The sequence below is a fragment of the Algibacter sp. TI.3.09 genome, assembly GCF_038154905.1.
In the GTDB taxonomy this organism is placed as follows: Bacteria; Bacteroidota; Bacteroidia; order Flavobacteriales; family Flavobacteriaceae; genus Algibacter.
The window spans coordinates 807398-865068 of sequence record NZ_JBAKAN010000002.1; the positions used below are offsets into that span (position 1 = coordinate 807398).

The following is a 57671-nucleotide window of genomic DNA, read 5'->3' on the forward strand; positions in this document are numbered from 1 at the left end:
AGATAAAGAATATGAAAACAACGATTTTAGAAGATCGTTATTCACATTAATAGTATCTCATATTCAATTGTTAATTGGTATTGTGTTGTACTTTGTATCACCAAAATTTTTGTTATGGGGTGAGTTAGGCGGAAAAGTAATGAGCAACTCTATGGCGAGATTATACCTTGTTGAGCACCCGTTTATTAATATTATTGCAGTGGCTTTAATTACAATTGGTTATTCAAAACATAAAAAGAAATTAACTTCAAAAGGGAAGTTAAAAACAATAGCAATCTTTTATAGTATTGCGTTATTATTGTTTTTATCAAGAATTCCTTGGAGTACTTGGATGTAGATTAAAAGTATATCCAAAATAAAATATAGTCAGACCTTTCAAGTTATGTAATTTGAAAGGTCTTTTTTTTTGAATTTGTGAAATCACTTGGGTCGAGCTAAGTGATAGAAGTCTGTTTTCTCATAACTTGAATTTCATTCTTCATCAACTTCCTTAATCAAATAAACATAAACTGGGAAGTGATCGCTAAAGCCGTTATTAAAGCCATGATATCCAAAGCTTCTTAACGGATAACCTTTGTAAGCACCAAGTTTAGTAATAATATAGTTTTTGTTATAAATACCAGCTTTATAAAATTGGAATGAAGTGTAATCTTTCTCTAAAAACGGTTTGGTTACCATAATTTGATCGAATAAACTCCAAGAATCTCTATAAGCTGTTGTGCCCATACCATCTTTAAAGAAATTTATATACGGATTGTAAATACCTTTTAATCCCACTTTTTTCGTTGACTTAGCTTTTAAAACTTTTTTAACGCTAGCATTGTTTGGATTATCATTTAAATCGCCCATAATAAATACTTTTGCATACGGATCTGTAGTTTGTAAAGAATCGACTAGGCGCTTACTTAATTTGGCGGCAGCCACACGCTTTGGTCTACTTTTAGCTTCACCACCACGTCGGGATGGCCAATGATTTACAATAAGATGAATGGTTTCACCTTCCAGGTTTCCGCTTACCAATAATTGTTCTCGGGTATAAACGCGCTTATTTGTTTCGGGATCATAAATTTTCAATTCATGAGAACTCGTGCTTATCGGCGTAAATGCATTCTTCTTGTAAAGTAGTGCCACATCAATTCCGCGCACGTCTGTAGAGTTATAATGCACAATACCATAATCTATATCAACTAATAGCGAATCGTTTACTAAATCTTCTAAAACAGCTTTATTTTCAACTTCACAAACACCGATAATACTTGGTGCGGTATTAGTAACATTTTTTCCAATATCGGATAGAACTCGTGCCATATTTCTTATTTTTTTCTTGTAAACAGGACCTCTATTGGTTTTCAATTCCATCATTGGGCTGTATTCATCTAATTTGTTAGGGTCATTTATGGTATCAAATAAATTCTCTAGATTATAGAAAGCAACTGTGTGGATTTTAAATTTTTTATCCTGAGTATTTGCATGTAAAAAGGTTAATAAAAACAACGGTATAAGCGCGAATTTTAAACAAATTTTTCTTTTAAATAAGAATGAAACTACATGGGTTTTGTAGCTAAATTGAAATATAATTCCTTGAAATTCTTTTAAGTGTTTAACTGTCAATTGATTGTTTTTTATTATAATTGAAGTAATAAAGATAAGCATGAATAAAATAACCCTTATTTTTTTATTCGGAATTTTTTCAATTAGCCTCCATTCTCAACAAACTTTAGTGAAGGGTAGCGTGCTAGATGCACTTACTTTTGAGTCTTTAGAAAACGTATCGGTAACTATCGAAAACAGCAATTTATCGATGGAGACAAATATACTTGGTGAGTTTTTATTCGAGAAAAACTTACCACTCGGAGAACAAATATTGAGAGTTTCAAAAATTGGATATATATCAAAGCGTTTCCCTATTATAATAAATAAAAATGAAACTATTGATATTGCCGGCATTACCTTAGATTTAGATACTACGACTACTAGCAACTTGTTTACAATCACATTATCTGATGATGAATTAAACGATGATTCTAGTGGTGCCGATAATATTTCAGGGCTCTTAGCGTCGTCGCTCGATGTTTTTCAGCGTACAGCAGCATTCGAATTTAGTCCGTCCTTTTTCCGTCTTCGGGGATTAGATTCTAAAAACAGCACCCTTTTAATTAATGGTATAGAAATGAACAAAACCTACAACGGTAGGCCACAATGGAGTAATTGGGGAGGTATTAATGATGTGTTACGTAATCAAGAATTATCTACAGGTTTAGCACCCTCAAACTATAGCTTTGGCGGTGTTTTAGGTACAAATAATATAAATATTAGGGCGTCGCAAACTAGAGCCGGTGGGCGCATTACCTATTCGTCGTCTAACCGAAGTTATAGCAATCGCCTTATGGCAACGTATGCTTCTGGTTTATTAAAAAACAATTGGGCATATACAGTAACGTTAGGTCGCCGATGGGGAAATGAAGGATATCAAGAAGCGACGAGTTATAATTCAAATTCTTTTTTCACTTCCGTGGAAAAAATAATTAACAAAGCCCATAGTTTAAGCTTTTCTGCGATTTACACACCAAATCGCCGAGGAAAATCGTCACCAAATACACAAGAGGTTTTCGATTTAAAAGGCATTAAATATAACGAATATTGGGGTTGGCAAGATGGCGAAAAACGAAATTCTAGAATAAAGGAAGTGAGCGAACCTATTGTGATGCTTAACCATTACTGGAATTTAAATAGTAAAACCAAGTTAAATACGAACATAGCCTATCAGTTTGGTAAAATGGGAAATAGCCGATTAGATTACAACGGGAAAGATTTAATAGATGGTTTTCCTCAAGGAGGTGGAGCAAACCCGAGTGCAAGCTATTATCAAAAATTACCAAGTTATTTTGAGCGGAACTTTCCCGATCAATTAGGTTTTGCATATCAGGCTTTACAAACGTTTCAAGATGGCGGTCAAATTGATTGGAATGTCATGTATAGCACCAATATTGCGAATGCCCAAAATGGAGGTAATGCAACTTATGCCTTGTATGAAGATCGTGTAGATGATAAACAACTTACTGTAAACTCTATTTTAAATAAAGAAATAAACGACCATGTTAACTTCAATGCGGGTATTAATTTTAAAAGTTTAAACTCCGAAAATTTTGCTCAAGTTTTAGATCTTTTAGGTGCTGAAACTTATTTGGATATCGACGGTTTTGCAACAAATATTAACGAAGCTCAAAACGATTTATTAAACCCTAACCGCATAGTTGGAGTGGGCGATAAGTTTAAATATGACTATAATATTTTTGCAAACGAAATTGGAGGATATGCGCAAACACAATTTTCTTATAATAAAACGGATTTCTACGTAGCGGCTAGTTTGAAGCACACACAATATCAGCGTGAAGGTATTTATCAAAATGGTGGATTTCCAGATAACTCATTTGGTAAAGGCGATAAGTTAAGTTTTATGGGCTTTGGTGCAAAAGCCGGGTTTACTTATAAGCTATCTGGTAAACATGTGTTTAATATTAACGGTGGTTATATTTCTAGAGCGCCAACATTGCAAAACACGTTTTCAAATTCTAGAGAAAACCATAATGTTGTACCAGATATTACAGAAGAAAAAATAACGTCTGCAGATGCAAGTTATGTATTCCGGTCCTCTGTGGTTAAAGCTAAACTTACAGGTTATTACACAAAGGTTACTGATGCTAGTGAAATTTCATTCTTTTTTGCCGATGGTATTGGTGGCGATAATTTGGCCTTTGTACAAGAAATTCTTCAAGGTATTGAAAAGCAACATATAGGTGCCGAGTTTGGTGTTGAAGCCCAAGTAACACCAACTATAAAATTAAAAGGTGCTGCTGCTATCGGGCAGTTTACGTATAACAATAATCCTAATTTATTTTTGTCTACAGAGCCGGACGACGAGGCTTTAGCTGCGGGTTTTATAGATGGGTTTAAAGATTTTGGACAATCGAAATTAAAAGATTATAAACTCGCTGCCGGACCACAAAATGCTTATTCAGTAGGTTTTGAATATAGCGATCCCGATTATTGGTGGTTTGGAGCTACGGCAAATTTTTTTGCAAATACCTATATAGATGTGAGCCCGTTAACGCGTTCTTCAAATTTTTCAACCGATTTTGATGGCAATGTTTTTAATGACTACGATGAGGTTTTGGCGAGAGAGCTTCTAAAACAAGAACGGTTTGATGATTATATGGTGGTGAATTTAATTGGTGGAAAATCGTGGAAGATTGGTGAGTATTACATCGGTTTTTTTGCTAGCATTAATAATTTATTAGATCAAGTTTATAAATCTGGTGGGTTTGAGCAAGGAAGAAATGCAAACTTTAGAGAACTTAGAGATGATAAAGCTTTGGATACTCCTGTTTTTGGATCGAAATATTGGTATGGTCGTGGGACCACTTACTTTTTGAATTTGAATGTGAGATTTTAAATAAAAAACCGCTAGGTTAAAAAAGATAGCGTAGTACCATGCTGAGCTTTTAACGACAACAAATAATATAAAAACATTAATCATGAAAAATTTTAAAATACTAATTGCCATTTTTCTGATGCAAACACTTATAATATCTTGTGTGAAAGATGATGATTATAGCGTTCCCGATATATCAATTACAGAACCCGATATTCCTCAAGATAAAATAACAACTTTTAAAACCATCAGGTCACTTTTCGATCAGGCTATAAATAGTGGGAATTCGACGGCTAGAATAGATGAAGATTCAGAATTATATATTGAGGGTTACGTGGTGTCTTCCGATAAATCGGGAAACTTTTTTGAAGAGTTAATTATTCAGAATAAAATAGATGACTCTAGCCCAGATAGTGACCCTAGAATGGGATTTCAAGTCGCTATCAATGTGTCTAGTTTGTCGGATACCTATCAATTTGGACAAAAAGTATATCTAAAAATGGCAGGATTAACTATTGGAGAAAGTAGTGGTGTCATTTCCATAGGAAAAGGGGATGGAGCGCGTGTGGAACAAATTCAACCTTCAGAATATAAAAGCATTATTATCAGAAGTAACGAAGTGGTGGATATTCAGCCTAAAGTTGCACATATTACAGATTTAACAAGTTGGGATCATAATACACTAGTTCAGTTAGAAAACATGCAATTAAATCGTTTTGAGTTGGGAGCCACATTTGCTAGCGAATCTATAGATGAGTATGATGGTATTAGAACTTTAGTAAGTTGCGAAACTGGTGTTTCTATACGTATGCAAACAAGTACGTTTTCCGATTTTAAATCGTTACTTATTCCGCAAGGGCAAGGTAGCGTTACAGGAATTTTTGCTAGAGATTTTGGAGATGATTTTAATGTGCTTGTTTTAAATAGTTCGGCAGATATGAGTTTTACTTCTGAAACCCGTTGCGACCCCATAGAACTAGGTTGTGGTATTGCTGAAACATTGGGGACAGGGAATTTGTTTTATGAAGATTTTGAACCACAACGAAATAATAGACCTATAGAGATTGAAGGTTGGACTAATTATATTGAAGCAGGTACAGAAGCGTGGGAAGGTTATTCTTCCACATCGTCAAATGCATCTTTAGGGCGTTCGGCACGATTTCAATGTTCTAGTTCTGGAGACGATTCTAACATAGGTTGGTTAATTACACCGGCAATTAATTTGGATGAGCAAGACGGTGAAACACTTCGTTTTAAAACGTCTAATAGTTTAGCAAATAGTAGTTTTTTAGAAATTTTATATTCTTTAGATTGGGATGGTGATGAAGCCAATATTGCTACTGCTACTTGGGGTACAATATCCAATGCGTATGTGGTGAAAGATACCGACTCGTTTGTGCCGTGGTTTAATTCGGGTGCTGTAGATTTATCTTGCGAAAGTGGAACCATGTATATCGCTTTTAAGTTTACAGGAAGCGGAGAAGATACCTTTGATGGTATTTATGAGTTAGATGAAATTAGTGTGGATTTTGTGGAATAATAATTTGTTATCCAGACGTAACAAGTTTTAAATAAAAAGTCTAATTTCGCCGCATGGGCACATTCGATATTCTATTTTATCATTTTTTTAATCACTTCAAACTAAAGAAAAACAAGAAGGCTAATAGCATTGCTACTTTTTATGTTTCTTTTTTACAATGCAGTTTGCTATTGCTTTTAGGAGTGTTTTTTGCTAAGTTTTTTAGAAAAATGCACATGGATACCATGTCGGCAGATAAAGCATGGACTTTATTTGTTTTGGTAGTAATATTTATCTTCTTTAAAAACTGGATGTATTATGGCGGACGAAAACGTAAAGTGCTAAATGTCAAAATGATTAAAAATAAAAAACTAACCTATAATATCTATATGCTATGGTTTTTACCTGTAGTTATTTTAGCATTAACATTGGTTTTATTACAAGCTGTATAAAGGCTACTATTATTTTTTGAAAATAGCATATACCGGAAAATGGTCGCTATAACCGCCTTTGTAGCGTTTGCCAGCATAAGTTCTGTATGGAGCGCCTTTATATCTACCTTCAAATATTTTTAGAAAATCTTCATCAAATATATTAGACAGGCTATACTCGTATAAATTCTCGGAGGTTTTGAAAAAGTTAGTTGAAATTAAAATTTGATCGAATAAATTCCATTGCCTATTATGTTTGGTGGTACCACGATTAAAAGAGCGTAGTGTTTCCATAGGGTTAAACAGACTGTAATTATCAACCAAACGTTTAATACTGTTATTGTGCGGATCATCATTAAAATCGCCAATTGTAATAATTTTAGCTTCGGGATCTTCTAAGGTTATACTAGAAATAATTTCACCTACTTTATCAGATGAAGCTATGCGTTTGTGTTCCGTTTCTTTTTCACCTTCGCGTCTAGACGACCAATGGTTTACAATAACATGTATTTTCTCGCCATCTAAAATACCAGACACTAATAGCACATCGCGCGTATAATCTGGTAGACCTTTATCATTTTTTAATTCAACTAGAAATGGCTCTGAGTGTAAAACTTCAAAAACATCTCGATCATAAATTAAAGCTACATCAATACCGCGCTCGTCTGGAGAATCATAATGAACATACCCATAATTGTATGGTTCTAAATGTTTAGATGCAATTAAATCTTTTATCACTTTAGCATTTTCAACCTCTGCAAGACCGATGATAGCTGGTTGTTTACCTGTTTCTCGTCTGCCTATATTAGAAATAACGTAACCTAATTTTCTGAGTTTATTATCGTATCGTTTTGGAGTCCATTTTTTAATGGATTTAGGAGTAAAATCATTATCGTACTTTAGTTTATCATTAAAAGTATCAAATAAGTTTTCAGTATTGTAAAAGGCAACAGTTTGTAAATCGTTACGAACAGGAATATCATCAAAAGGTTCTATCATATCCCAAAAATAGGCTTAAAAATATTAAAAATAAAATCAACGCAATTGTGTAACTTTGTATTATGATAGAAGAGAAAGATATTTCTTTAGAACGCGCAGTGTTAATAGGCGTGATTACTAAAGAACAAGACGAAGAAAAATCTAAAGAATATTTAGATGAGTTAGAGTTTTTAACCTATACCGCAGGTGGGTATGCCATAAAGCGTTTTACGCAAAAAATGGATATGCCTAATCCTAAAACTTTTATTGGTACAGGTAAAATAGAAGATGTACGCGTATTTATTGAAGAAAACGATATAACCACAGCTATTTTTGATGACGAATTATCGTCGGCACAAGAGCGAAATATTAGTAAAATCTTAAATGTAAAAGTTTTAGATAGAACGAATTTAATACTCGATATTTTTGCACAACGTGCGCAAACGAGTTATGCTCGTACGCAAGTAGAATTGGCACAATGCCAATATTTACTGCCACGTTTACGTGGTATGTGGACTCACCTTGAGCGCCAAAAAGGTGGTATTGGTATGCGCGGACCTGGTGAAACAGAAATAGAAACGGATAGACGTATTGTACGCGACAAAATAGCATTGCTTAAAGACCGTATTAAAATTATAGATAAGCAAATGGCTGTGCAACGTGGTAACCGTGGTAAAATGGTTCGTGTTGCGCTTGTAGGTTACACCAACGTTGGTAAGTCTACTTTAATGAACGTGATTAGTAAAAGTGATGTTTTTGCTGAAAATAAACTTTTTGCAACCCTAGATACTACGGTGCGTAAAGTGGTTATTCAAAATTTACCATTTCTTCTATCTGATACCGTTGGGTTTATTAGAAAATTGCCAACACAACTTGTAGATAGTTTTAAAAGTACACTAGATGAGGTTCGTGAAGCCGATTTACTGTTGCATGTTGTAGATATTTCTCATCCAAATTTTGAGGAACATATTGCTTCTGTAGAGAAAATTTTAGGTGAAATTAAAAGTGGAGATAAACCAACTATTATGGTTTTCAATAAAATTGATGCCTATACTGCCGAGCATTTAGACGATGATGATTTAGAAACAGAACGTGGTGCAAGACACTATAGTTTAGATGAATGGAAGAGTACCTGGATGAGTAAAGTGGGTAACAATGCGCTTTTTATCTCTGCACTTAACAAAAAGAACTTAGAAGATTTTAAAAAGCGTGTTTACGATGAGGTTCGTGAAATCCATGTAACTCGTTTTCCATACAATCAATTTTTGTATCCGGATTACGATTATGAAGATATGGAATAGTTAAAACCACATATGGCATTACTTAAAAGTTTATTTAGAAATAAATGGGTGAAACTAGCTCTTGTTGGTTTCATTTCCATTTTAGTATTTTTTATAGGCCTCTACATCAGTATTTATTTAGGGGCTTTTGGTAAAGTGCCAACATCTGCAGAATTAAGTTTTATTAAGCAGGAAGAAGCTACTCAGGTTTTAGATCAAGAAGGGAAACTTATTGGTAAATATTATGTTTATGATAGGCAACCGCTGCATTTTGAAGATTTACCGAAACATCTTATTGATGCCTTAGTTAATACCGAAGATGTTCGTTTTTTTGAACACGACGGTATTGATAACGTGAGTTTAATGCGGGTTTTTGTAAAAAGCATTTTACTTCAAGATAAATCTGCTGGAGGCGGAAGTACCATAACTTTGCAGTTAGCAAAAAATCTATATGGTAGAAATAATTATCGATTTTTTAGTATGGTGATTAATAAGTTTCGAGAATCTATTATAGCGAAACGTATTGAAACTATTTACTCTAAACATGAGATTCTTACCATGTATTTCAATACGGTGCCTTTTCCTGATAATACTTATGGTATTGAAAGTGCCGCACGTAAATTTTTTAATAAACCAGCGTTTGAACTTTCTATAGATGAAGCTGCTGCTTTGGTCGGTTCTTTAAAAGCTAATAATTATTACAATCCAAGATTACATCCAGAACGAAGTGTAGATAGACGTAATGTTGTACTTAATCAAATGGTTAAATACGGAAATATGCCTCAAGATACTGCTGCGTTTTATGCCGATAAACCTTTGGGATTAGATTATAAATCGTTTAATCATGATGTAGGTGTTGCGCCTTATTTTAGAGCGCAGGTTAAAAAAGAATTGGCGGTTATTTTAGATAGTTTAAAAAAGCCCAATGGAGAATCTTACGATTTATATCGCGACGGACTTATAGTACACACCACTTTGGATATGGGTATGCAAAAAATGGCAGAAGAAGCCATGAAAGAGCACCTTACAGCGTTACAAAGTAGTTTTGAGCGTTCTTACGGAAATGTAGCGCCATGGCAAAAGAATAAGCAATTAATAGATGCAGCTTTAAAAAGAACACCGCAATATAAACTGTATAAAGAAGCTGGTTTAACTGAAGCTCAAATTAGAGACTCACTCTCTATTAAGCAGGATACTGAATTGTTTCAGTGGGAAGGAGATACTATTAAAAAAGCAAGTGTTATCGATAGTTTACAGCATTATTTAAAGTTTTTAAATACAGGTATGTTAAGTGTTGAGCCAAAAACAGGAGCGATAAGAAGTTATATTGGAGGTATTGATTATCGTTATTTTAAATACGATCATGTGTCGCAGAGTGAACGCCAAGTAGGCTCTACGTTTAAGCCTTTTGTTTACACAGCTGCTATCGAGAATGGAATGAAACCTTGTACTTATTTTTCTTTAGCTGAGGTTACTTATAGTAATTTTAATAATTGGACGCCTTCAAATTCTGGGGGTGAAAATGAAGATCCCTACATTAACTATAATCTTGAAATGGCATTGAGTAATTCTGTTAATACCATTGCTGTAAAGGTTTTAAATGAAGTTGGAATTCCGAAGGTATTAGAGCAGGCAAAACGAATAGGTATTAAAAAAGAGTTACCCAATTTACCTTCTATAGCACTTGGTGTTGCGGAAATTAACTTAAAGGAACTTACGGGAGCTTATGCTAGTTATGTAAACGATAGCAAACCGGTAACGCCTTACGCTATTACTAAAGTTACAGATAGAAACGGTAGAATTATAGCAGAGTTTAAGCCAGAAGAAGCAGAGCCTGCTTTTAAAGATTACACAAGGCGGGTTATGTTAGAAATAATGCAATCTACAGTTAATAAAGGTACAGCGTCTCGATTAAGATCTACTTATGGATTAAATAATGATATTGCTGGAAAAACCGGAACAACACAAGATAATAAAGATGGTTGGTTTGTCGGTATTACTCCAAAATTAGTAACGGTAACTTGGGTTGGAAATGATAACCAGGCCATTGGTTTTAGAACAACAGGACTAGGGCAAGGCGCAAATTCCGCACTTCCTATATTTGCGAAGTTTTACTCTAAACTGAATAAAGATTCTAAGTATAATGGCATAACAAAGAGTCATTTTGAAACACCTTCCGGTCAGGTGGTTTCCGATCTCGATTGTAATGAAGAAAAACGAGATGGGTTCTTAAAAAGAATTTTCAGTAGTAAAAAAAAGCAACGAAAATTTAAAGGCAATAAAAAATAGTTGAAACAAAAAAAACGCACATCAATCGATGTGCGTTTTTTGTTTCTTCCGTTAAGGAAAAAGTTATTTAGAATTTATAACTTAAACCAACAGTATAATATGTTTGTAATTTGTTATCTACAGAATCAAAAGTTTCAGTAGTGTTACCTAACGTTGCAATAGAGTAGTTAAGAGCTTCTTGTTTGTTGCTTCTTAAACCAAAATCGAAACCAACACCAATCATTTTCCATAGTGTGTAGCTAAAAGAGTTTGTCCAAGTAATGTTAGAAAAATCTCCAGATTTATAACTTTGGAAAGTAGATAAATTAGTTTTAAAGTTTATTGCACCAATTTGTCTTGTATAATCTGCAACTATTTTAGCGCCTAAAGATGATTCGAAAACTGAGTCACCATCAGCAAATACAAAGTTGTAGTTTAATGGGTGGATCACCACAATTAAGTTTTCAATAGGTGTCCATGTAGCACCAACACCAAGATCTAAATATCCAGGATCGTTAAAGTTATCTAAAATAGTTGTTCTGTATTCAACTAAACCAGAAGCAGCTAATGTTTTAGTAATATTTCTACCGTATAAAGAAGAAATGTTAAAAACATCAGTTGTTGGGTTAAAGTTATCATCATCAAGATTAGTATCTTTATTATCTAATTTTACCCAGTTTAAATTTGTGTTTAATGAGTTTCTCCAGAAAAACTTGTCTTCAATTAAGTTAGCGTAAGCATTTAGAGTGAAACCTATAGTTCCAGAAGAATTGTTTGGCGTACCTTGAGAGTACCAGTTGCTAAAGTTAGATAAGTTACCACCAATAGTACCAAATGCACCTTTTCTCCAACCTGGAAGTGCATCAATTTGAGCTTGTAAAGCATTTGCTTCACCTTGAGCAGCATCTGCAATAGCTTGTTTTTCTGCTTTTTGAGCGTGTAATTCTTCTTTAGTCTGTGCATTTACCGAAAACATTCCGATAGATAGTGCAAGTAATAATAACGTTTTTTTCATTTTTTAGTCTGTTTTAATTTGCGTGCAAATATAAGTTAATTTTAAACTTTGTTTATAAGGAGGCTATACAAAATGCATCCAGTTAATTAGACGCAGTTTTTGTGTTGAAGTCACAATAAATTTGGGAATTATTTCTTTTTATAAAGCGGTACCGAAGAGCAAGCTTCGCCGTACATAATAGATTTTGCAAAAGGTTGCAATTTGTTGGCCAACATAATATAGGCATTTTGTGGCACTGGTTTTTTAGAGCAGCCTTTTATAATAATAGGTTTGTCTTCAAATTCACTAACATCAAGTGCGTTAATAACATCTTGATAGATAGCTGTTTCTAGATTGTCGAGGTTACCAATAATGGTTTTTTTAGCATAAGGCTCTAAGTGAATACTTAAAAGCATGTAGGCCCAGCCTGGTACAATTGCATCTGTACTGCATGTTAAGGCTATATATGCACCTTGGTATTGTTCCCAATTAAATTCTAATGCCTGAGCTCTAAAATCTTTTTCACGCAAAACAAAGCCCTTAAAAAGCCAATCTTTGATATCAAAAAGAACACGGTTGCCCTGAGGATAATAATCTTCAAGATTAACCGTGATTAATTTACTATTCGCAACGCGATTAATTATTTCGTCTGCCATAATTATTTTAGAAAATGTAGTAGAAACTTAATACTAATTTTAAAGCATTCCAAGTTCTAATTTCGCTTCTTCGCTCATTAAATCTTGTGTCCATGGTGGATCGAAAGTAATTTCAACTTCGGCACCCTTTACTTCGTTTAAAGATTTTACTTTTTCTTCAACCTCTAAAGGCAACGTTTCTGCTACTGGGCAGTTTGGCGTTGTTAGGGTCATTAATATTTTTACGTCGTAATCTTCATTTACAAACACATCGTAAATTAAACCAAGCTCGTAAATATCAACAGGTATTTCTGGATCGTAAATAGTTTTTAATACGTTAACTATTTTTTCGCCTAATTCGGCTGTATCTATGGTTGTTTCGCTCATTTTTTAATTTTTTTTATTTCCGTGAAAACGGAAATCTTATTATTTTATTTGCGTTTGATAAGCAATGGCATACAATTTTAATTGCTTTATCATGCTTACTAAACCATTGGCTCTGGTTGGAGACAAATGTTCTTTTAATCCAATTTTATCAATAAAATCGGTGTTGGCATCAATAATATCTTTTGGATGCTGGTCGTTAAAAACACGAATTAAAATAGCAATAATACCTTTAGTAATAATAGCATCACTATCTGCGGTAAATTCTATTTTATCGTTGTTTAATTCGGCATGTACCCAAACTTTACTTTGGCAACCTTTAATAATGTTGCTTTCAGTTTTATATTGATCGTTAATTATAGGTAAATCTTTACCTAAATCAATCATGTATTGGTAACGTTCTTCCCAATCTTCAAACATTGAGAATTCGTCAATTATTTCGTTTTGAATAGCTTCAATAGTCACAATAACAAATTTTTATACAAAAATACAATAATAGAAGTTGCTTTTCAATGTTTTCCCAAAAGATAGGTTGTTCTTTCTGTGTTGATTTTTTTTTCTTCGGAAGAATAACAACACGGTCTAGAGTGGTGCAAAGGGCTTTCAGGTTTTTATTACTGAAAAGAAAACTTAAGTTGAATTATTTTTTTGCTTTTAGTAAAATAGCGTCGTCTGCTTTTAAGTTCAATGTATCATTTTCAAATGAAAACGTATTAACTTTAGAAAGCATCTGTAGCATTTCGGTTTCAATTTTATTAGCATCTTCAGCACACATTTTTCTAGTAGATCCCATTTGGCCAAATTGTAAAACACCATCTGTTACGGTAAAGCTGCCAAAGAAATTATTACATCCTGAAAAACCTGATATTTTTTTGGCTTCGGCATCAAAAGTGATGGTTAGGTTTTCTGGCAATTCTGAGTTTTGATCTAGCGATACAATATGAAATTCACCAGATAATTTTTCAACATTAGGTTTGTTTCCGCATGATGTTGTAACAAGCATCGCGAAAAGTAAAGCACTTAATATTTTCATGTTTTATTTTTTATAATTTGGTTTTCAAAAATGAAGCCAAACTAATTTAAGACAGCATCATTTTTGCTTTTTTTACACCTTCAACTAAAACATCAATTTCTTCTTTTGTATTATAAAAAGCAAACGATGCACGAATGGTTCCTGGAATACAGTAAAAATCCATAATAGGTTGTGCACAGTGGTGCCCAGTTCTTACAGCAATACCTAATTTATCTAGAATAGTACCTACATCATACGGGTGAATACCTTCTAAATTAAAAGAGATTACCGATGTTTTATGTTTAGCGGTACCGTAAAATTTTAAATCTTCTATTGTTGATAATTGTTCGGTGGCATAGGCTAGTAATTCGTTTTCGTAGCTTGCAATATTATCGAAACCAATGTTATTCATGTAATCTAAAGCAGCTCCAAAGGCAATACCTCCGCAAATGTTAGGTGTTCCTGCTTCAAATTTATGTGGTAAGTCGGCATAAGTTGTTTTTTCAAACGTAACTTCTGCAATCATTTCACCACCACCTTGATAAGGAGGTAGTTTTCTCAACCATTCTTCTTTACCATAAAGCATGCCAACACCTGTTGGGCCGCAAACTTTGTGAGCAGATGCAACATAAAAATCGACATCTAAAGCTTGCACGTCGGGTTTTATATGCGGGCAAGATTGAGCGCCATCTATTAAAACAGCCGCTCCAACAGCGTGTGCTTTTTCAATAATATATTCAATAGGGTTAATAGTACCTAATGCATTTGAGATGTGGTTTACAAAAACTAGTTTTGTTTTATCTGAAAGTAAATTGTCATAAGCTTCTATAATAAGTTCACCTTCCAAATTCATTGGAATCACTTTTAAAACAGCACCTGTGCGTTCGCAAAGCATTTGCCATGGCACAATATTACTGTGGTGCTCTAAGGCAGAAACAATAATTTGGTCTCCTTTTTTAAGAAGTGCAGAAAAACCATTTGCCACTAAGTTTATACTATGGGTTGTACCCGAAGTGAAAATGATTTCATGGGCGTGCTTCGCATTAAAATGCGTTTGTATAGTTTGGCGCGCTATTTCGTATTTATCTGTCGCTTCTTGACTTAATGTATGCACACCTCTGTGGATGTTTGCATTGTAGTTGCTGTAATAATCTACAATAACATCTATAACGGCTTGTGGCGTTTGCGATGTTGCTGCATTATCAAAATACACTAAGGGTTTATTGTTTACTTGTCGAGATAGAATAGGGAAGTCGGCTCTTATTTTGGATACGTCAAGCATGTTTTTTTCGTTTGAATACAAAAGGTTTTTATTGTGCCTTCTGTAAAGGGTTTATTATTTTTTTTCTTGAAATCGAACTCTATAACTAGGTTACGAGTTTGATTTAAACAAAAAAGTAACATTACAAAAGACGAACTTTTCTAATATTACTTTTAAATTATAAGGGTTAAAATGTAGACTATAAATCGAATCCGATGTTTACACCCAATTTGTTTGCAATAATTTTAGTAATACGTTGTTTCATTTCAGGGATTTTAACCGAACTTAAAACGTTGTTGCTAAAGGCATACATTAAAAGTGCTTTAGCTTCTTTTTCTGGTATACCACGAGATTGCATGTAGAACATAGCACTTTCGTCTAATTGTCCAATAGTACAACCGTGAGAACATTTTACATCATCTGCAAATATTTCTAATTGTGGTTTACTGTTTATCGTTGCCTTATCACTTACTAATATATTATTGTTAGATTGAAATGCGTTTGTTTTTTGCGCTTCTTTATCTACAATAATTTTACCATTAAAAACACCTGTTGAGCTGTCTCCAAAAATACCTTTATAATCTTGGTGACTTTCACAGTTTGGTTCTATATGGTGAACTAGAGTATTGTGATCTACGTGTTGTTTTTCTCCAATAATAGTAACACCTTTTAATATAGAATCAATACGTTCTCCGTTTTGATAAAAGTTAAGGTTATTACGTATTAGTTTACCTCCAAAAGAAAATGTGTGTACAGATGCTACGCTTTCTCTTTTTTGTTTGATAAATGTATTATCAATAAGTGATGCGTTAGAATTATCATTCTGAATTTTATAATAATCTACAATAGCACGCTTGTTAGCAAAAATTTCGGTAACACTATTTGTAAGTACAGGGTTATCGGTTAAACTTTGGTGACGCTCAATAATTTGAACGTGACTGTTCTCGTCCACAACAATTAAATTACGTGGTTGAGATAAAGTTGCCGCTTCATGTCCTGTAGAGAAATGTATAATTTGAATTGGTTTTGAAACCAATTTATTCTTTGGGATATGGATATAAGCGCCTTCTTGCGAAAATGCTGTATTTAAAGATGGTAAACTATCTTTAGTAGCCGCTTTGTTAAAGTAATTTTCTATAACTAAACGATATTTTGGCTTAGTTAAAGCTGCAGACATTAAACACACATCTATACCATCGTGAGTCGTTTCAGATAGGTGAGACGAATATTTTCCATCTATAAAAATCACCTTATAAGAATCGATATCGTGAATAAAGTATTTTTTTACATCTTTATACTCGATTGTATTTTCGTGTTTAGGAAAAACACTATAATCTTCTTTTAAAATTCTATTTAAAGAGGTGTATTTCCAAGCTTCTTCCTTTTTAGAAGGAAAGCCTTTTTCTTCAAATGTTTTTATAGCTTCGTTTCTAATATCATGTATTTGAGTGTCAACATCTACGTTGTTCTCAAATGCTAAAAAAGATGATACTAATTTTTCTTTTAAATCCATTGTTTTCAGTTTTCAGTCGCAGTCTTAGTTTTCAGCAAAAGAAAATCTAAGGGGGTAAACTGTTTACTATATTTTATAATCTTGAGTAATCAGTTTTGAGTAGGCAACTGCATACTGTTACTGAATACTGAGACTGTTTTTAAGCGTTCACTTCTTCTTTAATCCAATCGTATCCTTTTTCTTCAAGCTCGTGAGCAAGTTCTTTTCCACCCGATTTTACAATTTTACCATTGTATAAAACGTGTACAAAATCTGGAACGATGTAATCTAAAAGACGTTGGTAGTGTGTAATTACAACTACAGCGTTGTCTTTGCTTTTAAGTTTGTTAACACCATTTGCAACAATACGTAATGCATCGATATCTAAACCAGAATCGGTTTCATCTAGTATTGCTAATTTTGGCTCTAACATGGCCATTTGGAAAATTTCGTTACGTTTTTTCTCACCACCAGAAAAACCTTCGTTTAACGAGCGAGATAAAAATTTACGATCCATTTCTAATAAATCGGCCTTTTCACGAATAAGTTTAAGCATGTCTTTTGCAGGCATATCTCCTAAACCTTTTGCTTTACGCGATTCGTTAATAGCTGTTTTTATAAAGTTTGTTACCGATACTCCAGGGATTTCAACTGGGTATTGAAACGATAAAAACACACCTTTATGTGCGCGCTCTTCGGCTGCTAATTCTTCAATATCTTCACCTTCAAAAATGATGTTACCATCTGTAACTTCATATTCATCTTTTCCAGCGATAACTGAAGCTAGTGTACTTTTACCTGAACCATTTGGGCCCATAATAGCGTGAACTTCTCCTGCTTTCACTTCTAGGTTAATACCTTTTAGAATGCCTTTATCTTCTACGCTTGCGTGTAAATTATTTATTTTTAACATACTTTATATTTTAAATCCTGTTTGATAAGAGTGTTCTTTTCAAATTAGAATTCGGTGTTTAATTTTATTATTTAACTGCCAAGTTTTACAAGGCCTTCGTTTTCGTTATGTGCTGGTTTTACGCTAATAATCTTAACAACGTCCACTTTGTTTTCCCAAAGAATTTTTTTGTCTTGTTCTTGCGTTACTTTACCTCTTATTTCAACAGTCACCATATCGGTTTTGTTTTTTTTAAAGGCTTCAGCTTGTTTATTTAGTTCTTCTAGTTTGTCGGTAATAAATACACCGTAAATTTCTGTGCTTGTTTGCAAAACAGCTGCACCATCATAATAAACAAATTCACCTTTTAATAGTGTTAAATCATCATCTTGATATATGGTTTCAGTCGATTTGCTGTCGTTTTTACAACTCACAAATAGTGAAATACAAAGAACTAAAATGCCTAATTTTTTCATTTATATCGATTTATAGATGTTATCCTACAGAACCTTCTAAACTAATTTCTAATAATTTTTGAGCTTCAACAGCAAACTCCATTGGTAGCTTATTTAACACCTCTTTACTAAAACCGTTTACAATTAATGCAATGGCTTTTTCGGTATCGATACCACGTTGGTTACAGTAGAAAATTTGATCTTCACCAATTTTACTAGTTGTAGCTTCGTGTTCTACTTTGGCTGTTTTATTTTTAGCTTCAATATACGGGAAGGTGTGTGCTCCACATTCATTACCCATTAGTAAACTATCACATTGCGAAAAGTTACGTGCATTATCAGCTCTAGAGCCAATTTGTACTAAACCACGGTAACTGTTTTGCGATTTACCTGCCGATATTCCTTTAGAAATAATGGTAGATTTTGTGTTTTTACCAATATGAATCATCTTCGTACCTGTATCGGCTTGTTGATAATTATTGGTCACTGCGATAGAGTAAAACTCACCTACAGAATTATCTCCTTTTAATATACAAGAAGGATATTTCCATGTTACAGCCGAACCAGTTTCAACTTGTGTCCAAGAAATTTTTGCGTTTTTCTCGCATAAACCTCTTTTAGTTACAAAGTTGTAAACACCACCTTTTCCTTCTGCATTACCAGGGAACCAGTTTTGTACGGTTGAGTATTTTATTTCAGCATCGTCTAAAGCAATAAGCTCTACAACGGCTGCGTGTAATTGATTTTCATCACGACTAGGTGCAGTACAACCTTCTAGGTAACTTACATAACTACCTTCGTCGGCAATTACTAAAGTTCTTTCAAATTGTCCTGTTCCTGCTTGGTTAATTCTAAAGTATGTAGATAATTCCATTGGACATCTAACTCCTTTTGGAATATAGCAGAAAGAGCCATCACTAAAAACAGCAGAGTTTAAAGCTGCATAAAAATTGTCTTTAGTTGGAACAACGGTTCCTAAATATTTTTTTACAAGTTCTGGATGCTCTTTGATAGCCTCAGAAATACTCATAAAAATAATTCCTTTTTCTCCTAATGTTTTCTTGAAAGTTGTAGCAACCGAAACGGAATCTACAACAATATCCATAGCAACATTGTTCATCTTTTTCTGTTCATCAACAGAAATCCCTAATTTCTTGTACATAGCAAGTAAATCAGGATCTACATCATCTAACGTTTTGTTAGGGTCTACAGAAGTTGGAGCCGAATAATAGGCTATAGCCTGAAAATCTGGTTTTGTATATCTAACATTTGCCCATTCTGGCTCTGCCATTTGTTTCCAAACTTCAAATGCTTCTAATCTCCAATCGGTCATCCATTGTGGCTCATCTTTCTTTTTAGAAATAGCGCGCACAATATCTTCATTTAAACCAATAGGGAACGTTTCAGATTCTATATCGGTGAAAAATCCGTATTCGTATTCTTTGGTTTTTAGCTCTTCGCGTAAATCATCCTCGGTATACTTCGACATAATTCTTTTCTTATTTTTTTATAATGAAAACGATTCGCCACAACCGCAAGTACGGTTTGCGTTAGGGTTATTAAAAACGAAGCCTGTGCCGTTTAATCCTCCTGAATATTCAAGGGTAGTGCCTATTAAATACAAGAAACTCTTTTTGTCAACAATGATTTTTACACCATTATCGATAAAAACTTTATCGTCTTCTTGATTTTCTTTATCAAACTTTAAATCGTAGGATAAGCCAGAACAACCACCACTTTTTACCCCAACACGAACAAAATCTTCGGTAGGGTTATAGCCATCGTCTGTCATTAGTTCGATAACTTTCTTTTTAGCTGTTTCAGAAACTTTTATCATATTTTTTGAATTTAGATTTGCTCTAAATAGAGTACAAATATACAATATAAGTCATGGATTTCCATAGAACCTAACATTATATTAGCATATAGCTTGATAGGTTTTTTTTATGAACTAGCTTTTGGTTACATATTGTCCTGATTTTTAAATGAATTTATTGCAAAATTGATGTGAAATTCATTCGTTTTTTTGAAATATGGAAGTCTAATTTAGTATGAAGAAAAATGAAAATTTTACAGATTAACTTGGTCTTAAAATTTTTATAATCTCATCTAAATTGGTGTAATTCATTTTTGCTTTTACAATATCTCCATTGGTGTTGTAATTAAATTGAGAACCGCAAGATTTGCATATAAGTTGAGACATCTCGAAACTTGTACGTTCAATAAGAAAATAGTTATGGCCAAAAGAGGCGCAAAACATATTTAGAGGTAAATTATGTTCCATAAGTTGATAGTATTTGGGATTACAAATTTAAGCAAATTGACGAAATTGTCGATGAAATATTATTATTAATCGATGAAATGCATATTTATTTAGCTCGTTAAAGAGAAAAAATCGGTGGAAGGTAAATTTGGCGTAGTTTTAATTTGAAGAAATCAATTGGGCTTGAGCGTTTTGCTCTAATTGAGTTGATTAGTTTTGGTAACTATAGAATGTTTATTTTAAAAGTGGTTCTATCATTAATATGTATAATTCTAAAGGTTTGCTCTCGTTTTTCTATTAAAAACGAAATTAGCTTCTTATTTTTGCAGCATGATAGAAGATAAAAATCAACAACGTACACCATTAAGTACTTTAGGTGAATTTGCACTTATTGAGCATTTAACTAAAAATTTCGAAATTTCGCATAGCTCTACCGTAAAAGGGATTGGGGACGATGCTGCTGTTTTAAATTTTGATGATAAAAACATAGTCGTGACTACCGATTTATTGGTGGAAAATGTGCATTTCGATTTAAGCTATATGCCTTTAAAGCATTTAGGTTATAAAGCTGTTGTTGTTAATCTATCTGATGTTTACGCCATGAATGCAGAGGTCACTCAAATTACAGTGTCGATAGCCGTTTCTAATCGTTTTCCTTTAGAAGCTGTTGAAGAGCTGTATGCTGGTATTGAAACTGCTGCAAAAATTTATAATATTGATGTAGTTGGTGGAGATACTACATCATCTACAACCGGTTTATTAATTTCTGTAACTGCTATAGGGCAAGTTGCTAAAGGTGAAGAGGTTTATAGAAATACATCAAAACCAGGTGATTTGTTAGTGGTTACTGGAGATTTAGGTGCTGCTTACATGGGCTTGCAAGTTCTTGAAAGAGAAAAGGAAGTGTATAAAGTGAATCCAAACAGTCAGCCAGATTTAGAGGCCTATACTTATATTATTGAGCGCCAGTTAAAACCTGAAGCTAGAAAAGATGTTGCTAAATTACTTAAAGATTTAGATGTAAAACCTACAGCTATGGTTGATGTTAGCGATGGTTTATCTTCAGAAATTTTACATATATGTAAGAGTAGTAAGGTTGGTTGCGATTTATATGAAGAAAAAATTCCGCTAGATCCTACTGTAATTACAGTTTGTGAGGAGTTTGATATTGATAGTACAACCGTTGCTTTAAACGGTGGTGAAGATTATGAATTGCTATTTACAATTTCGCAAGACGATTTTACTAAAATTAAAGCAAATCCACACTTAAGTATTATTGGGCACATGAAGGATGAGAATGAAGGCGTACATTTAGTAACGCGCTCAAACACTCGAATTCCTTTAATAGCTCAAGGTTGGAAAAACTTCGATTAATTATTTTTTATAGAGTAGTCTAAAACAATGCGTTTAATTAATTGAAGCACTTCTTTGCGGTGCGGACGCATTAATGTTGAAGGAAGTTTGTAGTAGAACATAATTTTTTGGGGAATTTATAGGTTTTCAATAAGTATTTCACTGTTGCTATTGCGGTTTTTTCTGCTAGTGTGTATGCGTTCCAAAATGTTGTTTATTTCTTTAAACTTTGGAGTTAGCTCTATTAGAGCGCCGTTGCTACTCGTGGTTAATTGCTTTTTACAATGTGAGCACGTGTATTCACTTACGTGGTAGGTTACTTTTTTGGATACCTTAAAATTGTGGCCAAAAACGCCGCAGTACATTTTAGGTAAAAGGGCTGGTTTGTAGGGTGTGTTATTCATTTGGGTTGATTTTTACTTTGTGAATATAGTAAAAATAATAAATAAACACGACGAAAAGCTATATTTTTTCGATGAAATGCATTAAATTTAACAGAAGTTCGTCTTTATTCTCGATGTGCGACATGTGTCCGTCCGGAAGTGTAACTAATTTAACCTCTGTGTTTTGTGTTTGTTCTACAAGGTTATCGTAATATAAAACAGGGTCTTTTTTCCCTGCTACTAACATTTTTTTAAATGGTGTAAAGTGAAGAAGCGCTTCACGGTCGTTCCTGATTTTCATGCCTTCTAGAGCTGCTACAATACCCTGAAGGGGAGTTTCTTGAGCGTCTTTTCTAATTTTTTTTATTTTATCAGCATATAAGGTTCTGTTCTTTGGTCTAAACAAATTTACAATAGCCATCCTTATAAAACTTTTGTGATTTTGCTTAACAGCTAAAATGGCGCGATCTCTATTTAGCTGTTTTTCAGGTGTGTCGGCACTAGCAGTAGAATTCATTAAGCACAAGCCTTTTAATGCGTCTGGATTTTCTTCCGCGAAAGCGAGCGCTACATAGCCGCCCATAGAATGACCAATAAATGTAGACCGTCGGATTTTTAGATGTTTTAAAACAGCACTAACAGCATCGGCCATAAGCTCCATGCTGTGCACATAGCCTAAACAGTCTGTTTTTCCGTGTCCTAAGAGGTCAATGCAAATAACTCTATTTTTTTTTGATAGCGTGGGCGTGAGGTCGTTCCACATAGATGTGTTTTCCAAAAAACCGTGAAGTAAAACTACTGCGCTGCCTTTACCTTGGTCGGTATAGAATATGTTAATGCCTTTATGTTGTAATATCATGATTTCAATATCTCGGGCAAAGATACTCTATCATTTAAGATTTAAAAATTAAGATTTCACTCGTTTTATAGCAGCAAAAGCTTGGTCTACATATTCGTCTTCCACTAAAATAGTAAACTCGTTGGTAGTAGAAATTACTTCGTAAAGTACAATGCCTTCCCAGGCCAATCGTTTAAAAAAATGATAGTAAAGCCCAGCGATTTTAGAGTTGTCTTGCGGTAAGTTGATACTAATAGCCGAAAGGCCTTCTTGAACGGCAATAAAAGATTCTAATTTTAGGGAGTCTTTTATAAAATCGTTTAAACTGCTGGAAATAATAATGTTGCTTTCGTGAATACCTCTAGTAAAGGTGTAGAATAATTTAGACTCCTGATTAATGCGCGCTAGAATTTTTGCATGGTTATCAATAAGTGTGTCGGAGTTTTTAACTGTGTAATCTGTTAAGTTAGAGCGTACGGTAATATCACCTAGGTTTTGTATTACGCGTTTCATTTTAACCGAATTGGTTAAAGTAATTGGTGGATTGTAACGACGCAAGGCCATCATGATCGCTCCAGCTTTAACATCTTTTTTTAGCATTTTGCTAATAGGTTCGGTAAGTTCCAGCGCTAAAGCACTAAAATTTATAATGTTTCTAGAAAGCGCTTCCTCTAAATAAGGTTGCGAAATTAAAATGTCTTCTACACAGTTAGATACAGTCTTCATGTTAACTATTTAACAATTTGTGCAAAAATAAACATATTTTTTAAAAAATGCTATTATTGGTCTTAAGAGTTTTAGTTTTGCTTAAGAAATAAACTAAATAAAAGTATTATCCATATGAAAGTTTTAAAATTTGGAGGGACTTCGGTCGGGTCGGTTGAGAATATGCTTAATGTTAAAAGTATCATTAATGATGGTGCTAAAAAGGTTGTTGTGCTTTCGGCAATGTCTGGAACTACAAACCAATTAGTTGCTATTGCAAGTGATATTGAAAATAACACGGCGAATGAAGCTGTAGATAAAATAAATAAACTTCACGAAACTTATTTTGAAGTTATTGATACGTTGCTTCAAAATGAAAGTTTAAATGCAGAAACAAAAGCATATGTATCTGAGGTTTTTAACTTTTTGGTAGAATGCACTTATAAAAAGTCTTCGGAGTTGTTAAACAACCAAATTGTAGCACAAGGCGAATTAATGTCGACCTTTATGTTTAATAGTTTTTTAAAGCAAGAAGGTGTAAGCTCTGTGTTATTACCGGCTTTAGATTTTATGAAAATTGATGGTTTCAAAGAGCCAGACATTAATTATATAAGAGAACATTTAGAAGTAGTTTTAAATAATGCTGGACCAGCAGATATTTATATTACTCAAGGATTTATTTGTTTAGATGATTCTGGATCAGTGTCTAACCTGCAACGTGGCGGAAGTGATTATACAGCTACCATTATTGGTGCGGCTATAAAAGCTGAAGAAGTACAAATTTGGACGGATATTGATGGAATGCATAATAACGATCCTAGGTATGTTGAAAATACACATCCTATTTCGGACTTATCTTTTGATGAGGCTGCGGAGTTAGCTTATTTTGGAGCAAAAATTCTACACCCACAAACTGTTACTCCTGTTAGAGCAGATAGTATTCCGGTACGATTAAAAAACACCATGAATCCAGAAGCGCATGGTACTTTAATTTCTAGTAAAACATCTGAAACTGGAATAAAAGCTATTGCTGCTAAAGATAATATTACAGCCATTAAAATTAAATCGGCTCGTATGTTACAAGCACACGGATTCTTAAAAAAAGTATTTGAAATTTTTGAAACTTATCAAACATCAATTGATATGATTACAACCTCTGAGGTGGCTGTGTCTTTAACTATTGATGACGATAAAAATTTAGATAAAATTTTGGTTGAGCTAGATAAAATAGCATCGATTGAGGTCGATAAAAACCAAAGTATTGTTTGTTTAGTTGGGCATACTGTTGTTAATCATCAAGACACTTTTAAGCTTTTTCAGATTTTACAAGATGTAAAAATTAGAATGATTTCTTATGGTGGTAGTAATAACAATATTTCACTATTAATAGACTCTAGTGATAAAATTAATACGCTACAAAAACTAAACAATTATTTATTTGAATTAGTCACTCTTTAACCGAGATAATATTAGTTTTTTAGCATCAAGAGATCGTTTAGATAGAAATATTTAGACGGTTTTTTTTTCTTCTTTTTTCTCTACTAAAATATAAATACAAAAAAAGGCAGCCCAAATAAGGCTGCCTTTTACAACAAATAAAAAACACTATTAATTACTCCACAGTTAGGGTGTACTGAGGTGTTTTGTTTAGTGGGCAAAAGTATACGTATTCACCTTTTTCTAAAGTTGTTACTTTAGATTTTTCTGTTTTTCCTTCGGCAACAACTTGTGTTACGTAAGCTGTTTTAATATGGTTTTCTGGGTTAGCTGCATCTTTTCCTTTTTGAATTAATACAAAACCAACATCTACACCAGAATGGTTGTTCGCGATTTCGAAAATATAAGAACCTTCACTTATCGTTAAATTCTTTTGTGTAAATTCTCCTTTAGTTTGTTCTAGAGATACTGTTTTTACGTCTTGTGCATTAGAGTTTACTACAAATGCTAATACGAATACTAAAATTGCTACTACTTTTTTCATCTTTAAATTTAATTGTGCTTCTATTTTTATAAAGCGTTGTTAATAATTGTTTATGTTAGAAACCCGAAGGTTATGAGTTTTAATTATGCTACTGTTTCTGCAAGTGGTTGTGCTACCGGAAAATCTACTGGTACTTGGGTTGTGCTGTGTACGTAGTTAGATATCGTTTTATCGCCAACTAGTGATATAGTATCAATTAAGTTTGCCTTTGTGTAGCCAGCGTTAAAATAGTTTTCTAAAACTGCTGCATCTGTTCTTCCGCGGTTTTCTGTAATGTTTTTAGCTAATGCGGCTAAAGCATTAAGTTTATCGTTTACAGAGGAATGTCCTGCTCTTAATTCTAAAATTTGCTCGTCTGTAAAACCATTCATTTTACCAATAGCTGTATGTGCAGATAGGCAATAAATACAATTATTTACCTCGCTTACTGCTAAGTTTACAACTTCTTTTTCTTTAGCAGATAAAGAGGTTTTTGCATTGGCGAAACCTAAATAGTTTTCTAATGCAGTATCACTGTGTGCATAAGCTGCATATAAGTTTGGTACAAAACCAACTGCTTTTTTTAAGTTGTCAAAAATAGCTTGGTTATTTTCGCTTACTTCTTCTCTTGTTAATACGTTAAAAGTGCTCATATTTTTAAATTTTATTATTATTTTTTGTGTTTGATTATCTTGGTACAAAGGTGCGACGGTTTTAAGAGTTACACCATGTAGGTTTTTCCTTTTGGCATGTCAATTTTGCCCTTTGGTGTTTTTTTTGTCGAATTAAAAAGAGATGTATGGTTTTTCGGCATCGCAATAAAAATCTGATAAATGATTTTGCTCACAATGTGTTTTAGGACTAATAGTCTTTAATGCTACTTTCTTATTACTTCTAAATATTTCAATTAAATTGAAAATGGATATGTTTTTAGTTTTCATGTCTTTGATGTTTTTGTTATACAGTGCAAAGATGAAGCAATAAGAGGTGCTATAGAATGGATAGATTACCCGAAGAGTTGTCGATTTTTCCCTAAACCGTAGTTTTAAGCTGTTTTTTGAAGTCTGAAGGAGAAAAAGAGGTGTTTTTTTTAAATAATCGACTTAAATGAGAGGCGTCTTCAAAGCCAACTTCGTATGCTATTTCCTTAGCCGTTTTATCGGTATAGATTAATAAGCGTTTTGCTTCTAGAATAATACGGTCGTGAATAATTTGTAAAGGACTTGTGTTAAGCTTAGAAAACGTGTTGGATAATGTTTTTGGAGATTTAAAAAGTTTATCGGCATAATAAGATACGCTATGCTCGGTTTTAAAATGTGTTTCTACCAGCATGTTAAATTCACGAAGCAATTCTATTTTGGTGTTTTTTGTAGTTTCAACAAAACCTTCTTTTGCTTTTAGTAAACGCGTACTTATTATAATGAAGCGTGCCATAAGCATGCGTAACATTTCAGCTTGTATGCTATCTTTAGTATCAAATTCATCCATAAAAACTTCATGAAGTATCGAGAATTTGTGAGCCTCTTCGGTACTTAGACCAATTAAAGGCACATGTACATTGCCAAAAAATAACAAACCAGCACAGCTTACTTCTTGGTCGTGATCTTTAATGCAATAAAACTCCTGGTTAAATTGATAAACCACTAAGTTTTCTCCTTTTACAAATTGAATGTATTGTACAGGTGTAAGTACAAGCAAACTTCCAGCTTCTATAGTATAAGGTATGCTATCTACAATAATTTCGGCTTTGGTGTCCTGCGTTCTAATAAAGGTATATAGTGCTGCTTGGGTAGATTCTTTATAAATACTTAAAAGCGATTCGTCTCCAATTTTTAAAATGGCATTAGTCGAAAATTCTGTGAATGTTTGCTGCATACGGTCTTAGTCTAAGAGGTTTGAGAAACATTACATTTCTTGATACTAAGAAACAATATTATAGCCGAAAAAACAATACTTCAATCATGGCAGAAGTATTGTTTTTAAGTTTCATATCTTCGTGTTTTCCTTAAAACATTCTATTTCGTGGCATACAAATCAAATAATAATCAAGTAAGAGCTAAAAAACACCTGGGTCAGCATTTTTTAAATGATGAAACGGTTGCCGAAAAAATAGCCGATAGCTTAACGCTAAACAATTACAAAACCATTCTAGAAATAGGACCGGGAATGGGTGTGCTTACTAAATACTTGCTTAAAAAGCCAGTTACCACGTATGTTGTAGAAATCGATACCGAATCGGTAGAATATCTACAAGCCAATTACTTAAATTTAGCGCCTAGAATTATAGAAAAAGATTTTTTAAAATACGATTTAAATGAAAGTTTAAACGGCGAACCTTTTGCTATCATTGGTAATTTCCCGTATAATATTTCAACACAAATCGTTTTTAAAACTTTAGAAATGCGCGATCAAATACCTGAGTTTTCTGGTATGTTTCAAAAAGAAGTTGCGGCGCGTATCTGTTCTAAAGAAGGATCTAAGGTGTATGGTATTCTTTCTGTTTTAGTACAAGCATTTTACCATGCCGAATATTTATTTACCGTGCCTCCAGAGGTGTTTAATCCACCACCAAAAGTAGATTCTGGTGTGTTAAGGTTAACACGTAAAGAAGATTACTCGTTGCCATGCGACGAAAAAATGTTCTTTAAGGTTGTTAAAACAGCTTTCCAACAACGTAGAAAAACACTTCGTAACAGTTTAAAAACATTCGATTTGTCCGATAATTTAAAAGCAAATAGTATATTTGGCCAACGTCCCGAGCAATTAAGTGTAGCCTCCTTTTTAGAACTTACTCAATTGCTGGAAAACGACAAGTAGAACCTTTTAAATTTTTTCATTTGTCTGAAGAAACGGAAAACATACAGTTTCAATTAACTAAGGAACTCATCGAACAAGTTGAGCAACTTATCGCGAATAAAAGCGATAACGAACTTAAGGAACTTTTAGACGAGTTTCACCACGCGGATATTGCCGAGATTTTAGATGAAATAGATCTAGAAGAGGCCATGTATGTTATAAAGTTGCTAGATTCCGAAACAACTTCAGATATTTTAATGGAACTCGATGAGGACAATCGAGAAAAAGTATTAAGAAATCTTTCTGCTAAAGAAATTGCCGAAGAAATTGAGGAGCTAGATACCGATGATGCTGCCGATATTATTGCAGAACTTCCAGAATCGCGTCAACAAGAAGTTATTGCTCAAATTATAGATGAAGAGCATAAGGCAGAAATTAATGAACTTTTAGCTTACGATGAGGATACCGCTGGTGGACTTATGGCAAAAGAGCTTGTAAAAGTTTATGATACCTGGACGGTTGCTGGCTGTTTACGCCGTATTCGCGTTCAGGCCGAAGAGGTTACGCGTGTACATTCCGTTTATGTTGTAAATAAGCAGGGCAAACTTGTAGGTCGCTTATCTTTAAAAGACCTTATTGTTGCTAAAAACGAACAAAAAATCGCCGATATTTATATCTCAAGTGTAGATTCTGTAAATGTGCACGACGATGTAGAAGTTGTTGCGCAGGTCATGGCAAAGTACGATTTAGAAGCCATTCCTGTAGTCGATGGAAAACAAATTCTTCTGGGGCGCATCACCATTGATGATATTGTAGATGTTATAAAAGAAGAAGCTGAAAAAGACTACCAATTAGCTGCAGGTATCTCGCAAGATGTAGAAGCCGATGATAGTATTTGGGAACTTACCAAAGCACGCCTACCGTGGTTGCTTATTGGTATGTTCGGAGGGCTAGGAGCCGCAAGTATTATTAGTGGTTTTACGGGAGCCATGCTTAAATACACAGAGCTACTGTTATTCATTCCGCTTATCCAGGCAACTGCCGGAAACGTTGGTGTGCAATCTTCAGCAATTGTAGTTCAAGGTCTCGCAAACAATACTATTAAAGGTAAACTGTTAAAACGTTTACTTAAAGAATTTTCTCTAGGTTTAGTAAATGGTGTTGCTATTGCGCTCATCGTTTTACTTATCAGTCACTTTGGTTTTAAAACCTCGTATCTTGTTTCTATGACTATCGGTATCGCGTTAATTACCGTTATTATTATGGCAGCATTAATCGGTACGTTTGTGCCTATTATTTTAGACAAACGTGGCGTCGATCCCGCTATAGCCACAGGGCCGTTTATCACTACAAGTAATGATATTTTTGGTATACTTATCTATTTTCTTATAGCGAAAGCTATACTAGGATTTTAATTTTTTTTGGGCGTTACCCGAAAAGGGTCGGGCTTTTACTACTCAATCTTTTTGTTTTTTCACAAAAACAAAAAGGATTTCAAACAGGCCGTTCAATCCCTAACGCGCTCATCAGCAAAGATTAGTTTTTCTAAATGAATTTTTGTGAGTTTGCTTATTTATAGCACATGGCTATTAAAAATATCTTCTAACATTTTTTCAGGATCATCGCACAATCCAGAGTGTGTTTTAGAACTTTGAATAATGGTGCTTCTACAAGCCGTTAACCACCTAAACCTATCCGATAGTTCCATCTTTTCTATTCTGCCTCCATTTGGGTTTCCGGTGCAAACCAGCTCCCAAGCTTTTAAATAATCATTAAATAAATCCAATTCTACTTCCGGAGAAAACGCTTTTAGTTTATCTGGGTTTATATAGTATTTTATACCAAGAAATTTTTTGCGCTTCGAAAAAAGAATAACTCCAACATTAAAAAACTCTTCACGTTCTACCTTAGGTACAACTCTAATAACGGCGTACTCAAATGTATATCTATCTTGCATCTTCAGCTTCTTTAACTAGTAAATCAATCTTAGAATATCTCGAATTTATAAACTCAATATAAGCAGCTCTCATGTCATCACTACTCATAGTGTCAGATTCGCTTATAAGCCAATCTTCAGGTATGTTAGATATTATTTCTGCAATTTTAGCTGTATTTAGTAGGTCTTTTATTTCTACAGCAGCATCTTTTAAACGAGTTGCTTTTTGTAAAAGCACATGGTCTTTTATCAACGGAAATGTTCTGGTTAAATGGTTCTCCCAATTTTTCCAATCGTGATGAAAATAAAAACTAGCACCATTATCTATTACCCAAAGTTCCTTATTCCATTGTAGTAAATTGGTGTTCTTTGCAGTTCTATCAATATTGCTAATAATACTATCCAAAAGCACCACTTTAGAAGCCGTTAAGCTATCTGTTGTGCTCACCAAAGGGTCGTAAGTAATAGCGCTCGATAAAAAATGTAAGCCTAAATTTAAGCCTACACTAAATTTAAGTAAGTCTTGAATTTCTTCGTCTGGTTCGGTTTTGCTAAACGAGTCGTCTAAATTCATGAAAACTAATTCAGGGACTTTTAAGCCGATGGCACGTGCTATTTCTCCACCAATAAACTCAGCAATTAATGCTTTTTTTCCTTGTCCGGCACCTCTAAATTTTAATACATATAGAAAGCCATCATCAGCTTTAACTATAGCTGGAAGTGAGCCGCCTTCTCTTAACGGATGCACATATTGCGTAACATCTACAGTGCGAATATCAATTTTATTCATAACGACGAAAATACTAAAAATGTAATTTGTTAAACGATAATAGACTTCTATTATTTCCCTGAACTATTAGAGCGATTTCTTATAGATTATATAAGTCTGTAAGCATAGTACTTATTAATTGTTAATTTGTTGAAGGGTTTATTTTTGGCAGACAAAACCTCATGTTGGTGCCTACACCAACTTCACTTTCTGCCCAAATTTTTCCTTTATGGTAATCAATAAAGTCTTTGCAAAGTATTAATCCTAGTCCTGTCCCGCTTTCATCGTTTGTACCAGCTGTAGTGTACGATTTGTCGAGTTGAAATAGTTTTTCGAGATCATCTTTAGAAATTCCAACACCGCTATCTATTACAGATATAAGGTGCTCGCTCTCCATTTCTTTCGTCTGTATATTAATAACACCTTTTTTAGGGGTGAATTTTATGGCGTTAGAAATAATGTTTCGGAGTACTGTTTCGATCATTTCTTTATCGGCGTACACAATAATGTTAGCAGCTGCGTCAAGATTAATGTGTATTTGTTTTTGTTCCGAAGAGGTTTTTAGTAAATCTAAGGTGTTTTGTATTAAAGCGATTAAATCAATATACTCTGGGTTGAATTTCATTTGTCCAGATTGCGATCTCGACCACTCCATAAGATTTGATAATAAAGCCATGGCGTGCTCTGATGAGGTATAGATAATTTCGGCATACTCATCAATATCTTCATAGTTATTCTCTTTAATTTGGTCGCTAAGTATTTGGCTAAAGCCCATAATACCGTTAAAAGGCGTGCGTAAATCGTGTGCAATTATCGAAAAGAATTTATCTTTTGTAGAGTTTAATTCTCTTAAAGTGGCTTCGCTGTTCCTTAAGTTAAACTCTGCTTTTTTTCTATTACTAATATCGTTTATTACCGAAATAATGCAATCTTCATTATTAATATTAATTACCTGTGCCGTCATTGATCCCGGGAATAGTTCGCCCGATTTTTTTCGAAATATATATTCGTTTTCTTTAACAAAACCGTTAGAACTTAGGCTAGACAAGAATTTTTCACGATCATCTTTCTGTCCCCATAAGTTTAGTTCAGAAGAGTTCAGTCCTATTAAATCTTCTGTTTTGTAGTCCGAAAGGGCTTCTACACTTTTATTGACTTCAAAAATTTTGCCGTCGCTAAATTTCGATAACATAATAACAAAAGGAGCGGCATGGAATGCTTTAGAGAACTTTTCTTCCTGTTTATTTATGTTTATAATTAAGCGCTTATTATACATTAAAGTAATAGTATAAGGCATGAGAATGGTAATAATAATCCAGCTTGAAAGAAATAAAGATTCTATAGTTGAAGATTTAAAATAATCTGACACAACATCTTCTTTTTGTAGATTATAAACAATGTGAAGTACTTGAATTATAAACACAGCGCAAAAAAGATAGCCAATAGAGCGCGTTATTTTTCGCATCGCTACAGGGGTTCTTTTAAGCATTAAATAGATAATTTGAAAGCTAATGATAACGTAAGCAAAGGCTATGTTTATATTTCTAGCATTTAAATCGGGCTCTATAAAGGTGTAATAAGAATGTACAGTAAGAAAAATTGCGGTTAAAATGTAGTTGTGAATATGATTTCCTTTTTTATCAAGAAATTGTTCTAAGCCCATTAATAAACCAATTAATGAGGAAATAAGTAAAACATTACCTAAAGGTATAGAGGCCCAGTCTGGAATATAGCCACGAAAAAACACCAATACATTTCCCATGGCGCCTAAATAGAAGTTAATCAGTATTAAAAAAGTGCCAGGAAATCGTTTTTTTACTTGAACGTGTAACGAACTAATTAATACTATGTTGAGAATATTAATTAACGTGCAGCACAAATAAAGGGTTCGAATATCAAGTGAAAACATACGGATATCTTATTTAGTGCATATTAGATTTCTAATTTGAATATCATCTCGTTATTACATTAGATTTTTTATGATATTTTTAAAACAAAAAACAAAGGTTATTAATTTTTTTGAATTTTTGCTATTTATCCTAAAATTAGGATGTATTGTAAATGTACGAAACTTCTACTTAATCTATAGTGACTCTATTTAAAGATTTGGGTGAAAGTAATGTTTTGATAATCTGTTCTAAGTTAATGGTTTTCTAACCAATTTATATGGTGTTCTGTTGCTTTTTTCGCCCATTTTTTTGCTCTTGTGCCAAAGCATTCTAAAATGGCATCTACTCCAATAACTGTGCCTTTAGCTAGTCTTCCAAGTAATGCTATCGATGGTTTATTATCAGGATTGTTGGAAATTACATAGGCATTCTCGTTAGTGGCAACGCCCAGCTCGTCATGCACAGCTTCTATTAAATCGTTGGCAAGCATGTTTTTTATAATAGGCGAGTTTACGGCATTTATTTTTGGAGCATCTAGAACCGAATCAATCATAATATCTGCGGTTATGTTTTTTTTGTTTGCAAGTATGTTCCAGCCGTTATTTGTTAACTCGAATTCTGGGTTGTTTGCGAAGTCTAAGGTCATTACGCCAACTTCATGCAAAGCAAGCATTTGTTGAATACTTTCTACTGGCGGTCCGTAAGAATAACGTTTAGTGCTTTCATCTAATTTAATAATTTCAGAAAACACTTTATCAGAACATGAATTAAAAGAGAGTTTGTCATAAATAGAGGGTTGGCAATGTCTCCAAACCTGACCAATACAAAAATCTAAACTAATTGCTTTTTTGCCAGTTGCCATGCCAACAAAATCCTGCATACTTTGGTATGCGGGTTGTTGCTGAGGAATAATAGTTGGGTGCTTGTATGTTTGATCTAGTAACCATTTTTCAGTAATAACTTCAATGTCTTTTTTCGGTAAATCAGGAAGATAATGCTGTGGGAGTTTTTGATATATTTTTGCAACTATAGGAGCTATGGCCTGAATTAAAAATAAAGGGCTTTCTGCTTTTTTTTGAGTTGATGTATTTTTTATAATGTTTTCAAAATCTGTAATCTGTTTTTCAGTAGGTTTAAACCAGTTGTCTATTTCTGCATTTAACGGTTTTGGAGCAGGAGGTAAGCCGTCTAAAGAAAAGGGAATAAATAAATTGGTGATTTTATAATCTGTTTTATAACTGCATGCTTTGGTGTTTTCATCTGTTATAATGAAATCTCCAAATTTATTAGCGATACCTCTAACAACATCAATCATAGCTAATCCAAATCCGCGAACACCGATTTTACTTTGATAGGTTATGTTTTTGCAATTTAAAAACTGAGCAATAGGGTAAGGGGATTGAAATAAATTAATATTTGATTTTTCTGAAGCAAAAGCTTCCCATTCCTTAATTTGTTTTGATGTAAAAGTGGGTTGGTGGCCAATGGTTAATAATACCTCGTCTATGTTTTTGTAAGTGTTTGAGTTTGTTTTTAAAACTATTTTAGAAGGTGTTTCTACTTCTGTTACTTTTTCTTTTACTAATAAAATAATGTTGGCTGTTAAAAGCGGATTTGCTAATGTTTGAAACCTTTGTTTTAAATACTCGCCAACCTGTGCGCGTGGAGGATAAGTATCTGCTTCCGCGTTGGTTCTTTTATTGAAATCTTTGTCTATCCATTCGTGGTACGATGGGAATGCAGGTATTTTAATTTTATCTATATTAATGGCTTCACGTTTATCTAACTGTAGAATTCTTTCATTTATGTTTATCCAGTTGCTTGATACTTGGTCTGTTTTGTAAACTTGACCATTACCAAAAAGACCCGTTTCTTCATAAAGTAATATATGTATGTTTGATAAGCTATTTGCTTTTATAAGTTCTTGAATTAAATTTTCTAAGGCATACCCACCTCTCGGTCCGGTACCTATAATTGCTAAAGTTCTTTGGTTGGTCATGGCTGTCTTTTTTTATGCAAACTGTAAAGTATTGCAGATAAGTATTTTGCGGTTCAATAACGTGTAGTCTAAAAATAGCGAAATTTTTAAGAGTACTTATCTTTCAGAAACCGAAACAGTTCATTTTTTATTTGATAGGTATCAATATCTATAATATAGGGTGGAAATATTAAGCAAATTGAATGAAGCACTGCTTTAAGCCATCAACATCTAAGTTGATTAATTTGAATAACTCGTCAACCTTACCATGATCCATAAATTGGTCAGGAATGCCTAAGGTTTTAATGGTGTTTTTGTAATTGTGTTGCGCTGCAAACTCTAAAATAGCCGACCCGAAACCGCCGGTAATTGCATGATCTTCAACGGTAATAATAGTGGTGTTGTTTTTAAAAATGCTATGTAATAGTTTAGCATCTAAAGGTTTTACAAAACGCATGTCAAAATGAGAAACATTGAGATTTTCAATAGCTTTACTTACGCTTTTCGATATACTACCAATACTTAAAATAGCTAGGTTTTTTCCTTTCTTTAATTCAGTAGCCTTGCCGATTTCAATTTTAGAAAAGGGTTGTTTCCAATCTACAGTTACACCTCGCCCGCGTGGATACCTTATAGCAATAGGGAATTCTAAACCTAATTGCGCAGTGTACATGATGTTGCGTAATTCGATTTCATTTCTTGGTGCAAAAATTATTAAATCGGGAATGCATCTTAAGTACGATAAATCGAAAACACCATGATGCGTAGCCCCATCTTCACCAACCAAACCAGAGCGATCTAAGCAAAAAATAACTGGGAGTTTCTGTATGGCTACATCATGAATTATTTGATCGTAAGCGCGTTGTAAAAACGTTGAGTAAATATTACAAAACACTACTAAGCCTTGTGTTGCCATACCTGCGGCTAAGGTAACAGCATGCTGTTCGGCAATACCAACATCGAAAGCACGGTCGGGCATTTCGTTCATCATGTATTTTAAAGAACTTCCCGTTGGCATGGCAGGTGTAATGCCTACTATGTTTTTGTTTGTTTTAGCTAATTCTACAATAGTGTGCCCAAAAACATCTTGATATTTTGGAGGCTCAACGATAGGCGTTTTAATATTTAAATCGCCAGTTTTGGCATTAAATTTTCCTGGTGCGTGATATTTTACTTGGTCTTCTTCGGCTTGTTTTAAGCCTTTGCCTTTAGTTGTTATTACGTGTAAAAACTTAGGGCCTTTAACGGTTTTTAAACGTTCTAATTCTGTAATTAAAGCGGGTAAATTGTGCCCGTCTATAGGTCCAGAATAGTTAAAGTTTAAAGCTTCAAAAATATTATCTTGTTTTTGAGTGCCTTTTTTAACATTGGTTAAGTATTGCTTTAAGGCGCCTACGCTCGGGTCGATTCCAATAGCGTTATCATTTAAAATAACCAGTAAATTAGCGTCGGTAACTCCAGCATGATTTAATCCTTCGAATGCCATACCACCAGCAATACTCGCATCACCAATTACGGCAATATGTTGTTTTTTTAAATCGCCTTTTAGTTTTGAGGCAATTGACATGCCCAAAGCGGCCGAAATAGATGTAGAAGCATGCCCAACTCCAAAAGTGTCGTAAACACTTTCGCTACGTTTAGGGAAGCCGCTAATGCCGTTTAATTGTCTGTTGGTATGAAAATTTTCACGACGTTCGGTTAAAATTTTATGACCATAGGCTTGGTGGCCAACATCCCAAATAAGTTGATCGTCTGGCGTGTTAAATACATAGTGTAATGCAATAGTCAATTCAACGACGCCTAAGCTGGCGCCTAGATGTCCTTCTTTGGTTGCAACAATATCAATAATAAACTCACGTAATTCTCGTGCAAGTTGAGGTAAGTCTCTTTGGTTTAAAAGACGAAGTTCTTTGGGCGAGTTTATGTGGTTTAAAAATTTGCTTTTCACGTCGCAAAAGTACATGATTTTTATTATTCTTCTACAGTGAAAACAATTGGTACGTTGTAAACTATAGTTGTGGGCTTATTTGCTTGTTTTGCTGGAGTAAATTGTGGTAAAAGGTTAATAACACGTTCTGCTTCTTTCTCTAAGTTAGGATGAGGTGCTCTTGCTTTAATGTTAGCGACCTTGCCATGTTCGTTTATTATAAATTGAACAGAAACTTTTTGTCTGCCTCTTAATTCTGGGCAAATTGAAGTGTCGAAATTTTTAGTAACTATTTTTGAGATGCGTTCAGAAAAATAGTCTCTTTTTTCTTTAATTGTGAGGCTTTTTGGTGTGTTTTCGAATTCTGGTGGAGATTCTATTGTAAGAAAACCGATTTTGATTGGGAATTCTGTTATAAGATCACCCATGATAACAGGATCTATTATTTTTATATCTGGAATAATTATCGGTTCTAATACCGGTGGTGGAGTTTCTAATATTGTTGGCTCGCCAAGAGTGTCAGTAATTATTAATCCATCTGTAATTTTTATTTCTTTTGAAATAGTACTGCCTGATTTTTTTGCGACGGTATTTTCTTTAGTTATTTTTGGTAACGCTTCTAAAATATCGATAGTTTTACTGGGTATAGAGTCTATAATTTCAATACTGTCAATTTTTTGTTTGGTACCGTTTTTATTGGTGCAATTCATTAAAGTGGTTCCCATAACAATGAGTAGCGTCCAAAAAAATAAGTGGTTAAAGCTTTGTCTTTGTGTTAAAACATGCGATGGAATATGCAGATTAATACTATCTAGTTGTGTTTGTTTAAAATGCCCACAGATATTATTCTCTTTGTTTTGATCAATAAAATCCTGAATTTCCATAGTATCCATTTTAGTAAAATCGATAACGGTTTTAGAACAAGAGTTGCAAAATCGCCCTTTTTCTTCGGGAATCATGGTGTTCCAATTCTCATGGCAAGGTTTAGGGATAGAAATGGAGTAGAATTTTTTCATATTAAAACAGATTTTGAATTTTAATAAATCTAGATGAACTTTGTGCGTTAATTATTGTTATCAATTTTCTTGCCGAAGCTTAAATAAATGATTTCAAATTGTATTTTTGCTTTTATGATAGAACCTTTTGATGATACATATTTTATGAAAAAAGCACTTCAGGAAGCTGAGGTTGCTTATAAAAGTGGTGAAATTCCTGTTGGAGCTGTAATTGTTATTGATAATAAAATTATTGCTCGCGGACATAATTTAACTGAGACTCTGAACGATGTTACTGCACATGCAGAAATGCAGGCCATTACTGCAGCCGCAAATTTTTTAGGAGGGAAGTATTTACAAAAGTGTACTTTGTATGTTACGCTAGAGCCTTGCCAAATGTGTGGCGGTGCTTTGTATTGGAGTCAGATTTCTAATATTGTGTATGGTGCTCGAGATTTGGAGCGTGGTTGTATTAACTTAAACACTAAGCTTCATCCCAAAACAACTATAAAAGGAGGTGTTTTAGCAGAAGAAACTTCGGCGCTTATGAAACAGTTTTTTATAGAAAGAAGAAACTTAAACTAAGTATTTTAGATACTTGAAAAGTTTAATGATTTAATGGGTTGTAGCCTAAATATGGTACTTCTTTTTCTTTAAAGGTAATTCCGAAATTTTGCAACTCTTTTAAAATAGGAGTGTAAACTTCTTTGTTAATTGGCAGTTGTACTCCAGGTGTTGTAATAGCGTTATTTAAAATAGCAAGTGTAGCAATAGCAACAGGTAGGCCGACTGTTTTTGCCATGGCTGTATAGGTTTGATCTTGGCCAATAGTTACCATGTTAGATTCTATTTGATATTGTTTTCCTGCCTTTTCGTAACCAAATTTATGATACATAACAATCATGTCTTTATCCTTTTGAGATAAGGTCCAGCTGTCCATAAGTATTTTTTGAAGTATTTGTGCAGGCGTTGCTTTTTTTAGGTGAACCTTTTTGTTTGGGTTAAAAATATCGAGTTCAATAAGTTTGTTCCAAACAATATCATCTTGATCAATTTTAAGTTGATAGCGCAGTTTAAGTTCTACGGAATCAGTTGGGCTGTATGGCAAAAAGGCGTTTACAAAATCGCGATAGCTCATATTTTCACTATCATCTATAGTGTAGCTATCATCAGTCATTCCTAACGTTACAAATATGTGCCAGGCTTTGCTAAATCCAACACGGCGCATGGTGCCTCGGTAAAGTGTTTTTGTGTTTTGAAGCCCGTAAATGGTTTGGTATTTCAAAGAGTCTCGGTTGGCGTAAACTTCAAAGCGGCCAAAATTTTCAATATCTAAAAATTCAGTTCTTCTAAATAATCGATTATACGGAATGTATTTATATGTACCTTCTTGTAAAAACTTTGCGGCACCACCTTGGCCTGCTGTTACTACATTTCTTGGGTTCCAGGTAAATTTGTAATTCCATAAATTATTATCACTTTCTGGTGCTACAAGTCCGCCAGTAAAAGATTCAAAAAGTATTATTTTTCCACCATCGTCTCTAATTTTGTCTATAACTTGCATGGCGCTCATGTGGTCTATGCCAGGGTCTACACCAATTTCATTCATTAGAATCACACCTTTTTCTAAGGCTTTTTGGTTTAGGTCTTGCATTTCTGGACTTATGTAAGATGCTGTTACCATATGTTTTTCATAGAAAACACAGTCTTTCGCTACTTCAATATGGAAGCGCGCCGGAAGCATAGATATTACAATGTCGGCATTTTGAATGGCTGTTTTTCTTGAGCTTTCATCAAAAACATCGAGCTTTATAACTTTTGCGTTTTTATGGTCGTTTGTTAATTTTTGGGCATGTTCAATGTTTAAATCACCTATGGTGATAAATAAGTTTTCTTCTTCAGATTTATCTAATAAATATTTTAGAAGATAAGAAGTAGATTTTCCTGAACCAATGATTAAAATTTTTCGCATTTTGAGTTTAGTTGAGTAGTTTTGTTTGGTAGTCGATTGTAGGTAAAAGGTGGTTTCGACTTTACTAAATTAATGAATATTTAAAAGATTTTTAAGGATATGAACAGAACTATTTTATTAACAGCGGCTATTTTAGGTGTTACAAGTATTATTTTAGGGGCTTTTGGGGCGCATGGTTTAAAGGCTTTAATTTCTCCAGAATCTGTACAAACTTTTGAAACGGGTGTGCGTTACCAAATGTATCATGCTTTGTTTCTTTTATTTGTTGGAAGCACAACTTATATTTCTGTAAAATCTAAAACTAAAATATTCTATTTAGTAGTGGTTGGATTGCTCTTCTTTTCGGGGTCTATTTATGGTTTGTCAACCAATGTGTTAACTGGTTTCGATTTTAAAACCATTGGTGTAATTACACCTATTGGCGGACTACTTTTAATAGTGGCTTGGGTGCTTGTGTTTATTGATTTCTTAAAAAAACAAAACTAATTTTGAATTTAATTTAAAGAAAATTCGATTTATTTGTTTTAAATTTACAGGATAATTAATTTAACATCGAAATATGAGTAATTACGCACGATTTACGAAAACGTTTGAGTTAGAAACTTATGGCATAAAAAACGCCAAAGTTCATTATCAATTATCACCAGAAGAGTTACATGATATTGCTATTGAAAATGGACAAGCTGTAGAGGCTTCTTCAGGTGCTTTAGCAGTTAATACGGGAGAATTTACAGGACGTTCTCCAAAAGATCGGTTTATCGTAAAAGATGATATTACAAAAGATAGAGTATGGTGGGGCGATGTCAATATCCTTTTCGATACAGATAAGTTTGATAAACTATATGATAAGGTTGTAGATTACCTTTCGGGGAAAACACTTTTTGTTCGTGATAGTTATGCTTGCGCAGATGAAAATTATAAATTGAATATTAGAGTTATCAATGAGTTTCCTTGGAGCAATCAATTTGCTTATAATATGTTTTTACGCCCAACCGAAGCGGAGTTAGAAAATTTTACTCCAGAATGGACTATTGTAAATGCACCAAGTTTTATGGCAGTTCCAGATGAAGACGGCACGCGACAACATAATTTTGCTATTTTAAATTTTACAAAAAAAATAGCGTTAATTGGTGGTACGGGCTATACGGGAGAAATTAAAAAAGGTATATTTTCTGCATTAAACTTCATTTTACCTGTATTTAAAAATACCCTGCCAATGCACTGTAGTGCTAATGTTGGTAAAGATGGCGATACGGCTATTTTCTTTGGGCTTTCCGGAACGGGAAAAACAACGCTTTCTACCGATCCGAATAGAAGTTTAATTGGAGATGATGAGCATGGTTGGACCGAAGAAAACTCGGTATTTAATTTTGAAGGTGGTTGTTATGCTAAAGTTATTAATTTAGATAAGGATCATGAACCTGAGATATTTTCTGCTATTAAGAAAGGAGCGATTTTAGAAAATGTTATTTTAGATGAAAACGGGCATGTTAACTTTGCTGATACATCTATAACTCAAAATACACGGGTAAGTTATCCAATAGATCATATTGAAAATATTAGAAAACCATCTATAGGGAAGAATCCGAAAAATATTTTCTTTTTAACGGCTGATGCTTTTGGAGTTTTGCCTCCAATTTCTAAGCTTACGCCAAGTCAGGCGGCATATCACTTCATTTCTGGATATACGGCTAAAGTTGCCGGTACAGAAGCGGGTGTTGTAGAGCCTACACCATCATTTTCTGCTTGTTTTGGGGCGCCATTTATGCCTTTGCATCCTTCGAAATATGCCGAAATGTTAAGTAAAAAAATGATTGATGCTAATGTAAATGTTTGGTTAGTAAACACAGGCTGGACTGGCGGTCCTTATGGGGTTGGAACCCGTATGAAACTTAAATATACACGCGCTATGATTAATGCGGTTTTAAATGGAGATTTAGGGCTGTATTCTTACGATAAATACCATATTCATTCTGTATTTGGTGTGGCGCAGCCAAGAGAGTGTCCTGGAGTACCAACTAAGGTTTTAAGTCCGAGATCAACTTGGAATGATGATGAAGCATATTATAAAACAGCTTTTAAACTTACCAATGCGTTTCGTGAAAACTTCAAAAAATTTGAAGCACATTGTAGTGAAGAAATTAGACGAGGCGGACCACAGCGTTACGCGTTCTAAAATATATGGCATAAAAAAAGCTCTGATAATTTATCAGAGCTTTTTTATTTTACAACAATAATGTTGTTATATCTTTTTGTCATGCACTTTTACATGTTTACCACCATTCCAAAGTGTTAAAATATCTGTAGCCACATGTGAGCCACTTCCGGAAGCGATAGCAAATTGACTACGCCATCCTGCTAAAGTACCGGCAACATATAAATTTTCTTCAATTAAATGATCTGTGTTTTTTAACCAAATTCTATCTTTTTCTACGGCTGCTCTTGGGTGTGGTTCAATGTATTGTTCTAAACCTTCTATATTTATTAAACTGGTGTAACCAACTGCAATAACTACAATTTTAGATTTACAGGTACTTTTGTTAGTCATAACCTCAAAGCCATTGGTTTGTTTTAAAATTTTTAAAACCTTTTCATGATCTATTTGCTCAACATGTGGGTAGAGGGAAGCGAGTTGGCTTTTTCCTTCATCTAAAATAGATTCTCCAGTAGTGCCAGGTGCTAAACCTAAAACATTATTAAACAATGCGGTTTGTAGGTGCGATGTTTTTTGGTGGGTGACAATTGCAATTTGTTTATCCTGCGCAAAGACCTTGTTTTGGGCAGAACCCAAAACTAAAGCACAAGATAAGCCTGCTGCACCACCGCCAATAATTAAAGCATCGTACATATTATTTGTGTTCTTTTACTTTTTGCTCAATCTTTTTCGAAACTCCCAAAATCAACATCAATAATATCGCGCAAAGTGATGCTACTATAGTAATAATAGCAATCATGCTTTGTCCTTTAAAAGGATTGTCGAAATTTATTTGAGTAAAATTAAAAATAATAAGTCCTAATGCGATAATACTTAAAACTACAGATAAAATTTTCATACTATATAAGGTTATATTACTTCAAATAGAGCTTTAATATTATGTGCAAATAATTTTACAGCAATGGCTAGTAAAATAACACCAAATATTTTACGTATAATATTAATACCGTTTTGGCCAATTATACTTTCTATTTTAGCAGATGTTTTTAAAACGATAAAAATAATGATAACATTCATTAAAACAGCAACAATAATGTTTTCTGTTCTAAATTCTGCTCTTAGAGATAATAAAGTGGTTAAACTACCAGGTCCTGCAATAAGCGGAAATGCCAGTGGAAATACTGCTGTCGTCATCGAGGCTTCTTCCTCTTGTTTGTAAAGTGTAATACCAAGTATCATTTCTAAAGCAATGAAAAACAGGATAAAAGCACCTGCAACAGCAAACGAGTTTACATCAATACCAATAAGGTTTAAAATGCTTTTTCCTAAAAACAGAAAAACAATAAGGATAACCCCGGCAATTATAGAGGCTTTTTCGCTTTGTATATGTCCTACTTTTTTGCGCAAATCTATAACAATAGGAATGTTACCTATAATATCGATTACTGCGAATAATACCATAAAGGCTGTAAATATTTCTTTAAAATTAAATTGCATGTCTTTTTTATAATTTAATAAATCGTAAAATTGTTTACGTTTTTCTTAGTAAAAACTGTTTAAACTGAGAAATCTCAATTTTTCGGCAAAAGTAGATTATTAAATTAATTAATTTCAATTTAAGATTAACTATTTTTGCACTTTATAACGTAAAATATAATATGTTTCAACTAGGTAAAACAATTATTTCTGAAGAAATAGTAAAAAAAGATTTCTTGTGTAACCTTTCGGCGTGTAAGGGCGCTTGTTGTATCGATGGCGATGCTGGGGCTCCTTTAGAAGAAGACGAAATTAAAATCATGGAGGCAATCTATCCTAAGGTGAAACCTTTTTTACGTCAGGAAGGTATTGACGCTATTGAGGCGCAAGGAACTTATACAACATCTGAAGATGGTGACCTAGAAACACCTTTAATTAACGGTGCTGATTGTGCTTATGTTATTTTCGATGAAAAAAACGTAGCGCTTTGTGCTATCGAGGAAGCTTATAATCAAGGTGAGATAGACTGGAAGAAGCCAGTTTCTTGTCATTTATATCCTGTAAGAGTTCAAGATTATTCTGAGTTTTCTGCTGTAAATTATCATAAATGGCAAATTTGTGACGATGCTTGTGAGCTTGGTGAAGAATTAGGTGTGCCGGTTTATAAATTTGTAAAAGAAGCTTTAATTAGGAAGTTTGGTGAAGATTGGTATGCGGAATTAGAAAAAGTAGCCGAAACTTTATAAGAAAAAATAAAATACAATATCTTAATATTTAAAAAAAATGAAGCCTCAAAAGCTTCATTTTTTTTGTGAACTAAAAATTAATTTCCCAAAATATTTTTCAGAAAAAAAACAAAAAAAGGGTGTTAAATATTTTGATTTTACGAAATTTTATATCCAAAATATTCAAAGCTTATGTTTCAATAATTAGTGAAAATTAGGTTTAATTGAAGTTCTAAAATAAGGTATCAACAAGTGTAAAATAAGGGGTTTTAAGGTGAATTGAAGTTGTGAAAATTTGGTCTAAAGTTTGATTTTTTTGATTTATAATAATTTGATATTCAATACGGTAAGAATCTCACAAAAAAAGCAGCACTTTTTTGCGAGATTACATAATTGTTAAAAACTTGTTGACAATGTTTATAAAATACCCTTTCATTTTCAGCTACAATTGTCAATCTTTGTTGTCGGCAAAAAAGGCAAAACTTTTCTTCTCAAATTTATTTAGAAAAGCGATGCGAAAGAAGCCTCTTTTTATTTCTCTTAAAGAAAAATATAACACAATTTTACAGATTAAATAATAGAATTTTGAATTATCAACATTATTCTAAATGACTGTCTAGCGATTAAAAAAAGATAACTATGGAGATTACACAAATTATAAAAAGAGATTACGAAACAAGCCCCTTTGTTTTGAGTAAAATTGCTAGTGCTGTTGAAAAAGCGATGCTTTCGGTTGGAAATGGTTCTAAACAAGATGCAGAAACAGTTGCGGTAAAAGTTTTACAAACATTATTAGATAGAAAATCAAAAGATATTAATTACTTGCCAAACGTAGAGCAAGTTCAGGATCTTGTTGAAGATAAATTAATGGAAAGTTCTTTTCATGATGTAGCAAAAGCTTACATACTATATAGAAACGAGCAGGCAAGAAGTAGAAAAACAAATATTTTTGAAAAAAGAATTAATTTAAAACCTTACGAGTATCCTGCATTGAATGATTATGTGGATGCTATTCGTCACTCATATTGGATTCATTCAGAATTTAATTTCACCAGTGATATACAAGATTTTAAAACAAGATTAACTCCAATTGAGCAAAACGCCATAAAGAACACAATGTTGGCTATTTCTCAAATTGAAGTTGCAGTAAAAAGTTTTTGGGGAGATATCTATAACAAAATGCCGAAACCAGAAATTGGATCGGTAGGAGCAACATTTGCAGAAAGTGAAGTGCGCCATCATGATGCATATTCTCATTTATTGGAAATTTTAGGTTTAAACAACGAGTTTAAAAACTTAAAGAAGAAACCAGTAATTATGAGACGTGTTCATTATTTAGAAACCGCCTTAAAAAACGCAAAAAGTGAAAATAATAAAGATTATGCAGAATCTATTTTGCTATTTTCTTTATTTATCGAACACGTGTCTTTATTTTCTCAATTTTTAATAATTATGGCATTCAATAAGCATAAAAACATGCTTAAAGGTGTATCTAATGTTGTTGAGGCTACTTCTAAAGAAGAGCAAATACACGGCGATTTTGGTATCGATATTATTAAAATTATTAAAGAAGAAAACCCGACGTGGTTTGACGATGAGCATGCAGACTTAATTAAAAAGTTATGTATTGAAGCTTTCGATTCTGAAAGTGATATTGTAGACTGGATTTTTGAAGACGGTGAATTAGATTTCTTACCAAAAGATGTTGTTAACGAGTTTATTAAAAACCGTTTCAACAATTCTTTAGAGAGTATTGGTATTGAAAAGGTATTTGAAGTTAACGAAGAATTAGTGCAAAAAACCGAATGGTTTGACGATGAAATAATCGGTACTAAACACGGCGATTTCTTTGTAAAGCGCTCCATTAACTACAGCAAAAGAACAAAAAGTATAACTAGCGACGACTTATTTTAAAAAATGAACAATCAGACACAGAACCAAACAGACACGAGTTTAAATGAAAACACCAAATCATCAAACTATGATGATTTAAAGAAAGCAAGAAAAGAAGCTAGAAAAGAAATTGGTAAACAACCAGAAATTAAATGGTTAACCGAAAATAGTCGTCAATTTTTAGCCTCAGGATACCTTACCGATGATACAACACCGGAAGTTAGAATTAGAGAAATAGCAGAAAGAGCCGAAGAGATTTTAAAAATCGATGGTTTTGCAGATAAATTTTACGGATACATGGCAGAAGGGTATTACTCTTTAGCTTCACCAGTGTGGTCTAACTTTGGCAAGCGTCGTGGCTTACCAATTAGTTGTTTTGGTTCGCACATTTCTGATGATATGGGAGATATTCTATATACACAATCAGAAGTTGGAATGATGTCTAAACTTGGTGGTGGTACATCAGGTTATTTCGGGAAATTGCGTCATAGAGGCGCACCTGTAAAAAATAACGGAGAGTCTTCTGGTGCAGTTCACATCATGCAACTTTTCGAAAAAATGGTAGACGTTGTAAGTCAAGGTTCTGTGCGTCGTGGCCGTTTTTCACCATATTTACCAATAGAGCACCAAGATATTCACGAGTTTTTAGAAATAGGAACAGAAGGAAATCCAATTCAAGAGTTAACCCATGGTGTTACTGTAGGTAACGAGTGGATGCAAGAAATGATTGATGGTGATGCTGATAAAAGAGCAATCTGGGCAAAAGTATTACAACGTAGAGGAGAAATAGGATACCCTTATATTTTCTTTAGAGATAATGCAAACAATAATGCTCCTGATGTTTATAAAGACAAGAACCATGAGATTTACGCAAGTAACTTATGTTCTGAGATTATGCTACCTACAAACGATCGTTGGTCTTTTGTTTGTGTATTGTCTTCAATAAACTTATTACATTACGATAAATGGAAAGATACCGATGCTGTAGAAACTATGGTATACTTTTTAGATGCGGTATTAGAAGAGTTTATTACAAAATTAGAAGTTTATAGAGATTCTGATAGTCGTGATGATAGGCACACTTTCATGTTTATGGAAAAAGCTTATACTTTCGCTAAAGAAAATAGAGCTTTAGGTATGGGAGCCTTAGGATGGCACTCATTATTACAATCTAAAATGGTAGGTTTTGATAGTCAAGAAGCTTTCGATTTAAACAGTGAAATCTTTAAAACTATTAAAGAAAAATCTGTTAAAGCATCAAAAGAATTAGCAGTGTTATTTGGCGAGCCAGAAGTTTTGAAAGGTTATGGCAGACGTAATACAACGCTTAATGCAGTAGCTCCAACAACATCTTCAGCATTTATTTTAGGGCAAGTTTCTCAAGGTATCGAGCCAATTTGGTCTAACAGTTATGTAAAAGATATTGCTAAAATTAAAACAACTATCAAGAACCCGTTTTTATTAGATCTTTTAAAAGAAAAAGGAATTAATACTAATGAAATTTGGAGATCTATTCGTGATAACGATGGTTCAGTTCAACATTTAGATGAACTTACCGATCATGAAAAAGATGTGTTTAAAACATATTCTGAAATCGACCAGATGACTATTGTTTATCAGGCAGCAAACAGACAAAACCATATCGACCAGGCACAATCTTTAAACATTATGGTGCATCCAGATATGCCTGTAAAAGAGATTAATAAAATATATGTTACTGCTTGGCAATTAGGTGTTAAGTCTTTATACTACCAACACAGTATGAATGCTGCACAAAAATTTAAGCAAAAGAAAGAATGTAAAAGTTGTGAAGGTTAATCTTCACTAAAAATATAGTGTTAAGTAAATCCTACAGTAGTAGGTAAGTGTTAATAAAAAGCATCTCCACGGAGATGCTTTTTTTATTAAAAAATCTAGTATGTAAAAAATTACGTATATTTATTTCACCATTAATGAGTCTGTTTTTTAAGATGAAAAAATTACAGATTATCAACCCCCAATATGCTTAAATACCTATTTTTAATTACCCTTCATTGTGTTATATTTTCTTTTGAAGGAACAAGTCAATCTCAAGGAAGCTCTACGCTTTTATTTAACGAAACTACATTATTGAAACATGTAGAATCCTTATCGTCCGATGCTTTTGAAGGCAGACGAACAGGAACCAAAGGTGCCGAAAAAGCACGTAAATACATTGTAAACCAATTTCATGCTTTAAAGGTTTTACCTTTTACTAAAAACTACGAACAAAAATTTTCCTTTTATAAAAAAAGACAAACCTTTGAAGGTGTAAATGTTCTTGGATGGATAAAGGGTAGCGAGTCGCCTAAAAAGTATATTGTAATAAGTGCACATTACGATCATGAAGGCATCCATATGGGCGAAATTTATAATGGTGCCGATGATAATGCTTCTGGGCTAAGTGCTTTGTTTAGTTTTGCTGAATATTTTCAAGCAAACCCACCTAAGTATTCTGTTATTTTAGCAGCCTTTGATGGTGAAGAACTAGGTTTGCAAGGCTCTAAGTTTTTTGTAAAAAGTAACGTTTTAGCAGAAAAAAATATTCGTTGTAATCTTAATATGGATATGATAAGCCGCAGTGATAATAACATATTATTTGCTGTTGGCACGGCTTATAACGAAACTTTAAAAAACATTGTAATATCAACTAAAGGTGCAGGAGGTTTAAACCTAGCTACGGGCCATGATGGGCATGATGGTTTGGAGAATTGGACATATTCATCAGATCATGGAAACTTCCATAAAAAGGAAATTCCATTCTTATATTTTGGTGTAGATGACCATAAGGATTACCATGAACCTACGGACGATTTTGAAAATATTCACCCGGAGTTTTATATCAATGCAGTAAAAACAATTATTTCGGTTTTCGAGAAAGTAGATGATGCTAAACAGCTCTAGAAATAAGCTTTCAATTGAAAAGAACCTGTATGGATGGTTTTGCTCGATTCTGTTTTTCTTCCGAAGTAACTAAAATTCAAATCTAAAAAGTTAGTCAGTTTTTTTTGGGCGAGCAATGTCCAAGTAAAGTTTTTCCCTGGTTGCAAGCCTTCTAGCATTTGGTAGGCTACAGGTGTGCCGGCCGAACCTTCAAAGCGATTAGATAGAAAGTTAAATTCGCCATTTAAGGCTCCTTTTTCTTTGTTGTTTAATGTGAATGATGCGCCGTATTTTTGTTGCTCTAAAGCTTCCAAATCGCCTATAGTGTTTGTTTTATCTTCATATTGATAAAAGATATCGAAGCTAGAATTATCGTTAAACAAATATGATAATTTAGGATTGAAGCGCGTTTCATCAAAAGTGTAATTTCTACTCGCATAATTCTCACTCACACTCGCATTGTTTTCTAAAGTCGAAAGGATATTGATTAGCCAATTGCCTGATAATTTATGATTGAAATTAAGCTGATGACTTTGAATACTATTTTCTATATAGCCAATAGATAAAACACTTCGCGTGGTGTTATCTAAAAACGTATACGATGTTGTATAGTGCTGTTTTCCGCGGTTAAAAAATAAAACATTTCTAAAATTAAGTTGAATACCCAATTGATCGTCAGGATTTTTTTCAAAAGGATTTAAATTGAATTTATTGCCATCACGCTTGGTTTTCCTATCAATTAAGTAAGAAGTTTGGTTGTAGAAATGCGACCAAAAACGTTCTGATTTTTTCTCGGAAACCGACCAGGTAGACGGATTAAAAGTTAAGGTTTGACTTAATCTATTTTGGTGCGTTTTAATGTAAACTTGGTTCGGCAGCAATACCCGAACATATTTACCCTGATCTTGAAATTGTGCAATTTCGAACTCATCGAGTTCTTGGATGCCGTTATTGTTGTAATCTACCCAAGTATATGTGCCTAAGCCCGATTCTACTTCAATATAAGTGAAATCTTGTTGTGGTAAAGTACCCGAGTTTGTTTCAAAAATAGTATTCCATTGAATAAGTTGGTTAAATAATTTTTGATTGAATTGTAATCGAGAGTTCAACGATTGCTCATCGTCAATGTCTGGATTTTCACTTTTTAAAGTTCTGTAATTTGCGAATAGCGATAAACTGGTGTTTTTATTTTGGACCAATTTGGAGTCTAAATAAAAGGTGTTCGATGTGTTTACCTTCTCTAAAGTATTGTTTCTAATACTATCGTTTATGCGATTTTTATAACCTATTTCAGCAAAAACTTGGGTGCTGTCACCAACACCAAAAAAGGCCTCGTACGATTTATAACGTTGGCTTAATGCTGTGAGTTGCTGCGTTGCTATATCGGTTTGCTTGTTGTCTTCAATGGCGAGTTTTGTGCCAAGCCAACTCGATTTTAAACTATAGGTAACCCGATTGTAAGATCTTAAAAAAGTAGAAGTATTACTGTTAGAATCGGCGTTTAGAAAGCTAGAGTTAGATGAAATACTTAATTTATTGAAAACTAAATTAGCAGAAGCTACATGGCGATTTCCGTTAAAGCCATCAGAAAAATTTAAGTGTTCAAACTGATAATTTAAAAAACCTTTGTCTTTGTGAAATAAATTAAAACCAGAATTAACCAGTAACTGGTTGCCTAAATTACCGCCAATACCATTAAGGTTGGTTAAATCTAAATTCCAATCTCTATTAAATTCGGGATTGTAAAGCCCTTCAATGTTTCTAAAATTAGTACTAATATAGTCTGAATCGAAAAGCGCGTTTAAATTCCAAAGACTATCGGTTTTAATAAGTTGTTGTTCAATATTTAATTTTCCAGCAAAGCCGTCGTTATTTTGATCGTCGTTGTTAGAAAACAAGTTTAAATCGTTTTTACTTCCGGCAAGTTCAAAATTAATATTTGTTTTTTCCGAAGGATAATAAGCACCATTAACTACGGCAAGTTGTAGTTTAGTTGGGGCAATTAGCTGGATAATAGGTGCGTAGTTACCTTGTAAAACACCAACGTATTCGTAGATGTTATTAATGGCGTTGCTGCTACTTAATGCGTAATTTCCAAGGTTGTCGCCAACACGGGAGAAGGTTACACGGTAAAGTTCATCATCTTCATTATTAGAAAACACAAAAACTTCAGCACCATCAATCAGTTCTTTCTTATATAAAATTCTATTTTCATTTAAGGCCTCCTGTATTTCAGAGGGTGAAACCATTAAAGATTTATCATCGCCAGCATCAGCTAAAATTTGTACTTGCTCTTCAGATAGGTTTTGTTGCAAAGGCTGATTTTTCGAATCGTTTTCAGAATAAACAGAAACTCCAATTTTTAATTTTTCATTTTGAAATGTGCCACCACCATAAGCCACAAAACGCGAGTAGTTTCTATCACTAAATTGATAGTCTACAGTAATTCGCATTTCGGAAGTTATCGGGAATGTAGAGTTAAAAATAATTTCGCCAGCGTTGTAATCAATAATATAATCTTGATCCTCGCCACGTTTTACGGCTGTACCATTTACGTAAACGGTTTCACTTCCCGAAACTATAAGTACAAACAATTCGCCATTGGTACCTTGTAACTTGTAAGGGCCTTGGTTGCCTTCTTGGGCTGTAAATTGGCTGGTTGTAAATTGACCGCGTACTAAAGCGCCTGCGGCAAATAAATCGGTTTGTTGGCTATCGTCTCCCAACTTCAAATTAAAATTTAAACCTTGTACACGTTTAGAGAAACTCGCGAAATAAGAATCTGTATTTGTTAAATCGATATCTCCGGCTCTAATGTTCCAATCTCTGGTAAAGAGCTCTATAAAAACTTGATCAAATTCATCTAAACGCTGGCTGTAGCCACTTTCTTGTAAAGGAATATTTGCATCCTGTATAGAGGCACGGAGTGACACTTTCTCATTTAATTTTCCTGTAATTTGAAGATCGAGTTCACTATTTAAAACCGAATTTTGATTATTACCAATAGTAACACCACGAGAAATACTACCAGAAGTGGTTAAACCATCAAAAGGAATCGTGTTTTTTTCGGTATTTGGTTGTGATAGTTTGTATAGTTTCTGAAGGTTATCCGTGTTTTTTACGATAATATTTTCATCTAACTGTTTGTAGGTTTTGGTTAAAAAATCAGGAAACTTCAAGTAGTTAATAATTATCGAATCGCTTGCAATAGGTTGCTTAAACGTTAATAAGGCTTTAGGGAAATTAACTTGGTAGAGGCTGCTGTCTATTGGTGTGCCATCTTTCGTTGTTATAGAAAATTGACTCGAATTAATACTCACGTTATCTATTAAAATAACTTGTTTTACAGCAACCGTTTTAGTTTTGTAGATAGAGGTTTGCTCTTGCGAAAACCCGCAAAAACCAATAAAAACTAAAATTATGCTCGTAAAAAACTTCATGGATACACTTAAACTACAAAAACTTTAAAATATTTTGTTGATAGCTTCGTTAAAACTCCTCTGTAAATTATAGTGTAAAAGTAGCGTATTATTTATTTTAGCTGAAATTAGATTTGTTGTCAAGCAAATTGATTCGCGTAAAGATGAAAATCTTTATAATTAATAGTATAATTTAAACAAAACCCCTCGGTATTTGTATCGTGGTAAAAGAGAAACATGAAAATTATATCATATAACGTAAACGGTATTCGTGCCGCATTAAAAAAGGATTTTATTGGTTGGTTAAAAAGTGCAAACCCAGATGTTATTTGTTTGCAAGAAACCAAAGCCATGAAAGAGCAGTTAGATTTGGAGGTTTTTGAAGAGGCAGGTTACATTTATAACTATTGGTATAGTGCACAAAAAAAAGGCTATAGTGGTGTTGCTATTTTAAGTAAAATTGAACCAAATCATGTGGAGTTTGGCACAGGAATTGAGTCAATGGACTTCGAAGGTCGAAATATTCGTGCAGATTTTGATGGTGTTTCGGTAATGAGCCTATATTTGCCATCGGGTACAAACAGTGCACGATTGAGCCATAAATTTGAATACATGGATATGTTTCAAGAGTATATAAATAACTTAAAAAAGGACATCCCGAATCTTGTAATTTGTGGCGATTATAATATTTGCCACGAAGAAATAGATATCCATAACCCAAAAATGAAAGGTGTGTCTGGTTTTTTACCAGAAGAACGCGAGTGGTTAGGGCAATTTATCGATAACGGTTTTACCGATTCTTTTCGTTTCATGCACCCAGAAACCCAAACCTTTAGTTGGTGGAGTTACCGAGCAAATTCTAGAGCCAATAATAAAGGTTGGCGTTTAGATTATGCTTTAGTTTCTCAACCGTTACAAGAAAACATAAAAAGAGCCGTTATACTTACCGAAGCTGTACATAGCGACCATTGCCCAATTTTAGTAGAAATAGAACAATAGTAAAACAACCAAAATTATAATCTCAATTACAATGATTAAAAAAACCGCAATCACGCTTTTAACACTGGCCGTTTTAACCAGTTGTGTCTCTCCAAAAGTTTATAAAGAACTGGAAAGTAAATACGCAAAATTAAAACAACAAAATCGAAAAACTTCAGATGCTAACGAAGTGCTTTTAAGAGAAAAGACTGAAGCAGAAAATGAGTTAAAGCAATTGCATAAGGCTTACGATGAGGCTGTAGCGCAACGCGACAAATTACAAGCCGATTATAACTCAACTAAATCTAATTACGATAATTTAAAGAACTCTTACGATGCTTTAGAGAAAAACAGCTCGGCGTCTATTGCTGCTAACTCTCAAAAAAACCGTGAGTTATTAGCACAGTTAGAAGCTAAAGAACAAGCATTATCAGCAGAGAATGCGCGTTTAGAAAAACTTAAATCGGAGTTAGAAAACAGATCTAACCGTGTTGCAGAATTAGAAAGCGTAATAGCGGCCAAAGATGCTGCCATGACGGCTTTAAAAGATGCGATATCTAAAGCTTTAACCGATTTTGAAGGTAAAGGTTTAACAGTGGAGCAACGCGACGGAAAAGTCTATGTGTCTATGGAAAACAAACTGCTTTTTAGTTCAGGAAGCTGGGCCGTTGGAGCCGAAGGAGCACGTGCTGTAAAGCAACTAGGTAGTGTACTTGGTGACAATCCGGATATTGCAGTTTTAATCGAGGGACATACCGATAACGTGCCTTATAAAGGTAACGGGATTTTAACAAGCAACTGGGATTTATCAACAAAACGAGCTACAGCAATTGTAACTATTTTACGTGAAAATGCCGATATCAATGCTGGAAATTTAACAGCAGCAGGACGTGGCGAATTTGCACCAGTAGCAACAAACGAAACATCAGAAGGGAAGGCAAAAAACCGTCGTATCGAGGTGATTTTAACACCAAAATTAGATGAGCTTTCAAAATTGTTAAACGATAATTAAAACATTAATGTGGGCGTTACTCCTGCTACGCTTTTAAGGCGCAGCAGGAGTCGGGCTTTCACTACTCGCTCCTTCCTTAGGTCAGGGAGCTCAAACACGCCGTTCAATCCCTAACGCAACTATCCGCAATGTTAAGTCTATAATGTTGCATAATTCTTATTTACAAGGGGCACTGTAATCAAAAACATAGAAAACCCTTTCATTTTACAAGGAAATTATTATTTTTACCTTTTAAATCGAAATAGATAGGGGATGAAATCAAAAGACAAAGGCGTCACAATAGACGGGATCGACAAAAAAATACTTAGAACTTTAATGGAAGATGCCAGGATTCCAATTCTGGAAATTGCTAGAAATGTAGATATTTCGGGAGCAGCCATACATCAACGATTACGTAAGCTGGAGAAATCTGGAATTATATCGGGTTCAAAATTTGTAATCAACCCAAAAATGTTAGGTTACGAAACCGTAGCCTTTATTGGTGTTTATTTAGATAAAGCCATACAAAATCCAGAAGCTATAAAGCAATTAAAAAAAGTACCAGAAGTTCTAGAATGTCACTACACCACAGGAAACTGGAATGTTTTAATTAAAATTTTGTGTAAAGATAATGCGCATTTAATGCATTTGCTTAATAACGAAATTCAGACTATTTCTGGTGTTTCTCGTACAGAAACCTTTATCTCTCTAGATCAACAAATAGATAGACAGATCACTATTTAATTTAAAAACTTTATTCATCAATTGGAATGATTATTGATTCAACCTGAGTCATTAATCAAAAACTATTTTCATGAAAAAGAAGTACTTAGTTCTATTTGTATTAGCAGTTGTTTCAGTAGCAGCGTATGCTCAAAAAGCAAGTGTAGAAAAATCAACTTATGGTATTCAAACCGGTTTTTTAGGTGTTTGGGTGCATCGTGAAGTTAAATTATCTAATGAAATTGCGCTTCGTGCAGAACTCGGAATGGATTTAGGTCTTTGGGGTGGCGATTTTTATCCAAAATCGGGATATTTATTAGCTCCGGTAATTCGTTTAGAACCTCGATGGTACTATAATTTGGATAAACGAGTTTCAAAATCTAGAAGTATTTCTGGTAATGCTGGTAATTTTTTATCATTACAAACAAGTTATCATCCAAATTGGTTTACAATTTCTAATTACGATAATGTAGAGGTTGTTAATCAAGTTTCAATTATTCCAACTTGGGGTATAAAGAGAAACATAGGTAAGCATTTTAATTACGAAACCGGAATAGGTATTGGTTATGCGTATTACTTTGCTAAAAGTGCTGGTTATCTCGAAAATGAAGGTTACACCACCGTTAACCTTAATCTTCGAATTGGATATCGTTTCTAATACTTAAATTATAAAAACATAAAAACCCCAATCGAAACAATTCGATTGGGGTTTTTAGTATTATAAATGTAATTTACATTTAGTTTTTTAGATTTTACATCTTCATTAACCAAGTACGTACATCAACTTCTTGTTTTATTATTTTTTGTAAATCATCGATATTAACACGTTCTTGTTCCATAGAATCTCTATGTCTAATAGTTACAGTGTTGTCTTTTAAAGTATCGTGATCTACAGTAATACAAAATGGTGTTCCGTTAGCATCTTGTCTTCTGTAACGACGCCCAACAGCATCTTTTTCATCGTAAATTACGTTGAAATCCCATTTCAATTCTTCTACAATTTTACGAGCAACTTCTGGTAAACCATCTTTTTTAACCAATGGTAAAATAGCAGCTTTTATTGGTGCTAAAACACTTGGTAATTTTAAAACCGTTCTTGTAGTTCCGTTTTCTAATTCTTCTTCTTGTAAAGCGTTAGAAAATACAGCTAAGAACATACGGTCTAAACCAATAGAAGTTTCTAAAACGTAAGGTACATAGCTCTTGTTTTCTTCATGATCGAAATATTGTAATTTCTTTCCAGAGAATTCTTCGTGCGCTTTTAAATCAAAATCAGTTCTAGAGTGAATACCTTCTAGTTCTTTAAACCCAAATGGGAATTTAAATTCAATATCTGCAGCAGCATCAGCATAATGTGCTAATTTATCGTGGTCGTGAAAACGGTAATTTTCCGCACCCATCCCTAAAGATAAATGCCATTTCATACGGGTTTCTTTCCAGTGCTCGTACCATTCTTTTTGTGTGCCTGGTTTAATGAAAAATTGCATTTCCATTTGTTCAAACTCACGCATTCTAAAAATAAACTGTCTTGCAACAATTTCATTTCTAAAGGCTTTTCCGGTTTGTGCAATTCCAAAAGGAATTTTCATACGTCCCGTTTTCTGAACATTTAAAAAGTTAACAAAAATACCTTGCGCTGTTTCTGGACGTAAATATAAATCCATAGCAGACTCTGCAGAAGCACCAAGTTTTGTTCCAAACATTAAGTTAAATTGTTTAACGTCTGTCCAGTTTCTACTTCCTGTTAAAGGATCTGCAATTTCTAATTCTTCAATTAGAGCTTTTACGTCGGCTAAATCTTCTTTTTCTAAAGATTGCCCCATTCGCGAAAGCGTTGCATTTATTTTTTCTTGATATCCAACAACACGTCCGTTTGTTGCTAAAAATTCTTCTTTATTAAAGGCTTCACCAAAACGTTTTTCAGCTTTAGCGACTTCTTTATCAATTTTAGCTTCAATTTTAGCGCAATAATCTTCAATTAGAACATCGGCGCGGTAACGCTTTTTCGAGTCTTTATTGTCAATTAATGGGTCGTTAAACGCATCAACATGTCCGGATGCCTTCCAAGTTGTTGGATGCATAAATATTGCGGCATCGATACCAACAATATTTTCGTTCATCTGTACCATGGCTTTCCACCAGTAGTCACGTATGTTTTTCTTTAACTCAGCACCATTTTGGGCGTAGTCGTAAACGGCGCTTAAACCGTCGTATATTTCGCTACTTTGAAATACATATCCGTATTCCTTTGCATGCGATATTACCTTTTTAAATTTATCGTCTTGATTTGCCATGTTGCAAAAATAAAAAAGCGTTTGAAACTATTCGTTATAATTAACTAAATTTACAGAACTACTTTTAATTTAAATGTTTAAATCTGTTGTAAATATATTTTTTCCGAAAGTGTGCTATGCTTGTCTTGGCACATTAAATGATAATGAAGATGCTATTTGTGTAGATTGTAGACACGATTTACCAGTTACTAATTTTCATTTTGATAATAATGATGCCGTTAAAAAAGTACTTTACGGACGTTGTAAAATAGAACATGGTACGGCACTTTTCCGGTTTGAAAAAAAGAGCTTGGTACAACAACTTATTCATGGCTTAAAA

General features: G+C 33.7%; 54 protein-coding genes and 1 pseudogene (2 of these 55 running past the window's edge). 22 read left to right on the forward strand and 33 right to left on the reverse strand.

Translation table 11 applies throughout. The features are described from left to right. Positions 1 to 337, forward strand: partial view of a hypothetical protein gene (locus tag V6246_RS11080; protein WP_282148741.1) — the 3' portion only. The gene continues 98 nt to the left of window position 1, outside the view; only the last 337 of its 435 coding nucleotides appear in the window; its start codon lies off the left edge, out of view; its stop codon occupies positions 335 to 337. Between the two features lie 134 nt (positions 338 to 471). Here V6246_RS11080 and V6246_RS11085 read toward each other — a convergent pair whose 3' ends face one another. Beyond that, a complete protein-coding gene (locus V6246_RS11085) occupies positions 472 to 1521 on the reverse strand; it encodes an endonuclease/exonuclease/phosphatase family protein (RefSeq protein ID WP_445818999.1) in 1050 nt (349 codons plus the stop codon). Between the two features lie 130 nt (positions 1522 to 1651). On the opposite strand from V6246_RS11085, the gene V6246_RS11090 reads away from it, so the two are divergent. From V6246_RS11090 to V6246_RS11100, 3 genes are all read left to right on the forward strand, one after another. Continuing rightward, on the forward strand, positions 1652 to 4453 hold the full coding sequence (locus tag V6246_RS11090; RefSeq protein ID WP_341560574.1) for a TonB-dependent receptor: 2802 nt from the start codon (positions 1652 to 1654) through the stop codon (positions 4451 to 4453). A gap of 82 nt (positions 4454 to 4535) precedes the next feature. Further along, a complete protein-coding gene (locus tag V6246_RS11095; protein WP_341560576.1) occupies positions 4536 to 5972 on the forward strand; it encodes a DUF5689 domain-containing protein in 1437 nt (478 codons plus the stop codon). A 53-nt stretch (positions 5973 to 6025) separates the two neighbouring features. Further along, the gene (locus tag V6246_RS11100; protein ID WP_341560578.1) at positions 6026 to 6403 is read left to right on the forward strand and encodes a hypothetical protein; all 378 of its coding nucleotides are present in this window, start codon (positions 6026 to 6028) and stop codon (positions 6401 to 6403) included. A 9-nt stretch (positions 6404 to 6412) separates the two neighbouring features. Here V6246_RS11100 and V6246_RS11105 read toward each other — a convergent pair whose 3' ends face one another. Beyond that, positions 6413 to 7381: an endonuclease/exonuclease/phosphatase family protein gene (locus V6246_RS11105; protein ID WP_341560579.1), complete on the reverse strand. Its 969-nt coding sequence runs from the start codon at positions 7379 to 7381 to the stop codon at positions 6413 to 6415. A gap of 62 nt (positions 7382 to 7443) precedes the next feature. Here V6246_RS11105 and hflX point away from each other — a divergent pair, with 62 nt between their 5' ends. After that, a complete protein-coding gene (gene hflX / locus V6246_RS11110) occupies positions 7444 to 8661 on the forward strand; it encodes a GTPase HflX (protein WP_341560581.1) in 1218 nt (405 codons plus the stop codon). 12 nt (positions 8662 to 8673) lie between these two features. After that, positions 8674 to 10929, forward strand: a complete 2256-nt coding sequence (locus V6246_RS11115; protein ID WP_341560583.1) for a transglycosylase domain-containing protein — start codon at positions 8674 to 8676, stop codon at positions 10927 to 10929. A gap of 67 nt (positions 10930 to 10996) precedes the next feature. Here V6246_RS11115 and V6246_RS11120 read toward each other — a convergent pair whose 3' ends face one another. The 12 genes from V6246_RS11120 to V6246_RS11175 all read right to left on the reverse strand — a co-directional run bounded on the left by V6246_RS11120 (position 10997) and on the right by V6246_RS11175 (position 20317). Next, positions 10997 to 11923, reverse strand: a complete 927-nt coding sequence (locus V6246_RS11120) for a DUF3078 domain-containing protein (protein ID WP_341560585.1) — start codon at positions 11921 to 11923, stop codon at positions 10997 to 10999. A 128-nt stretch (positions 11924 to 12051) separates the two neighbouring features. Beyond that, positions 12052 to 12558: a DUF2480 family protein gene (locus tag V6246_RS11125; protein WP_341560587.1), complete on the reverse strand. Its 507-nt coding sequence runs from the start codon at positions 12556 to 12558 to the stop codon at positions 12052 to 12054. A gap of 39 nt (positions 12559 to 12597) precedes the next feature. Then, positions 12598 to 12924, reverse strand: a complete 327-nt coding sequence (locus V6246_RS11130; RefSeq protein WP_042497739.1) for a DUF59 domain-containing protein — start codon at positions 12922 to 12924, stop codon at positions 12598 to 12600. Positions 12925 to 12963: 39 nt separating this feature from the next. After that, the gene (locus V6246_RS11135; protein WP_282148751.1) at positions 12964 to 13386 is read right to left on the reverse strand and encodes a SufE family protein; all 423 of its coding nucleotides are present in this window, start codon (positions 13384 to 13386) and stop codon (positions 12964 to 12966) included. A gap of 175 nt (positions 13387 to 13561) precedes the next feature. Further along, positions 13562 to 13954, reverse strand: a complete 393-nt coding sequence (locus tag V6246_RS11140; protein WP_341560590.1) for an META domain-containing protein — start codon at positions 13952 to 13954, stop codon at positions 13562 to 13564. 46 nt (positions 13955 to 14000) lie between these two features. Next, positions 14001 to 15215: an aminotransferase class V-fold PLP-dependent enzyme gene (locus V6246_RS11145; protein ID WP_341560591.1), complete on the reverse strand. Its 1215-nt coding sequence runs from the start codon at positions 15213 to 15215 to the stop codon at positions 14001 to 14003. Between the two features lie 178 nt (positions 15216 to 15393). Then, the gene (sufD, locus tag V6246_RS11150) at positions 15394 to 16707 is read right to left on the reverse strand and encodes a Fe-S cluster assembly protein SufD (RefSeq protein WP_341560592.1); all 1314 of its coding nucleotides are present in this window, start codon (positions 16705 to 16707) and stop codon (positions 15394 to 15396) included. A 139-nt stretch (positions 16708 to 16846) separates the two neighbouring features. After that, the gene (gene sufC, locus V6246_RS11155) at positions 16847 to 17599 is read right to left on the reverse strand and encodes a Fe-S cluster assembly ATPase SufC (RefSeq protein ID WP_159018971.1); all 753 of its coding nucleotides are present in this window, start codon (positions 17597 to 17599) and stop codon (positions 16847 to 16849) included. A gap of 71 nt (positions 17600 to 17670) precedes the next feature. Next, positions 17671 to 18054, reverse strand: a complete 384-nt coding sequence (locus V6246_RS11160; protein ID WP_341560593.1) for a hypothetical protein — start codon at positions 18052 to 18054, stop codon at positions 17671 to 17673. 19 nt (positions 18055 to 18073) lie between these two features. Further along, entirely contained in the window at positions 18074 to 19522 is a 1449-nt protein-coding gene (gene sufB / locus V6246_RS11165; RefSeq protein WP_341560594.1) for a Fe-S cluster assembly protein SufB, read from the reverse strand. A gap of 18 nt (positions 19523 to 19540) precedes the next feature. Beyond that, positions 19541 to 19870 (reverse strand): HesB/IscA family protein, encoded by a 330-nt coding sequence (locus V6246_RS11170; protein ID WP_074937377.1) that lies wholly within the window; start codon positions 19868 to 19870, stop codon positions 19541 to 19543. A gap of 240 nt (positions 19871 to 20110) precedes the next feature. Beyond that, positions 20111 to 20317, reverse strand: a complete 207-nt coding sequence (locus V6246_RS11175) for a hypothetical protein (protein ID WP_341560595.1) — start codon at positions 20315 to 20317, stop codon at positions 20111 to 20113. A 309-nt stretch (positions 20318 to 20626) separates the two neighbouring features. On the opposite strand from V6246_RS11175, the gene thiL reads away from it, so the two are divergent. Then, positions 20627 to 21670 carry a thiamine-phosphate kinase gene (thiL, locus tag V6246_RS11180; RefSeq protein WP_341560596.1) on the forward strand — a complete coding sequence of 348 codons (1044 nt, stop codon included), beginning with the start codon at positions 20627 to 20629 and terminating at the stop codon, positions 21668 to 21670. A gap of 116 nt (positions 21671 to 21786) precedes the next feature. On the opposite strand, the gene V6246_RS11185 is transcribed toward thiL, so the two are convergent. Genes V6246_RS11185 through V6246_RS11195 form a run of 3 tightly spaced genes read right to left on the reverse strand, consistent with a single transcriptional unit; the run spans position 21787 to position 23596 of the window. After that, entirely contained in the window at positions 21787 to 22053 is a 267-nt protein-coding gene (locus tag V6246_RS11185; protein WP_341560597.1) for a hypothetical protein, read from the reverse strand. 58 nt (positions 22054 to 22111) lie between these two features. Then, complete coding sequence (locus V6246_RS11190) at positions 22112 to 22891, reverse strand: alpha/beta fold hydrolase (protein WP_341560598.1); 780 nt, start codon at positions 22889 to 22891, stop codon at positions 22112 to 22114. Between the two features lie 48 nt (positions 22892 to 22939). Continuing rightward, complete coding sequence (locus V6246_RS11195) at positions 22940 to 23596, reverse strand: hypothetical protein (RefSeq protein WP_159018977.1); 657 nt, start codon at positions 23594 to 23596, stop codon at positions 22940 to 22942. Between the two features lie 114 nt (positions 23597 to 23710). Between V6246_RS11195 and V6246_RS11200 the strand changes: the two genes are divergently transcribed. After that, entirely contained in the window at positions 23711 to 25033 is a 1323-nt protein-coding gene (locus V6246_RS11200) for an aspartate kinase (protein ID WP_341560599.1), read from the forward strand. Between the two features lie 154 nt (positions 25034 to 25187). Here V6246_RS11200 and V6246_RS11205 read toward each other — a convergent pair whose 3' ends face one another. The 4 genes from V6246_RS11205 to V6246_RS11220 all read right to left on the reverse strand — a co-directional run bounded on the left by V6246_RS11205 (position 25188) and on the right by V6246_RS11220 (position 27410). Beyond that, positions 25188 to 25556: a cupredoxin domain-containing protein gene (locus V6246_RS11205; protein WP_341560600.1), complete on the reverse strand. Its 369-nt coding sequence runs from the start codon at positions 25554 to 25556 to the stop codon at positions 25188 to 25190. Between the two features lie 83 nt (positions 25557 to 25639). Next, positions 25640 to 26188 (reverse strand): carboxymuconolactone decarboxylase family protein, encoded by a 549-nt coding sequence (locus tag V6246_RS11210; RefSeq protein WP_341560601.1) that lies wholly within the window; start codon positions 26186 to 26188, stop codon positions 25640 to 25642. A 132-nt stretch (positions 26189 to 26320) separates the two neighbouring features. Next, positions 26321 to 26476 (reverse strand): hypothetical protein, encoded by a 156-nt coding sequence (locus tag V6246_RS11215; RefSeq protein WP_159018980.1) that lies wholly within the window; start codon positions 26474 to 26476, stop codon positions 26321 to 26323. Positions 26477 to 26567: 91 nt separating this feature from the next. Next, positions 26568 to 27410, reverse strand: a complete 843-nt coding sequence (locus tag V6246_RS11220) for a helix-turn-helix domain-containing protein (RefSeq protein ID WP_341560602.1) — start codon at positions 27408 to 27410, stop codon at positions 26568 to 26570. A 147-nt stretch (positions 27411 to 27557) separates the two neighbouring features. Here V6246_RS11220 and rsmA point away from each other — a divergent pair, with 147 nt between their 5' ends. Continuing rightward, positions 27558 to 28352, forward strand: a complete 795-nt coding sequence (gene rsmA / locus V6246_RS11225) for a 16S rRNA (adenine(1518)-N(6)/adenine(1519)-N(6))-dimethyltransferase RsmA (RefSeq protein ID WP_341560603.1) — start codon at positions 27558 to 27560, stop codon at positions 28350 to 28352. A gap of 20 nt (positions 28353 to 28372) precedes the next feature. Then, the gene (gene mgtE / locus V6246_RS11230; RefSeq protein ID WP_341560604.1) at positions 28373 to 29746 is read left to right on the forward strand and encodes a magnesium transporter; all 1374 of its coding nucleotides are present in this window, start codon (positions 28373 to 28375) and stop codon (positions 29744 to 29746) included. A 158-nt stretch (positions 29747 to 29904) separates the two neighbouring features. Here the strand turns inward: mgtE and V6246_RS11235 are convergent, their stop codons facing one another. From V6246_RS11235 to V6246_RS11260, 6 genes are all read right to left on the reverse strand, one after another. Continuing rightward, on the reverse strand, positions 29905 to 30288 hold the full coding sequence (locus V6246_RS11235) for a DUF3037 domain-containing protein (protein ID WP_341560605.1): 384 nt from the start codon (positions 30286 to 30288) through the stop codon (positions 29905 to 29907). Continuing rightward, positions 30278 to 31057: a HipA family kinase gene (locus V6246_RS11240; protein ID WP_341560606.1), complete on the reverse strand. Its 780-nt coding sequence runs from the start codon at positions 31055 to 31057 to the stop codon at positions 30278 to 30280. Before V6246_RS11240 ends, V6246_RS11235 begins: the two co-directional genes overlap by 11 nt. Before the next feature lie 121 nt (positions 31058 to 31178). Beyond that, positions 31179 to 32798 carry a PAS domain-containing sensor histidine kinase gene (locus V6246_RS11245; RefSeq protein WP_341560607.1) on the reverse strand — a complete coding sequence of 540 codons (1620 nt, stop codon included), beginning with the start codon at positions 32796 to 32798 and terminating at the stop codon, positions 31179 to 31181. Positions 32799 to 33178: 380 nt separating this feature from the next. Further along, entirely contained in the window at positions 33179 to 34924 is a 1746-nt protein-coding gene (locus V6246_RS11250) for an FAD/NAD(P)-binding protein (RefSeq protein WP_341560608.1), read from the reverse strand. Between the two features lie 169 nt (positions 34925 to 35093). Beyond that, positions 35094 to 36866 carry a 1-deoxy-D-xylulose-5-phosphate synthase gene (dxs, locus tag V6246_RS11255; RefSeq protein WP_341560609.1) on the reverse strand — a complete coding sequence of 591 codons (1773 nt, stop codon included), beginning with the start codon at positions 36864 to 36866 and terminating at the stop codon, positions 35094 to 35096. An 8-nt stretch (positions 36867 to 36874) separates the two neighbouring features. Continuing rightward, positions 36875 to 37846 carry an energy transducer TonB gene (locus V6246_RS11260; protein WP_341560610.1) on the reverse strand — a complete coding sequence of 324 codons (972 nt, stop codon included), beginning with the start codon at positions 37844 to 37846 and terminating at the stop codon, positions 36875 to 36877. Between the two features lie 114 nt (positions 37847 to 37960). On the opposite strand from V6246_RS11260, the gene V6246_RS11265 reads away from it, so the two are divergent. After that, positions 37961 to 38410 (forward strand): nucleoside deaminase, encoded by a 450-nt coding sequence (locus V6246_RS11265; protein WP_341560711.1) that lies wholly within the window; start codon positions 37961 to 37963, stop codon positions 38408 to 38410. Positions 38411 to 38432: 22 nt separating this feature from the next. Here V6246_RS11265 and V6246_RS11270 read toward each other — a convergent pair. Beyond that, positions 38433 to 39800 (reverse strand): annotated as a pseudogene (locus V6246_RS11270) (saccharopine dehydrogenase family protein); the annotation flags it as partial. A gap of 96 nt (positions 39801 to 39896) precedes the next feature. Here V6246_RS11270 and V6246_RS11275 point away from each other — a divergent pair. Beyond that, entirely contained in the window at positions 39897 to 40283 is a 387-nt protein-coding gene (locus tag V6246_RS11275) for a DUF423 domain-containing protein (protein WP_341560611.1), read from the forward strand. Between the two features lie 73 nt (positions 40284 to 40356). Then, positions 40357 to 41973: a phosphoenolpyruvate carboxykinase (ATP) gene (gene pckA / locus V6246_RS11280; protein ID WP_341560612.1), complete on the forward strand. Its 1617-nt coding sequence runs from the start codon at positions 40357 to 40359 to the stop codon at positions 41971 to 41973. Between the two features lie 66 nt (positions 41974 to 42039). Here the strand turns inward: pckA and V6246_RS11285 are convergent, their stop codons facing one another. The 3 genes from V6246_RS11285 to V6246_RS11295 are packed head-to-tail and all read right to left on the reverse strand — an operon-like array spanning position 42040 to position 43449. Continuing rightward, complete coding sequence (locus tag V6246_RS11285; RefSeq protein ID WP_341560613.1) at positions 42040 to 42645, reverse strand: FAD-dependent oxidoreductase; 606 nt, start codon at positions 42643 to 42645, stop codon at positions 42040 to 42042. Between the two features lies 1 nt (position 42646). After that, complete coding sequence (locus V6246_RS11290) at positions 42647 to 42850, reverse strand: hypothetical protein (RefSeq protein ID WP_341560614.1); 204 nt, start codon at positions 42848 to 42850, stop codon at positions 42647 to 42649. A gap of 11 nt (positions 42851 to 42861) precedes the next feature. Further along, a complete protein-coding gene (locus tag V6246_RS11295; protein WP_042497700.1) occupies positions 42862 to 43449 on the reverse strand; it encodes a MarC family protein in 588 nt (195 codons plus the stop codon). Positions 43450 to 43610: 161 nt separating this feature from the next. Here V6246_RS11295 and V6246_RS11300 point away from each other — a divergent pair, with 161 nt between their 5' ends. The 4 genes from V6246_RS11300 (at position 43611) to V6246_RS11315 (ending at position 48968) form a co-directional block, all read left to right on the forward strand. Next, entirely contained in the window at positions 43611 to 44174 is a 564-nt protein-coding gene (locus tag V6246_RS11300; protein ID WP_341560615.1) for a DUF3109 family protein, read from the forward strand. 618 nt (positions 44175 to 44792) lie between these two features. Next, entirely contained in the window at positions 44793 to 46067 is a 1275-nt protein-coding gene (locus tag V6246_RS11305; RefSeq protein ID WP_159018995.1) for a ribonucleotide-diphosphate reductase subunit beta, read from the forward strand. 3 nt (positions 46068 to 46070) lie between these two features. Then, on the forward strand, positions 46071 to 47864 hold the full coding sequence (locus tag V6246_RS11310) for a ribonucleoside-diphosphate reductase subunit alpha (RefSeq protein ID WP_341560616.1): 1794 nt from the start codon (positions 46071 to 46073) through the stop codon (positions 47862 to 47864). Positions 47865 to 48047: 183 nt separating this feature from the next. Next, positions 48048 to 48968, forward strand: a complete 921-nt coding sequence (locus V6246_RS11315) for a M28 family peptidase (RefSeq protein WP_341560617.1) — start codon at positions 48048 to 48050, stop codon at positions 48966 to 48968. Here the strand turns inward: V6246_RS11315 and V6246_RS11320 are convergent. Then, a complete protein-coding gene (locus V6246_RS11320) occupies positions 48965 to 52387 on the reverse strand; it encodes a hypothetical protein (protein ID WP_341560618.1) in 3423 nt (1140 codons plus the stop codon). The two genes, V6246_RS11315 and V6246_RS11320, sit on opposite strands and share 4 nt — an antisense overlap. 216 nt (positions 52388 to 52603) lie before the next feature. Here V6246_RS11320 and V6246_RS11325 point away from each other — a divergent pair, with 216 nt between their 5' ends. The 4 genes from V6246_RS11325 to V6246_RS11340 all read left to right on the forward strand — a co-directional run bounded on the left by V6246_RS11325 (position 52604) and on the right by V6246_RS11340 (position 55716). Continuing rightward, on the forward strand, positions 52604 to 53365 hold the full coding sequence (locus V6246_RS11325; RefSeq protein ID WP_341560619.1) for an exodeoxyribonuclease III: 762 nt from the start codon (positions 52604 to 52606) through the stop codon (positions 53363 to 53365). A gap of 31 nt (positions 53366 to 53396) precedes the next feature. Then, positions 53397 to 54356, forward strand: a complete 960-nt coding sequence (locus V6246_RS11330; RefSeq protein ID WP_159019000.1) for an OmpA/MotB family protein — start codon at positions 53397 to 53399, stop codon at positions 54354 to 54356. Between the two features lie 252 nt (positions 54357 to 54608). Then, complete coding sequence (locus V6246_RS11335; protein WP_159019001.1) at positions 54609 to 55079, forward strand: Lrp/AsnC ligand binding domain-containing protein; 471 nt, start codon at positions 54609 to 54611, stop codon at positions 55077 to 55079. A 70-nt stretch (positions 55080 to 55149) separates the two neighbouring features. Beyond that, complete coding sequence (locus tag V6246_RS11340; RefSeq protein WP_341560620.1) at positions 55150 to 55716, forward strand: hypothetical protein; 567 nt, start codon at positions 55150 to 55152, stop codon at positions 55714 to 55716. 94 nt (positions 55717 to 55810) lie between these two features. Here V6246_RS11340 and V6246_RS11345 read toward each other — a convergent pair whose 3' ends face one another. Then, on the reverse strand, positions 55811 to 57352 hold the full coding sequence (locus V6246_RS11345) for a glycine--tRNA ligase (RefSeq protein ID WP_341560621.1): 1542 nt from the start codon (positions 57350 to 57352) through the stop codon (positions 55811 to 55813). Between the two features lie 73 nt (positions 57353 to 57425). On the opposite strand from V6246_RS11345, the gene V6246_RS11350 reads away from it, so the two are divergent. Continuing rightward, on the forward strand, positions 57426 to 57671 hold the 5' end (the start) of the coding sequence (locus tag V6246_RS11350) for a ComF family protein (protein WP_341560622.1). 432 nt of this gene lie beyond the right edge of the window; only the first 246 of its 678 coding nucleotides appear in the window; it begins with the start codon at positions 57426 to 57428; its stop codon lies beyond the right edge, outside the window.

What these genes read in the sequence shown, in the direction of transcription:
- V6246_RS11090 (WP_341560574.1), top strand. Translation starts at nt 1,652, where the DNA reads ATGAATAAAATAACCCTTATTTTTTTATTCGGAATTTTTTCAATTAGC.
- V6246_RS11095 (WP_341560576.1), top strand. Translation starts at nt 4,536, where the DNA reads ATGAAAAATTTTAAAATACTAATTGCCATTTTTCTGATGCAAACACTT.
- V6246_RS11100 (WP_341560578.1), top strand. Translation starts at nt 6,026, where the DNA reads ATGGGCACATTCGATATTCTATTTTATCATTTTTTTAATCACTTCAAA.
- V6246_RS11105 (WP_341560579.1), bottom strand. Translation starts at nt 7,381, where the DNA reads ATGATAGAACCTTTTGATGATATTCCTGTTCGTAACGATTTACAAACT.
- hflX (WP_341560581.1), top strand. Translation starts at nt 7,444, where the DNA reads ATGATAGAAGAGAAAGATATTTCTTTAGAACGCGCAGTGTTAATAGGC.
- V6246_RS11115 (WP_341560583.1), top strand. Translation starts at nt 8,674, where the DNA reads ATGGCATTACTTAAAAGTTTATTTAGAAATAAATGGGTGAAACTAGCT.
- V6246_RS11120 (WP_341560585.1), bottom strand. Translation starts at nt 11,923, where the DNA reads ATGAAAAAAACGTTATTATTACTTGCACTATCTATCGGAATGTTTTCG.
- V6246_RS11125 (WP_341560587.1), bottom strand. Translation starts at nt 12,558, where the DNA reads ATGGCAGACGAAATAATTAATCGCGTTGCGAATAGTAAATTAATCACG.
- V6246_RS11130 (WP_042497739.1), bottom strand. Translation starts at nt 12,924, where the DNA reads ATGAGCGAAACAACCATAGATACAGCCGAATTAGGCGAAAAAATAGTT.
- V6246_RS11140 (WP_341560590.1), bottom strand. Translation starts at nt 13,954, where the DNA reads ATGAAAATATTAAGTGCTTTACTTTTCGCGATGCTTGTTACAACATCA.
- V6246_RS11145 (WP_341560591.1), bottom strand. Translation starts at nt 15,215, where the DNA reads ATGCTTGACGTATCCAAAATAAGAGCCGACTTCCCTATTCTATCTCGA.
- sufD (WP_341560592.1), bottom strand. Translation starts at nt 16,707, where the DNA reads ATGGATTTAAAAGAAAAATTAGTATCATCTTTTTTAGCATTTGAGAAC.
- sufC (WP_159018971.1), bottom strand. Translation starts at nt 17,599, where the DNA reads ATGTTAAAAATAAATAATTTACACGCAAGCGTAGAAGATAAAGGCATT.
- V6246_RS11160 (WP_341560593.1), bottom strand. Translation starts at nt 18,054, where the DNA reads ATGAAAAAATTAGGCATTTTAGTTCTTTGTATTTCACTATTTGTGAGT.
- sufB (WP_341560594.1), bottom strand. Translation starts at nt 19,522, where the DNA reads ATGTCGAAGTATACCGAGGATGATTTACGCGAAGAGCTAAAAACCAAA.
- V6246_RS11170 (WP_074937377.1), bottom strand. Translation starts at nt 19,870, where the DNA reads ATGATAAAAGTTTCTGAAACAGCTAAAAAGAAAGTTATCGAACTAATG.
- V6246_RS11175 (WP_341560595.1), bottom strand. Translation starts at nt 20,317, where the DNA reads ATGGAACATAATTTACCTCTAAATATGTTTTGCGCCTCTTTTGGCCAT.
- thiL (WP_341560596.1), top strand. Translation starts at nt 20,627, where the DNA reads ATGATAGAAGATAAAAATCAACAACGTACACCATTAAGTACTTTAGGT.
- V6246_RS11185 (WP_341560597.1), bottom strand. Translation starts at nt 22,053, where the DNA reads ATGAATAACACACCCTACAAACCAGCCCTTTTACCTAAAATGTACTGC.
- V6246_RS11190 (WP_341560598.1), bottom strand. Translation starts at nt 22,891, where the DNA reads ATGATATTACAACATAAAGGCATTAACATATTCTATACCGACCAAGGT.
- V6246_RS11195 (WP_159018977.1), bottom strand. Translation starts at nt 23,596, where the DNA reads ATGAAGACTGTATCTAACTGTGTAGAAGACATTTTAATTTCGCAACCT.
- V6246_RS11200 (WP_341560599.1), top strand. Translation starts at nt 23,711, where the DNA reads ATGAAAGTTTTAAAATTTGGAGGGACTTCGGTCGGGTCGGTTGAGAAT.
- V6246_RS11205 (WP_341560600.1), bottom strand. Translation starts at nt 25,556, where the DNA reads ATGAAAAAAGTAGTAGCAATTTTAGTATTCGTATTAGCATTTGTAGTA.
- V6246_RS11210 (WP_341560601.1), bottom strand. Translation starts at nt 26,188, where the DNA reads ATGAGCACTTTTAACGTATTAACAAGAGAAGAAGTAAGCGAAAATAAC.
- V6246_RS11215 (WP_159018980.1), bottom strand. Translation starts at nt 26,476, where the DNA reads ATGAAAACTAAAAACATATCCATTTTCAATTTAATTGAAATATTTAGA.
- V6246_RS11220 (WP_341560602.1), bottom strand. Translation starts at nt 27,410, where the DNA reads ATGCAGCAAACATTCACAGAATTTTCGACTAATGCCATTTTAAAAATT.
- V6246_RS11235 (WP_341560605.1), bottom strand. Translation starts at nt 30,288, where the DNA reads ATGCAAGATAGATATACATTTGAGTACGCCGTTATTAGAGTTGTACCT.
- V6246_RS11240 (WP_341560606.1), bottom strand. Translation starts at nt 31,057, where the DNA reads ATGAATAAAATTGATATTCGCACTGTAGATGTTACGCAATATGTGCAT.
- V6246_RS11245 (WP_341560607.1), bottom strand. Translation starts at nt 32,798, where the DNA reads ATGGGAAATGTATTGGTGTTTTTTCGTGGCTATATTCCAGACTGGGCC.
- V6246_RS11250 (WP_341560608.1), bottom strand. Translation starts at nt 34,924, where the DNA reads ATGACCAACCAAAGAACTTTAGCAATTATAGGTACCGGACCGAGAGGT.
- dxs (WP_341560609.1), bottom strand. Translation starts at nt 36,866, where the DNA reads ATGTACTTTTGCGACGTGAAAAGCAAATTTTTAAACCACATAAACTCG.
- V6246_RS11260 (WP_341560610.1), bottom strand. Translation starts at nt 37,846, where the DNA reads ATGAAAAAATTCTACTCCATTTCTATCCCTAAACCTTGCCATGAGAAT.
- V6246_RS11265 (WP_341560711.1), top strand. Translation starts at nt 37,961, where the DNA reads ATGATAGAACCTTTTGATGATACATATTTTATGAAAAAAGCACTTCAG.
- V6246_RS11275 (WP_341560611.1), top strand. Translation starts at nt 39,897, where the DNA reads ATGAACAGAACTATTTTATTAACAGCGGCTATTTTAGGTGTTACAAGT.
- pckA (WP_341560612.1), top strand. Translation starts at nt 40,357, where the DNA reads ATGAGTAATTACGCACGATTTACGAAAACGTTTGAGTTAGAAACTTAT.
- V6246_RS11285 (WP_341560613.1), bottom strand. Translation starts at nt 42,645, where the DNA reads ATGTACGATGCTTTAATTATTGGCGGTGGTGCAGCAGGCTTATCTTGT.
- V6246_RS11290 (WP_341560614.1), bottom strand. Translation starts at nt 42,850, where the DNA reads ATGAAAATTTTATCTGTAGTTTTAAGTATTATCGCATTAGGACTTATT.
- V6246_RS11295 (WP_042497700.1), bottom strand. Translation starts at nt 43,449, where the DNA reads ATGCAATTTAATTTTAAAGAAATATTTACAGCCTTTATGGTATTATTC.
- V6246_RS11300 (WP_341560615.1), top strand. Translation starts at nt 43,611, where the DNA reads ATGTTTCAACTAGGTAAAACAATTATTTCTGAAGAAATAGTAAAAAAA.
- V6246_RS11305 (WP_159018995.1), top strand. Translation starts at nt 44,793, where the DNA reads ATGGAGATTACACAAATTATAAAAAGAGATTACGAAACAAGCCCCTTT.
- V6246_RS11310 (WP_341560616.1), top strand. Translation starts at nt 46,071, where the DNA reads ATGAACAATCAGACACAGAACCAAACAGACACGAGTTTAAATGAAAAC.
- V6246_RS11315 (WP_341560617.1), top strand. Translation starts at nt 48,048, where the DNA reads ATGCTTAAATACCTATTTTTAATTACCCTTCATTGTGTTATATTTTCT.
- V6246_RS11320 (WP_341560618.1), bottom strand. Translation starts at nt 52,387, where the DNA reads ATGAAGTTTTTTACGAGCATAATTTTAGTTTTTATTGGTTTTTGCGGG.
- V6246_RS11325 (WP_341560619.1), top strand. Translation starts at nt 52,604, where the DNA reads ATGAAAATTATATCATATAACGTAAACGGTATTCGTGCCGCATTAAAA.
- V6246_RS11330 (WP_159019000.1), top strand. Translation starts at nt 53,397, where the DNA reads ATGATTAAAAAAACCGCAATCACGCTTTTAACACTGGCCGTTTTAACC.
- V6246_RS11335 (WP_159019001.1), top strand. Translation starts at nt 54,609, where the DNA reads ATGAAATCAAAAGACAAAGGCGTCACAATAGACGGGATCGACAAAAAA.
- V6246_RS11340 (WP_341560620.1), top strand. Translation starts at nt 55,150, where the DNA reads ATGAAAAAGAAGTACTTAGTTCTATTTGTATTAGCAGTTGTTTCAGTA.
- V6246_RS11345 (WP_341560621.1), bottom strand. Translation starts at nt 57,352, where the DNA reads ATGGCAAATCAAGACGATAAATTTAAAAAGGTAATATCGCATGCAAAG.